The organism is Bradyrhizobium sp. USDA 4369, from assembly GCF_054056435.1.
Genome location: NZ_JBSRYH010000001.1, coordinates 6,985,718 through 7,041,539, shown reverse-complemented (window position 1 = coordinate 7,041,539; position 55,822 = coordinate 6,985,718). Strand labels below are relative to the sequence as shown.

The window sequence follows — 55,822 nt, the reverse complement described above, 5'->3', positions numbered from 1 at the left end:
CGCATCGTGCCGGGATTGTCGGTGCGCGAGAACCTGCGGCTCGGGCTGGTGGCGGCCAAGGCCGACATCGAGGAGCGCGCGGCGTTCGCAGAGATCGCCGAGACCTTTCCGCGGCTGCGCGAGCGGCTCGACCAGGAAGGCGTGACCTTGTCGGGCGGCGAGCAGCAGATGCTGGCGATCGCCCGGGCCTTGATCGCGCGGCCGCGCATGGTGCTGCTCGACGAGCCGTCGGAAGGCATCATGCCGGTGCTGGTCGAAGAGATGGGCGTGCTGTTTCGTCGCCTGCGCGACCAGGGCATGACCTTGCTGCTGGTCGAGCAGAATGTTGAATGGGCGCTGCGGCTCGCCGATCGCGCCGTGATCATCGACCAGGGCGAGGTCGTGCATGAAAGCAGCGCCGCCGCTTTGTTGGCCGACAAGGACATCCAGGATCGCTATTGCGCGGTGTGAGTTTGCGCGGCGCGCCGGCGTCACGAGCCGTCAGGCGCGGGCAGCTGCGGCAGGCGGGCGAGGCTGACGCCGGCGGCGCGATGCTGGAACATCCGCGCGATCAGCTCGGCGGCCTGCTTTGCCGCGTCCTCCGCCGCGAGCCCGCCATGCCGGACATTGGAGATGCAGTTGCGCTCGGAATCGACGCGGCCGCGGCGCGGCATCCATGTGAGATAGAGGCTGAGCGAATCCGCCGCGCTCAGGCCGGGACGCTCGCCGATCAGGATGATCGAAGCCGAGGCGTCGAACAGCTCGCCGACGTGGTCGGCCAGCGCGACACGGCCTTGTGAGGCGACGATGACGGGGGACAGCCGCCGCCCGGTCGCGGCGAGCAGCGGCATCAACGTATCGAGCACCGGCAGAGCATTGACCTGCACGGCGCGGCTGCTCAGGCCATCGGCCACGACCAGCGCGATGTCAGCCGGCGCGCGCGGCTCCGACAGCAACGCTTCCGAATCCGGCGCCAGCAGGCGGCCGGCATCGGGACGCTGCAGGTAGGTGGTGCGGTCGGCGGCGCGGCTGCGCACGACAATCGCCGGCCAGCCGCGCGCGGTGACGGCGGCGGCGCTGCCGGCGGCATCGAACGGCTTCAGCACGGCATCGCGGGCTTCGGCATGCGCGGCCTGGAAGCCGAGATGGGCCGAGGTCGGCAGTCCCGGCCCGCAGCGGCCGAGCGCTATCCGCGCCGCGGTGTAGCGCGACAGCCAGCTCCAATCATCGGATGACGACGTGGCCGGCGCGTGATCGTCGCTTTCGCTCACGCTTCGGCTCCCAGCAGCGGCAGTGACGGCATCAGTCGGGTCGGATCGAATCGCAGCTCGCCTTCGCGATCGCTGATGCCGGTCGCCGCCAGCCAGGCTTCGAACTCCGGCGCGGCGCGTTTGCCCAGCACCTTTCGGACGTAGAGCGCGTCGTGAAACGAGGTGCTCTGATAGTTGAGCATGATATCGTCAGCGCCGGGCACGCCCATGATGTAGGTGCAGCCGGCGACGCCGAGCAGGGTCAGCAGCGCATCCATGTCGTCCTGGTCGGCTTCGGCGTGGTTGGTGTAGCAGACGTCGCAGCCCATCGGCAGGCCGAGCAGCTTGCCGCAGAAATGATCCTCCAGCCCCGCCCGCATGATCTGCTTGCCGTCATAGAGATATTCCGGCCCGATGAAGCCGACCACGGTGTTGACCAGCAGCGGCCGGTAGCGCCGCGCCACCGCGTAGCAGCGCGCCTCCAGGGTCTGCTGATCGACGCCGCAATGTCCTGATGATGACAGCTCGCTGCCTTGTCCGGTCTCGAAATACATCAGGTTGGCGCCGGCAGGACCGCGCCCCAGGCCTTCGGCCGCATCGAGCGCCTCGTCGAGCAGCGACAGGGTGATGCCGAAGCCGCGATTGGCCTCCTCGCTGCCGGCCAGCGACTGGAACACGAGATCGACCGGAGCGCGGCGGTCGATCGCCTTCAGCGCGGTCGTGACATGCGCGAGCACGCAGGACTGGATCGGCGCGTGCGAGGCGAGCCGCAAGGTCTCGATCATGTCGAGCAGCCGGACCATGGTGTCGACATCGTCGCTCGCCGGGTTGATGCCGATGGTGGCGTCGCCGACGCCATACATCAGCCCGTCGAGGATCGAGGCCGCGACGCCCTTGGGATCGTCGAGCGGGTGGTTGGGCTGCAGCCGTGTCGACATCCGGCCGGGCAGGCCGATGGTGCAGCGGAAGCGCGTCACCACCTCGCATTTGGCGGCGACGGTCACGAGATCCTGCAGCCGCATGATCTTGCAGACCGCGGCGACCATTTCCGGCGTCAGGCCCGGCGACACCGCCGAAAGCCTCCGCGCATCGGTCGCGTCTGACAGCAGCCATTCGCGGAACGATCCGACGGTCAGGCTCGCGATGTCGGCGAAGGCGCGGCCGTCATGCTGATCGACGATCAGCCGCGTCACCTCGTCGCTCTCATAGGGGATGACGGCCTCGTCGAGGAAGTGTCGCAGCGGCAGGTCGGCGAGCGCCATGCGCGCGGCGACGCGTTCGGCCGCATCCTGCGCGGCGAGGCCGGCGAGCACGTCGCCCGAGCGCGGCGGCGTCGCCTTGGCCAGCAGCGTCCTGAGATCGTCGAAGCGATAGGTCGTGCCGCCCAGCCGGTGTGAGAAACCCATTGATCCTGCTCCGCTAGCATCTCGCGGTCATTCAGCGCCGCATCATGCACGATATTGCCGATATTTGATGACCTTTTTGCCGAGGCCTCGGGTCGATGCGCAACGGGTTGCGCCCGCTGCGGCGCGCGCTAAGGTCGCGCGCTGCACAGGCTGACCGAGCAAGGGAACTCCGACATGGCGCGTATCCGCTGTATAACCGAGATGGGCATGGGCGTGGACGTCCATGGCCGCGACGCCACCAAGGCTGCGAAGCGCGCGGTGTCGGATGCGATCCGCCATTCCAGCCTCGGCTTCTTCCGCATGGTCGGCAAGACGCCGCAGGACATGCTCGTCGACGTCACGATCGGCGTGCCGAATCCCGAGGCCGTCGACACCGCGGCGGTCGCCAAGGAGCTGCCCTATGGCACGGTGACGGTGACCGCCGTCAAGGGCGGACTGGAGATTCCGGCCGAGGCCGGCAGCGACGCGATCATCATCGCCAATGCCGCGGTGCTGGTCCATCTCGACGACGGCAAGTGAGCGTCGGCTGAGCCGCGTGAGGCTGCGGTCATGATGCGAAGAGTATGCCGTCCCGATCCTCAGTCCCTCTCATCCGGGTGACGTCCGAGGATGGGCGTTCGCGTCCGGTTCAAAGTCCGTTGGCGAGACGAAACCGCCATTGTATGTGGATACGGCTGGGAGGACACCCGAGGCGCCGGCAGGTCCAGCAATGCTGCACACGATGCTGCCTCGGTCGGTAGCGTTTCAGCCTTGATTGATTGACGACGCACATGGTCAGCCGCGCCGAGATCGGACGACAGAACCAATACCTGCTGCGCCAGCAGCACGACTTTCGCCGCGCCGCTGATATCGTCACCGACGCGCTGGTGGCGTTCGAGGAGATCGAGGCCATTGCGGTGATCGGCTCGGTGGCGAAGCCGCTTTGGAAGGAAGTGCCTCGCTTTCGTGAATATCGCCGTGCCGGCATCGAGGTCTGGCACGAATGCAAGGATCTGGATCTTGCGGTGTGGATTGGCTCGCAGCATCGCCTGGGCGAGATGCGCCGTGTCCGCGATGCCGCGCTGTCCGCCGCCTACAATGCCGGGACCGGGCCCGGCACCGTCGGCCACCAAGTCGAGATCTTCCTGATCGAGCCGGGAACCGATCGTTATCTGGGACGGCTCTGCTATTTCAACAACTGTCCAAAACACAAGCGGGACTGTGCCACGCCAGGCTGTGGCAAGATCCCTTTCAACAAGGTCGTCGACGGCTTCGAGCCGTATCCCGACCTGCTGGCGACGGCGAACGACGCGATGTTGTATCGGCGCGGGCAGGGGCGACTGCGTTCGGCCCTGGACCTGCCGGGGCCGAACCGGGGCGAGTGACGCGCAGGCGTGCTGCAACTCACGGCGCGTGATGGTCGGCCACGGCCGCCTCGAGCCGCGGCTTGAGCATGTGGAAGCGCGCTCCACCGGGCGCGCATCCAACTGAGCAAGACGGCCTGTCAAGGCGCGCCAAGCTCGGTTGAGGCGCCCGCTCACAGCCGCGGATCGATCGGCTCGCTCTCCAGTGCCAGCACCGCGAACACGCATTCGTGCACGCGGCGCAGCGGCTCGCGGGCGACGAAGCGGGTCAGCGCCTCGTGGCCGAGTGCGAACTCGCGCAGAGCGAGGTTGCGCTTGCCCTCGAGCTTGCGCTGGCGCAGCCGCGCGATGTGCTCCGGCGCATCATATTCCGGTCCGTAGATGATGCGCAGATATTCGCTGCCGCGCACCTTCAGCGCCGGCTGGATCAGGCCCTTCGGCCCGCGCGCGACGAAGTTCCTGGGCTTCACCACCATGCCTTCGCCGCCGCCGGCTGTGAGCTGCTCCCACCAGGCGATGGCGTCATTCACCGCCGTGTCGTCGGCCAATGCCACCGTGCGCCATCGCGTGTGCGTGATGACGGAATCCGCTGTCGCCAGCCGGTCGGCGATCGTCATGTACCAGACGTGATCCTGGTCGAACCAGACCCGGCCCTCGCTGGCGAGCAGGTGAAATGGCGCGATCTTGAGATCGTCGATGCCGCCGATCGGCCAGACATAAGGAGCCCAGGCCTCGCCATAGCGCCGTGCCCGCGCGGTGCGATTGCGGACGTGATCGCGGAGCGCTGCGACGTCGAGACCGCGCGCAGCGGCGCGCGTCAGGGCATCCTCTGCGGCCGCAAGGCCGGCGACCGACGCCGCCGCGACGGGCGCGTACTGGCTCTCGATCAGGCTGCCGGCCTTGGCCGACCATGGCATGATCTCGGCGTCGAGCAGCAGCCAGTCGGTCTGCAGCTCCTGCCACAGGCCGGCGGTTTCGACCGCGTCACGCAGCCGGGCCAGCAGCGCCTCGGTCATCGCCGCGTCGCTGAAGAACGGTCGGCCGGTGCGGGTCCAGATCGCGCCGCTCTCCTCGCCTGCGATGCCGAAGCGGATCCTGGCGACATCAACGCTCTTGCAGAGCGCGATGACGGCGCGCGAGCCCATGTGCTTCTCTTCGCACACGACCTCGGCGACGTTGCGGGCGCGAAAATGCGCGAACGCCTCCTCCGGCCGCTCCAGCCAGCCTTCGCGCGCGCTCGTCTCCGACGGCGACATGGTCGGCGGCAGATAGACCAGCCATTGCGGCGGCAGCGCGAACCGGCTCGTCACTTCAAGCGCAGCCGAGGCGTTCTCCTCGGCGACGACCAGGCGGCCGCGCAGCGTGGTGTCGATCCAGCGCCGGCCGCTGACGTCCGCGATGTCCAGCAACTGATCTGCCTCGGCCTGCGCGGAGCCGGCAGCCGTCCGCGGCGCAAGCGGCCGGACCGGCTCGCACCAGACGCGCTCGGCCTCGACCTCGACGAGCTCACGCTCGGGCCAGCGCAGCGCCGTCAAGCGGCCGCCGAACACGCAGCCGGTGTCGATGCACAGCGTGTTGTTGACCCATTCGGCATTCAGCATCGGCGTATGGCCATAGACCACCGCCGTCGGGCCGCGATAGGCCGCGGCCCAGTCGGCGCGCACGGGCAGGCCGAATGCGTCGATCTCGCCGGTGGTCTCGCCGTAGAGCGCGAACTCGCGCACCGCGCCGGAGCCGCGGCCGATCATCTCCTCCTTCAACCCGGCATGCGCGACCGCGAGCCGGCCGCCATCGAGCCAGACATGGCTGCGCAAGCCATCGAGAAAGCCGGGCAGGGCGTCGCGAAAGCCGCGATCCTCACCGGCGAGCTGGTCGATCGTGGCCTGCATGCCATGCGCGATCGTGACCTTGCGGCCCGCCAGCCAACGCTGGAACTTGCGGTCGTGATTGCCCTGCACGGCATAGGCCGTGCCGGCCGCGACCATGCTCATGACGATGCGCAGCACGTCCGGCGATTGCGGGCCGCGGTCGACGAGGTCGCCGACGAACACGGCCTTTCGGCCTGCGGGCGGCGTTACCGTGACGGCGCGCCGGCCATCCGCGTCGCGCCATGCGACCCGATAACCGAGCTTTGTGAGCAGCGCCTGCAATTCGCTCGCGCAGCCATGAACGTCGCCGATGATGTCGAACGGGCCGCAATCGTGCCGCTTGTCGGTCCACAGCGGCTGCCGCGCGAGCGTCGCGGCCGCGATATGTTCAACGCTGTCGAGCTTCCAGACCTGGCGAAAGCCCTCGCGCTGCAGGCCGCCGAGGCCGCGGCGGATCTCCTGGACCATGCGCTGCACGACGGGACCGCCGAAACTGCGTTCGGGGCGCGTCCTGTTGCGGGCGATGCAGACGTCGATGCCCGGATCGAACACGATTGCGACCGGCAGCGCGTGCCATTTGCGCGCCAGCTCGACCCAGCCCTTGCGATCGGCGGGACGCACATTGGTGGCGTCGATCACCGCAAGCCGGCGGTGCTTCAAACGCTTGCCCGCGATCTCGCGCACGATATCGAAGGCGTCGGCGGAAACGCCCTGGTCGGTCTCGTCGTCGACCACCAGCGCACGGCAATGGTCCGAGGAGATCACCTCGGTCGGCAGGAAGTGCTTCGCGGCGAAGGTCGACTTGCCGGAGCCGGTCGATCCGATCAGCACGACCAGCGAGAAGTCGGGGATTTCGATGTTCATGGAATTGCTCAGCGGGTGAAGACGGCCATCTGTGTCGGCGCGCCATGCGTGTCGTCGTGACGGCCGATTCCGGAGAAGGCGACCTGATAGTTGAAGCTCGCGCAGATGCGCCCGGCCCATCCGGCGAATTCGGCGCGCGTCCATTCGAAACGGTGGTCGCGATGCCTGAAGCCTCCAGCCGGCAGGCTCGGAAACAGTGCGTTGTAGTCGGCATTCGGCGTCGTCACGACGACGGCGCGCGGCCGCGCCGCGCCGAACACGACGCGTTCGACCACCGGCAGACGGTCGGGATCGAGATGCTCGATGACCTCGACGAGCGCAGCCGCATCCGCCTCCGCCCAGCGCGCATCGCGATAGGTGAGGGAGCCGTGCAGCAGCGTGACGCGGTCCTCGGGCGGTCCGCCGATCACGCCGAGCTTCAGCCGCTTGGCCGCGCGCTCCAGCTCGCGGGCCGCCGGATCGAGCCCGATCAGCCGGGTCACCCAGCGCTCGCGCAGGAGCAATTGCAGCAGCTTGCCTTCACCGCAGCCGAGATCGGCGACGGTGCTGGCGCCGGTTGCGCGCAGCGCCTGGGCGACGGCGGCCAGGCGCAGATCGTTGAGCCGGATCGGCGCCTCCAGCGAGTCCTCCGACGCGCCCTGGGCCTCGGGCTCCAGCGCCTCGTCCTGCGTCTCAGGTGCGAGCCGGGCTAACGCCGCGCGCGCCAGCACGCCGCGATGGCGGAGATAGCGGCGCACGATCAGCTCCCTGGCCGGATGCGCGTCGAGCCAGCCCTCGCCGCGCTTGAGCAGCTTGTCGATCTCCTCGTCGCCGACCCAGTAATGCTTGGCGTCGTCCATGACGGGGATCAGCACGTAAAGATGGTTCAGCAGCGCGGCCAGCCTGGTGGTGCCGCGCAGGGTGAGGTGGACATAGCGGCTGGTCGGGTCGCCCTGCGGTCCCGGGATGGGCGCGAGCGTGACATGCCAGCCCAGCGGCTCGAACAGCTGGCGCAACAAAGTCTCGCCGCCGCGCAGGGGCAGCGGCGTCACCACCGCCTCCAGCGGAATCGCGCTGTCGGCCAGCTCCTGGCGCGCGCTGCTGATGCCGTTCATCGCGGTCCGGAACGCCTTGTTGAGCGCGACCGACAGGAAGGAGGACGCAGCATAGGGGCGATCATTGACATATTGATCGAGCAGCCCATCGCTCTGGCCCTTGCCGCGGACGAGGCCGATCGGATCGACGTCGAGCAGCAGCGCCGCCTCGCAGCGCGCCTCGCTGGCCTCGGGATAGACGATCAGTGCCCTGCCATAGGTCAGCTCAAGCTCGTGCAGCCGGTCCGGATGCTTGTTGAGCAGGAAGCCGAGATCGGTGGCGGGCTGATGGGTGGTGGCGATGGAGAGGAACATGGCGTCAGTTAAACCAATGCTTGTCGTGTGATCCACTGAATGTGGAAGAAGACCCGGGCGCGTCTGTGACGCGTCCGGGCCGGTTGTCGTCAGTGCAGGGTCGCCCCTCGCAGCGTCTCCTCCTGCGCGGCAATCCACGCGATCACCGCCTCGGAGAAGCCGTCGACCCGCGTCCAGGGACCGTAACCGACCCCGTGCTGGTACGACGCCACGTTCACCATGGTCCCGCGCGCCCTGGGCGACGGCACCGGATCGTGGCTCTGCTCGTCGGTGAAGACGATCAGGCGGTCTCCCTTGCGGTCGACCTCCTGGACCGCACGGCCGAGATAGGTCCCGGAATGCGGCTGCGATCCGAGGATCGCATCGCGCAGCGCGAAGCCCCGGCGCGGCGGCACCTTCACGACCTTGTCGCTGAACGTGAAGATCTCCACCTCGTCGCAGACCTCGCGGGCCAGCACCGCCAGCCCGCACGCCGCGTCCGCGCGCGTCATCTCCGACTTCGCGGACAAAGCCGCGAACATCGACCCTGACACGTCGATCAGCAGCCGCGTGCGGCCCGCAAGCCGCGCATGACCCTTGATCGAGCGGAGCATCGCGGCCTCGAGCTCGGGCTCGAAGTCCGGCGCATGCCGGGCCGCCGAGATGAACCGATACGGCAGCACCCGGTCCGTCCGCATCGCCGCGATCACCTCCGCGATCGTCGCGCGCGGCACGCCGGCCTGCTGCATCAGACGCAGGTTGCGCAGCAGCGCCAGCGCTCCGAGCCTGTTCTCACCGAGCAGCCGCTCGAAGCTCGCACGCTTGTCCGCACCGGCCGAGAGCGCGACCTCCCAGGTGTCGGGCGAGGGCAGCTCGCCATCGACGAGCTGCTTCCACACCGCCTCCTGGGCGGCGTCCTTCGGCCTGGCGTGAACCAGGAACAGGACGTCGCGGAGTCGCACCGGCCCCTCGCGGTCATACTTCGCGAGCTGATAGGCGTCGAACTTGCCGAACGCCTTCGCCAGCCCCTTCTTGAACTGCGCCGACACCGGCTGCCGCTTGCGCTGCTGCCGCGGCCCGAGCGAGTCCGCCCAGTAGATCGCCAGCAGCTCGGTCATCTCGTCCGGCCGCTGGATGATGCGCGCCAGCGTCTCGGCCACCAGCGCACGGTGCGACGGCAGCCGCGCCATCTCGCGGGCAACGAGCAGCGGCGCGTGCCGCAGCTTCATCTCCTCGCGCGCACGGACGGCGAGCTGAGCGACCTCGCGCGGCGCGACCAGCGGCACCAGCGCCTTGACGCGGTCGGCGATCGCGACCCCATCCTCGTAGAACTGGTCCTCCCACAACAGGCAGCTCATCAGCGTGCGCTGCAGCGCCTGTGCAGGCGCGAGCTGTCGAGACGGCGCACCCTCATGGGTGAAGGCGCGCAGGAACGTGTTGAGCCTGACCAAGATGGCCTCCTCGGGTTGAGTTGATGATCGATGGAATGGCCGGACGACCGGCCGGCCCGCGTGGTCAGTTTGGAGATCACGCGTTACAGGGACCGCGCGCCGGGAACGGGCGAATGCTGAGCTCCGCTCCATTTGCGTGGAGCGGATAGTGCTCTGCCACTGAGCTACCGGCGCATGGTACGCCGGGTGGGACTCGAACCCACGACCTCTCGATTAACAGTCGAAGTATCAGCACTCTTCACCACGGCGCGTGGCAAGGGGGGGCGGGGAACGGGTGATGCTGTTGCTGCCCCAAGGGGCGCTCGGTTTCAACGAAGTAACAGGCATCTTCACCACCGCCCGATGAGAGGATGACCGCCTCATGCGAAGCGATCGGCAGTTGCGGCGAACCACGAGCCGGGAACAGGCGATGGCTGAGACCCGGTCGCGATGGACCGGACAGCGCTCTGACCTCTGAGCTACCGGAATGACGCCGGACGGGATTCGAACCCGCGACCTCTGGCGTGGAAGGCGAAGTATCAGTCATCTTCACCACCGCCTTGGCCGCCCGGCCGTGGCCGGGCGACGATGGATGGCATGCTGGGGAACGGGCGATCACGGCAATACGACGATCGAAACGCAGGCTTGGCGCCAGGCCTCACCGCAACCCGCGACTCACCCGTCTCGCTTGACGGATTCCACGGTACGATCGATCGAAGGCGGCGCGTGGCCGCATTGGCGCGAAGGATCCGCGATCTTCACCACCAGCAGCTCCCGGCCGCGAACGGCCGGGAATTGAAATCACTTGTCTGCGGCGCCATACGGCGCCGCGTGGTGCGAGCTCTCAAGCAAGCTCGCTCTGTCATCGGTGTCCGGCTCGACGCCTCGTTCCCTCCGACAGGCCCCGCGCGCTTAGGCCGCGCGCATCACCTGCGCGAGCCCCGGGATCCGGGTCTCCCGTTCCGGCAGATCGCCGGCACTTCCGTTGCTGTTCGCCGTGCAGCCGTCTCGCGTGAGGGCAACAAAAAACCCTCCGGAGCGGCTGGCTCGGGAGGGTCCGTGTGATGCGGACTTCAAGGATCCTGCGTCAAGCAAGACCGCTCCCCCGAGCATGGCGTGCGCCATCCACCGGCGCAAAGCCGTTGATGGTGCAAATCTTAAGTTCGTAGCCGAAGGACATCGTCGTGCTCATGTTTGCCGCGGGCGCAATCGCTCGCGAGGCCGCGGGACATACGCGCCTTTGTTGTTGCTGTCAACAGCGATCGAGCTATCCATGAGTTGCTTGTTGCAGATGTTGATCTGCGACAACACGCCGACGCAGATCGCGGATATCGTGATCCCAGGTCACATTGCGGCGAATTCGCGAGCGCGTTCGATGAACCGACGGCAGATCTTGTTAGGAGTGGGCGGCGCCGTTGCGGTCGCGGCCTGCGGCACCGGCGCATGGCGCGCAGCGACGGGAACGATGAGTTCTTATGACGATTATAGCGCGCGGCTGCGCGCGCCGCTATCGTCGGACATTGCTGACGTGATCCGCTATGCGACGCTCGCAGCCAACAGTCACAACACCCAGCCATGGCGCTTTCACGTGTGCCGCGAAGCGATCGAGATCGGGCCCGATCTGTCGCGGCGGACGCCGGCGGTCGATCCCGACGACCACCATTTGTTTGTCAGCCTGGGCTGCGCCGCCGCCAATCTCGCGATCGCCGCCGGTGCCGCTGGATATCAAGGCGAGATTGCGGTCGATGGACAGACAATCCGCTACGATTTCGTCAAGGGCGCGCCGCATGATGATCGGCTGATTGCGGCGATCGTGCGCCGGCAGTCGACGCGCGCAGAGTATGACGGCCGCGCGGTGCCGCCCGGCGATCTCGCATCGCTGCAGAGCGCAGCGGCGGTGCCGGGTGTCGATCTCGCTCTGGTCACCGAGCCCGGCCGCATCGCCGCCATCCGCGATCTCGTCGTGGCCGGCAATGACGCGCAGATGCGCGATGTTGCGTTCATGCGTGAGCTCAAGCGTTGGATCCGCTTCAATCCGCACAGCGCGATGACGACCGGCGACGGTCTGTTCGCTGCGGCGAGCGGCAACCCGTCCTTGCCGACTGCGCTTGGCGGCGTTGCCTTCGACCGCCTGTTCGATGTCGCGGCCGAGAACGACAAATATGCCCGCCAGATCGCGTCCTCTGCGGGCGTTGCCGTGTTCGCGGCGGAGCGGGCCGATCCGTCGCATTGGATCAGGGTGGGGCAGGCCTGTCAGCGCTTCGCTCTCGAAGCGACGCGGCTCGGGCTCAGGCTTGCGTTCATCAACCAGCCGGTCGAGGTGGCGTCGTTGCGGCCCGAGCTGGCGCGCGTGGTCGGAACCACACGGCGGCCGGATCTCGTGCTGCGCTTCGGCTATGGTCCGGCGCTGCCCTTTGCGCCGCGGCGGCCGGTGTCCGACGTGCTGAGTTCATGAGTCGTTCCTGTCAATCTTGACGGATTTGCGACTTGGTGCATTGCTTCGTGACATGTTCGAGAACACCCGATTGGCACGCATGAGCGACGGGCATTATTGCCTGGTGCGCGACCTTGGCCTGGTCAAGGGCGGCAAGGGCATGCGTCATCACGAGGTGGTGGTGGATTTCAGCGCCCGCGGCATCAAGGTGCTGGCGAAGCAGGGCGCCTCGGCGCTGATGCGCCGCGTCGCGGCGAAGCTGGCGCAGCACGAAGCCACCTCGAAACTGCCGGGTCTGCTACGCTTGCGCGAGCCGCAATAGCACTCACCGATTTCGTCGTCCGTTGTTGCCGATCGGCTGCCTCGGAGCGTAGGGGCTGTCCGGATTGACGTCGCGTTCGACATCGGCCACGCAATATTGCGGCCGGCGATGGCTGGGCCCCGAATACCAGCGCCCTTCGCGCAGCTCCACCTCGCTCAGGCCGCTGATGTCGAAGCACTTCCATTGCCCGCCCGGCGGCAGGCCGCGGCTCGCGCCACCGGCGAACTGGAACCCGAGCACGCGCTCGCGCCCGCGGCTATGGCCGAGGATGATCGGGCACAGCGCGCGGGCGAAACCCCGATACATGCACAGGACCTGCTGGCGCGTGCGCATCGCCTGCATGATCAGCTGGTAGGTTGCACTGGACACGCCGAGTCTCCGCACATGACAGCATCATAAGACCGGCGCGCACCGGCGGTTCCGCATCATGCCTTGCAGCGGGGGCATCCGGCCTTAGATTGATGCAACCGACGTCAGCGCGAGCAGAGCCACAATGTCCGATCTTTCCAGCTTCCCGATCACCAGGCGCTGGCCGGCGCAGCATTCTGACCGCATCCAGCTCTATTCACTGCCGACGCCGAATGGCGTGAAGGCCTCGATCATGCTGGAGGAGACGGGGCTGGCTTACGAGCCTCACGCGATCGATTTCGGCAAGGACGACCAGAAGACCCCCGAATTCCTCTCGCTCAATCCGAACGGCAAGATTCCGGCGATCATCGATCCCGATGGCCCCGGTGGCAGGCCGCTCGGCCTGTTCGAGTCCGGCGCAATCCTGCAATACCTGGCCGAGAAGACCGGACAGTTCCTGCCAGCCGATCCGGTGCGACGCTGGCAGACCCTGCAATGGCTGCACTTCCAGATGGGCGGCATCGGGCCGATGTTCGGCCAGCTCGGTTTCTTCCACAAGTTTGCCGGCCGCGAGTACGAGGACAAGCGGCCGCTGCAGCGCTATGTCGCCGAGAGCAAGCGACTGCTCGGCGTGCTCGAGGCCCGGCTCGATGGCCGGCAATGGATCATGGACGCCGACTACACCATCGCCGACATTGCGACGCTCGGCTGGGTGCGCAATCTGATCGGCTTCTATGGCGCGCGCGAGCTGGTGGCGTTCGACGAGCTGACGCACGTGCCGGCTTGGCTGGAGCGCGGCCTGGCACGGCTGGCGGTGCAACGCGGGCTGGAGATCCCGAAGCGGCCGTGATCGTCAGCGAAGCCGATTTCGAACATGGCCTGGACGAGGTGATGTCGGCGCCCGCGGGTCCGGGCGACGGCGTGCTCGGCCCGGACAGCGTGATGTGGCGCGTTCATCGCGAGGCGGCGCTGTTTCTCGGCGCCGGGCGGGCGCTGCTGCTGCAGCTCGCCCATCCCTGGGTGGCGGCCGGGATCGCCGAGCAGTCGAAAGTGTTCGCCGATCCGCTGGGCCGTTTTCACCGCACCTTCAGCATCGTCTACACGATGGTGTTCGGCACGCGCGCGCAGGCGGTCGCGGTGGCGCGCCGGCTGTATCGGCGTCATGCCGCCGTCGACGGCGTGATGCCGGAGACGGTTGGACCGTTCGCGGCGGGGTCGCGCTATCGTGCCAACGATGTCGAGGCGCTGCGCTGGGTCCATGCCACGCTGGTCGAGACCGCGATGATGTCCTACGGCCTGCTGTGTCCGCCGCTCGCGGCGGCCGAGCGCGAGCAATATTGGCGCGAAGCAATGCGCTTCGCGCGCCTGTTCGGCATCCCGCACGAGGTGCTGCCGCGCGACTGGGATGCGTTCAAGTCCTACACGGCCGAGATGATGGCGTCGGAGACGCTCACGGTCAGCACGGCCGCGCGCGACATCGCGCGGCGCATCTTCTCGGGCGAGGCGACCCTGATCGGGCCGCCGCGCTGGTTCACCGCGCTGACCGCGGAGATGCTGCCCGAGCGGCTGCGGCTTGCGTTCGACCTGGCTTATGGAGAGCGCGAACGGCGCAGCGCCGCGCGGGCCCGCGTCTGGCTGCCTCGGGCCTACGGATTGTTGCCGGACCGGTTGCGGACCGTCGGTCCCTATCAGGAAGCGATGGCGCGCATCCGCGGCAATACATGTCCGCCGTTCACGCGGCTGCTCAACCGCGCCTGGATCGGACAGCCGTTGATGCCGGCCGCGGGCGTTGGCGCCGCGACGCCGCAGCGCAAGGCTTCCGGCTGAAGGTCGCCGGCCGCGGCGCCACCTGTGAAGGAGTTCACAGCAGCGCGTTGGCGCTTGCGTTATCCTGTTGGCCGTCAACATCTGACGATCTGGTCTGCTCGCGGAGGACACGATGGACGCGCTCACGCTTCTGATCATCCGCCACGCCGAGAAGCCTGACGGCGATGCGACCGGTCCGGGCCTGACGCACAAGGGCAAGGTGGATTCGAAGTCGCTGGTGATTTTCGGCTGGGAGCGGGCAGGGGCGTGGACGGCGCTGTTCGGCGCCGGGCTTGGCGGTTCGACCTATCCTGCGCCGCAGGCGGTCTATGCGGCCGATCCCGACAGCACCAAGGACGGCTCGGAGCCGAGCCGGCGCCCCTATGAGACGGTGCTGGACCTGGCGGCACGCCTGGGCCTCGACAGGCCGAACACATCGTTTGCGAAGGGGCAGGAAGCCGCGCTGGTCGACGCGCTGCTGCCGCTCGCCGGCACGGTGCTGGTCGCCTGGGAGCACAAGGCGATCATCTCCGACATCCTGCCGCGCCTGCCGGTCAGCAATGCCGACCAGTTGCCGACCCATTGGTCAGGCAAGCGCTTCGACGTCGTGCTGCGCTTCGATCGCGCTGCCGGCGCGACCGAGTTCAAATTCCAGGAATTGTATCCGTGCCTGATGCCGGGGGATTCCACCAAGCCGCTGAAGAATGATCCGAAGGACGAGTGAGACAGATCATCGACTCGTCGCTCGGTCAGATCCAAATGGCATACGTTATTCTGTATCTGGATTCTGCATCTGGTCAGGCGAGAGCGAACGGCTCACGGTCGCGCGAGTCCTCGACCCAGGCGTGAGCGGCGAACCATTCATGGTGGATGCGGCAGTGCGGGCAATAGGTGCGTGAGAAGAACACGGGCATGCGCTGAAAGCGTGCGGCCTCCATCTCCATCCCGGTCTCGATGCTGCGGCCGGTCTGCGTGCAACGTACCATGATCTTGCCCATCGCGGTCTCCTGTTCGCGCGCCAGATACGCCGGGGATGCGAAGAAAATGTAATGCTGAGCCGACAGTTTCGTGGCAAAGGTCCGGGTGAATTCCGACCGCGGAACGAAGCATGTTTTCCGCATCAAAAGCCGGTGAATCGCACTGCAAAATGCCGGGCCAATTGTCGCAACATGAGACATCCATTGCAGTGCGACACGATTGTTTGAGGACGCAAGCCATGAGCATCACGATCTACGGAATCAAGAACTGCGACACGATGAAGAAGGCGCGTGCCTGGCTCGACGATCATGGCGTGGCTTACGACTTCCACGACTACAAGACGGCCGGAATCGACAAGGCGACGTTGAAGACCTGGAGCGACGAGGTCGGCTGGGAGCTGTTGCTCAATCGCGCCGGCACCACGTTCAAGAAATTGCCCGACGCCGACAAGGAGGGAGTCACCGAAGCCAAGGCGATCGCGCTGATGCTGGCGCAGCCATCGATGATCAAGCGGCCGGTGCTCGATCTCGGTGGCCGCCGTATCGTCGGCTTCAAGCCGGAGATCTACGCCAAGGACGTGAAGGGCGCGAAGTAGCAGGCCGGAGCCGGCAACCCGTGAGAGCCCGCGCCGTCGCGATCGCGAATGACCACGCGCGCTGCGGGGCCGGCGCCAAACGCGCTGGCGGCGAAGCGGATGATGGTGGCATAGTATTCTATGTCTGCGGGAAGAACAGAATCGTATCAACGCAAGGTGCACGGATGGTGTTGCGACGCCAATGCCCAGCTTTCCGCCTTGCCTAACTCCCTCGATTGACGGCATATTCCGGCGCGAAGCGGTCGCGGGGGGTGGCAATCAATTGTCCAACCGCCCGGCAGAGCCGCCGTACAGGAAGAAGCGAGGGCTGGGCGCCGACGGCGCCGGCTGGGGGGATTCTGTTTGGCTGACGAGTTCATTCTCGAAACCCACGGATTGACGAAGGAATTCGCGGGGTTCTTTGCCGTTCGCGATGTTTCGCTCAAGATACGCCGGGGCACCATTCACGCGCTGATCGGTCCCAACGGGGCCGGCAAGACCACGTGCTTCAATCTTCTGACCAAGTTCCTTCGCCCGTCAGCGGGCAAGATTCTCTATAAAGGGCAGGACATTACGGCGACGGCGCCGGCCGATGTGGCGCGTCTCGGCCTGGTCCGCTCGTTCCAGATCTCGGCGGTGTTTCCACATTTGACCGCGCTGGAGAATGTCCGCGTCGCTCTGCAACGGCAGCATGGCTCGTCATTTGACTTCTGGCGCTCCAAGAGCGTGCTGAACCGCTTCAATGCCCGGGCGCTGGAGCTGCTCAACGACGTGGGCCTGAGCGAGTTTGCCAATATTCCGGCTGTCGAAATGCCGTATGGACGCAAGCGCGCGTTGGAGATTGCGACCACTCTGGCGCTCGATCCGGAGATGATGCTGCTGGACGAGCCGATGGCCGGCATGGGCCACGAGGACATCGACAAGATCGCGGCGCTGATCAAGCGCATCTCGGCCAAATATACGATCCTGATGGTCGAGCATAATCTGAGCGTCGTCGCCAACCTGTCCGACACCATCACGGTGCTGACCCGCGGTCAGGTGCTGACCGAGGGGCCTTATTCCGAGCTCTCGAAGGACGAGCGCGTCAAGGAAGCCTATCTGGGAGCCGGACATGCCTGAGGTGATGACGGCCAACAAGGTAGGCGCGGCGGCTGCCACCAGCACCATTCTCGACGTGAAGAATCTCGAGAGCTGGTACGGCGAATCCCACATCCTCCACGGCATGAACTTCACGGTGAATGCCGGCGAGGTCGTCACCTTGCTGGGACGCAACGGTGCCGGCAAGACCACGACCCTGAAGTCGATCATGGGGATCATCGGCAAGCGCACCGGCTCGGTGCAATTCAATGGCCAGCAGCTGATCCGCCTGACCTCGGACCGAATCGCGCGGCTCGGCATCGCGCTCTGTCCGGAGGAGCGCGGCATCTTCGCCAGCCTCGACGTCCGTGAGAACCTGCTGCTGCCGCCGGTGGTGCGGCCGGGCGGCCTCACGCTCGACCAGATCTTCGAGCTGTTTCCGAATTTGAAGGAGCGGCTGAAGAGCCAGGGCACCAAGCTGTCCGGCGGCGAGCAGCAGATGCTGGCCATCGCGCGCATCCTGCGCACCGGCGCGAGCTTCCTGATGCTGGATGAGCCGACCGAAGGCCTCGCGCCGGTCATCATCCAGCAGATCGGCCATACCATCGCGCGGCTGAAGAAGGAGGGGTTCACGATCCTCCTCGTCGAGCAGAACTTCCGTTTCGCCTCGACCGTCGCCGACCGCTACTATGTCGTCGAGCACGGCAAGGTCATCGACGGTTTCGCCAATGCCGATCTCGCCGCCAATATGGACAAGCTTCATACTTACCTCGGCGTCTGACCGGCGCGGGGACTGTTTCTTGGAACATTCTGGAAAGTTGGAAATGAAAAATAGAGTCATCGCGTCATTGCTGCTGGGAACGGCGCTCAGTTTCGCGGCGGGCAGCATCGCTTCGGCCGGAGACAAGACCGTCAAGATCGGCGCGCTGTCCGACCAGTCCGGCCTGTATTCGGATCTCGGCGGCCCCGGCTCGACCTTGGCGACGCAGATGGCCATCGAGGATTCCGGGCTCACGGGCAAGGGCTGGAAGATCGACGTGATCTCCGGCGACCATCAGAACAAGCCGGACATCGGCACCTCGATCGCGCGGCAATGGTTCGACGTCGAGAAGGTCGACACCATCGTCGACGTGCCGAATTCGGGCGTGGCGCTGGCGGTCAACAACGTCGTCAAGGAGAAGAACGGCGTCTACATCAATTCGGGGGCCGCCACCTCCGACCTCACCAACGCGCAGTGCTCGCCAAACACGGTGCACTGGACCTATGACACCTACATGCTGGCGCACACCACCGGCCAGGCGCTGGTCAAGGCGGGCGGCACCAGCTGGTTCTTCCTGACCGCCGACTATGCGTTCGGCGCGGCGCTGGAGCGCGACACCACGGCGGTCGTGACCGCCAATGGCGGCAAGGTGATCGGCGGCGTCAAGCATCCGCTGAACACCTCCGACTTCTCGTCCTTCCTGCTGCAGGCGCAGTCCTCGGGCGCCAAGGTCATCGGCCTCGCCAATGCCGGCGGCGACACCACCAACTCGATCAAGCAGGCGGCCGAGTTCGGCATCACCAAGGGCGGCCAGAAGCTCGCCGCGCTGCTGCTGTTCCTGACCGACGTCAAGTCGATCGGGCTCGACATCGCGCAGGGCCTCAACTTCACCGAGACCTTCTACTGGGACATGAACGACCAGACCCGCGCGTTTTCGGAGCGCTTTGCCAAGCGGATGAAGAACGGTGCGCCGCCGACCATGGTGCAGGCCGGCGTCTATGCGGGCCTTCTGCATTACTTCAAGGCGCTGGAGGCGCTCGGCGAGAATCCGCATGACGGCGTCAAGATCGTCGAGAAGATGAAGTCGATCCCGACCGAGGATGCGCTGTTCGGCAAGGGCGAGATCCAGCCCAATGGCCGCACCATCCACACCGCTTATCTGTTCGAGGTCAAGAAGCCGTCCGAATCCAAGGCGCCGTGGGATCTCTACAAGCTGGTCGGCTCGGTGCCGGGCGACCAGGCCTTCACGCCGCTCGACAAGAGCGCGTGCGCCCTGTTGAAGAAGTGAGCCGCTGCGGCCCCGGCGGTCCGCCGCCGGGGCTGCTCGTCCTTTAGGAAACGCCGAGAGAAAACAGAACAAGACGATGCAGGCCCTCTACGCACAGCTCCTGGTCGGACTGATCAACGGCTCGTTCTACGCGCTGCTCAGTCTCGGGCTTGCCGTCATCTTCGGCATGCTCAACATCATCAATTTCGCCCATGGCGCGCTCTACATGATGGGCGCGTTCTGCGCCTATTTCCTGCTGAACCTCGGCGGCATCAACTATTGGTGGGCGCTGCTGCTGGCGCCGATCATCGTCGGCATCTTCGGCATGATCCTGGAGCGCACGCTGCTGCAATGGCTGACCGGGCTCGACCACCTCTACGGCCTGCTGCTGACCTTCGGCATCGCGCTGATCGTGCAGGGCCTGTTCCAGAACTATTTCGGCTCCTCGGGCCTGCCTTACGCAATCCCCGATCAGCTGCGCGGCGGCATGAATCTCGGCTTCATGTTCCTGCCGATCTACCGCGGCTGGGTCGTGGTGTTCTCGCTGATCGTGTGTCTGGCGACCTGGTTCCTGATCGAGCGCACGCGGCTCGGCGCCTATCTGCGCGCGGCCACTGAAAATCCGACCCTGGTGCGCGCCTTCGGCATCAACGTGCCGCGCATGATCACGCTCACTTACGGCCTCGGCGTCGGCCTGGCCGCGCTCGCCGGCGTGCTGTCGGCGCCGATCAACCAGGTTCGGCCGCTGATGGGGGCCGACCTGATCATCGTTGTGTTCGCGGTGGTCGTGATCGGCGGCATGGGCTCGATCATGGGCTCGATCATCACCGGCTTCGCGCTCGGCGTGATCGAGGGACTGACCAAATATTTCTATCCCGAGGCTTCCAACACCGTGGTCTTCGTTCTGATGGTCCTGGTGCTCCTGGTGAAGCCGACGGGTCTGACCGGACGGGCGGCCTGACATGACATCGATCACCGACGAGACCCTGCCGATCACGCCGCGCGCGATGCGCGACGAGATGATCGTGTTCGTCATCATGGCCGCGCTGCTCGCCATCGTGCCGTTCACCGGGCTGTACCCCTTCTTCGTCATGCAGGCGCTGTGTTTCGCGCTGCTGGCCTGCGCCTTCAACCTGCTGATCGGCTATGGCGGGCTGCTGTCGTTCGGCCACGCGATGTTTCTGGGCACCGCGGGCTATTGCAGTGCGCACGCGCTGAAGGTCTGGGGCCTGCCGCCGGAACTCGGCATCCTCACGGGCATCGCCGGCGCGTTCGTGCTCTCGGTCGTCACCGGCTACATCTCGATCCGCCGCCAGGGCATCTACTTCTCGATGATCACCCTGGCGCTATCGCAGCTCTTGTACTTCGTCTATCTGCAGACGCCGTTCACCCATGGCGAGGACGGCATCCAGGGCATCCCGCAGGGCAGGCTGTTCGGCTTCATCGATCTGTCGAAGCCGACCACGCTGTATTACGTTGTGCTGGTCGGCTTCCTCGCCGGCTTCCTGCTGATCTTCCGTACCATCAACTCGCCGTTCGGCGAGGTGCTGAAGGCCATCCGCGAAAACGAGCAGCGGGCGATCTCGCTCGGCTACAAGACCGACCAGTACAAGCTGCTGGCCTATATCCTCTCCGGCACCATCGCCGGCTTTGCCGGCGCCCTGAAGGTGTTCGTAGCCCAGAACGCCTCGCTCACCGACGTGCACTGGTCGATGTCCGGCGAGATCGTGCTGATGACCCTGGTCGGCGGTCTGGGCACCGTGTTCGGTCCGGTCGTCGGTGCCTTCGTGATCATCGCCATGCAGCAATATCTGGCCGGCTTCGGGCAGTGGGTGACCGTGATCCAGGGCGTCATCTTCGTCGCCTGCGTGCTCACCTTCCGCCGCGGCGTGGTCGGGGAAATCGCCCATTTGTTCAAGCGATCCCTCTAAGTCTTTGAATTTATGATGGGATGTCGAAGAGGCAGAAAGCGGTGGATGAACCGGCCACCGCTTCTGCTGTGACGCGATCCGGAGTATGACACTTCTGTGACGGGCCGGCCCCGGCCCGTTTCGGAATCGATGGATCTCGTCCCATGCTGAACTGGTTTCGTGCCGTCCTCCCGCGGGAGGAGCGGTTTTTCGATTTGTTCGCCCGCCACAACAAGGTGGTGATCCAGGGCGCGCATGCGCTGCAGGATATGCTCAAGGGCGGCGACGACATTCTGGTCCATTGCCAGCGGGTCAGCCAGTTCGAGAACGAGGCCGACAACATCACCCGCGAAGTGCTGACCGCCGTCCGCCGTACCTTCATCACGCCGTTCGACCGCGGCGACATCAAGAACCTGATCACCTCGATGGACGATGCCATCGACCAGATGCAGCAGACGTCCAAGGCCGTGGTGCTGTTCGAGGTCAAGGAGTTCGAGCCGACGATGCGTGAGATGGGCACCTTGCTGGTCGACTGCGCCAACCTGATCGGGCGCGCGCTGCCGCTGTTGCAGGCGATCGGCCAGAACGTGCCGATGATCACCGCCATCACCGAGGAGATGACCAAGCTTGAAGGCCGCGTCGATGACCTTCACGACATCGGGTTGAAGGAGCTGTTCCTCAAGCACCGCAACGCCAACACCATGGACTTCATCGTCGGCGCGGAGATCTACGATCATCTGGAGAAGGTCGCCGACCGCTTCGACGACGTCGCCAACGAGATCAATTCGATCATGATCGAACAGGTCTAGGGTAGGGTCGCGCCGTGGACGCTCATCTCGGCCTTCCGATCCTGGTCGGCCTCATCGCCGTCGCACTCGCCTTCGACTTCCTGAACGGCCTGCACGACGCCGCCAACTCGATCGCGACCATCGTCTCGACCCGCGTGCTCCGGCCACAATATGCGGTGTTCTGGGCCGCGTTCTTCAATTTCGTGGCCTTCGGCGTCTTCGGCCTGCACGTCGCCCAGACCATCGGCACCGGCATCATCGATCCCGCCATCGTCGACGCGCAGGTGATCTTTGCCGCGCTGGTCGGGGCTATCGTCTGGAACCTCGTGACCTGGGCCGCCGGCATCCCATCGTCGAGCTCGCATGCGCTGATCGGCGGGTTGGTCGGGGCAGGGGTAGCCAAGGCCGGCATCTCGGCCACGGTCTGGAGCGGGCTGTCGAAGACAGTGCTGGCGATCGTGCTGTCGCCGCTGGTCGGACTGATCCTGGCGATGATCCTGGTCGCGATCGTGTCCTGGGCCTCGGTGCGCTCGACGCCGTTTGCCGTGGACCGCGCCTTTCGCATCCTGCAATTCGCCTCCGCCTCGCTGTACTCGCTCGGCCATGGCGGCAATGACGCGCAGAAGACGATGGGCATCATCGCCGTGCTGCTGTACTCGCAGGGCCATCTCGGCGAGCATTTCACGGTGCCGTTCTGGGTCGTGCTGTCGTGCCAGGCGGCGATGGCGCTGGGCACTTTGATGGGCGGCTGGCGCATCGTCCGCACCATGGGCCTGCGCATCACCAAGCTGAACCCGATGCAGGGCTTCTGCGCCGAGACCGGCGGCGCCATCACGTTGTTCCTGGCGACCTTTCTCGGCGTCCCGGTCTCGACCACCCACACCATCACCGGCGCCATCGTCGGCGTCGGTGCCGCCCGCCGTGCCTCGGCAGTGCGCTGGAACGTGGCCGGATCGATCGTCTACGCCTGGATCTTCACGATTCCGGCCTCCGCCATCGTCTCGGCCGCAGCGTTCTGGCTGGTGTCGGTGCTCCGGCACTGACCCGGATTGGAAGCGCGGGGAGCACTTCGAGCGGCACGGGAGGTCCACCTCTCCCCGGCTGGGAGAGGTCGGATTGCATCGCCGGATGCAATCCGGGTGAGGGGATCAGGTCGCTATCGAGGCGCCCCCACCCGGCACGGCTTAACTCCCCGGTTGGAGTTGCGGTGCAAAACGCCTATATGGAGGGCGCGCGGCGGCCGTGAGCCCGCGCCCTTTCCCGTACATCGCCGCTCTCCGGCCTCAAAACGACGTCCGCCGCCCTCATGTCCGATACCGCCGTCACGACCGAACAGCCCGCCCGCACCGCCTTGTCCGACGAGGTGGCGCGCCGGCGTACCTTCGCCATCATCTCGCATCCGGACGCCGGCAAGACCACGCTGACGGAGAAGCTGCTGCTGTTCGGCGGCGCCATCAATCTCGCCGGCCAGGTCAAGGCCAAGGGCGAGCGCCGCAACACCCGCTCCGACTGGATGAAGATCGAGCGCGAGCGCGGCATCTCCGTCGTCACCTCGGTCATGACGTTCGAGTTCGAGGGCCTGGTCTTCAACCTGCTGGACACTCCGGGCCACGAGGACTTCAGCGAGGACACGTATCGCACGCTGACCGCGGTCGACTCCGCCGTCATGGTGATTGACGCCGCCAAAGGCATCGAGGCGCGCACGCGAAAACTGTTCGAGGTCTGCCGCCTGCGCGACATCCCGATCATCACCTTCATCAACAAGATGGACCGCGAGAGCCGCGACACCTTCGATCTCCTCGACGAGATCGAGAAGACGCTGGCGCTCGATACCACGCCGATGACCTGGCCGGTCGGGCGCGGCCGCGACTTCATCGGCACCTATGACGTCCGCGACGGCGGCGTGCGCCTGCTCGAAGGCGGCGGCGCCAAGACCGGCGCGGCGCAGCAGATCGACATCGCCGAACTCGGCAAGATCAACGCCAATCTCGACATGACCCAGATCACTGACGAGCTCGAGCTCGTCAAGGAAGCCTGCAAGCCGTTTGAGCTGGACGCGTTCCGCGAAGGTCACCTGACGCCGGTCTATTTCGGCAGCGCGCTGCGCAATTTCGGCGTCGGCGATCTCCTCGAAGGCCTCGGGCGCTATGCGCCGTCGCCGCGCGCGCAGGACTCCAACCTGCGCAAGGTCGATGCCGCCGAGCCGCGCATGAGCGCCTTCGTCTTCAAGATCCAGGCGAACATGGACCCGAACCACCGCGACCGCATCGCCTTCGCACGGCTGTGCTCGGGCAAGCTCAACCGCGGCATGAAGGCGAAGCTGGTGCGCACCGGCAAGACCATGCCGCTGTCGAGCCCGCAATTCTTCTTCGCCCAGGACCGCTCGGTGGCGGATGAAGCCTTCGCCGGCGACGTCGTCGGCATTCCCAATCACGGGAGCTTGCGCATCGGCGACACCCTGACCGAGGGCGAGGATCTCACCTTCGTCGGCGTGCCGAGCTTCGCGCCGGAAATCGTCCGCCGCGTCCGCCTCACCGACGCGATGAAGGCCAAGAAGCTGAAGGAAGCGCTGCAGCAGATGTCGGAAGAGGGCGTCGTGCAGGTGTTCCGGCCGCGCGACGGCGCGCCTGCGCTCGTCGGCGTCGTCGGCCCGCTGCAGCTCGACGTGCTCAAGGCGCGGCTCGATGCCGAATATTCGCTGCCCGTCGAGTTCGAGATCTCCGAGTTCTCGCTGGCGCGCTGGATCTCCTGCGATGACAAGAAGAAGCTCGAGGCGTTCATCGCCGTCAACAATTCCGGCGTCGCCGATGATGTCGATGGCGACCCGGTGTTCCTGGCCAAGAACGAGTTCTACCTCGGCTACACCAAGGAGCGCGCCGAAGGCATCGTGTTCTCCAACGTCAAGGACGTGAAGAAGAAAGCGTGAGCCGCGGTCTGCAGTGTCTGGACGGATCGCTACCGATTTCGCCCGAAGACTTTGAGCACCCGCAAAAGCTGCTCATGTCCTTGAGGGCCGACCTTATCCATCAGCCGACGCTCGTGCTCCTGCACCAGATTGTCGGCCTGCTCGAGCAGCGCGAGGCCCGCTCCGGTGAGATGCAGGGCGTGCGTCCGCCGGTCTGACGTCGGCAAGCGTTCGAGCCATCCACGCGACTGCAACTCGTCGAGCGGCGGAATGATCGCCGAACGGCCGATGCCGAGTACTTCCGACACCGCCATTTGCGACAACCCCGGATTATCCCGGATCACGACCAATATGGAATATTGGGATGGGCGAATGTCGAGGGGCGCGAGTGTCGCGTTGAAATCCTCGAACACCCAGAGCTGTGCCTGCCGGATCAGGTAGCCGGCAAGGCCTGTAAGCCCGTCGACGCGGATCCGAGAACGTGCGTCGCCGGGTCCCGGCGTCATAAGTCGTCTGATGGGTCTGGCGGGCGGGTCGCCGGTTTTGGATGCGCGTCTCAAAGGACCTCGAGGCCGATCTGCCAACTATATTTTCAGTTGTAATCTTGAGGGTCGCACATTGCCCGACTGCCGGTTCAATTCAACCCTTTTGCTCAAATTGTTCTTGACCTGAACAAGTCAGTTAATGAACATATATTTCAAACGAGCGACCGATTGACGCGCCGACATCGGCAGGACGATGCCTCTCGCAACTGCGAGGCTTCTCACCCTCCCGCCCAGGCGCGCCCGCAAACGCGATCAACGCGACGGCGCGCGTTTTTTGGGGAGAGGTAAATGCTCAATCTTGTTGGACGGACGCGGTCGAGAACGGCCGCGGGCAAAGCGATCAAGCACCAGCAGAAAATCGGGGGGATGCGCATTTCGGCCCGTTGTCGCCGTAGCGTTGCTGTTTCCATTGCGGCGGCGGGAGTCGTTTGTGGTGCGGCCGGTGCCTCGGCACAGACTTATACGCCGATCGCGCTCACTCCGAGCCCGGACGTTTATGCATATATTCAGCAGAATCCATTCGTTCAGGGGTGGCTTGGCCCCATAGTGGCAGGGCAGTTTACACGCCTGACCGTGTTCGGTGACAGCTACGCCGACTGGGGAAATGAGATGCGGGCCGGGTCGTCTGTTCCTGCGAGCGGCCGCTTCAGCGCAGGGCTGGCGATGGCCGATGTTGTGCAATACCACTACGGTCTGCCCACCTCGGCGGTCGCCAACTACGCCACTGGGGGCGCCATGAGTGGCGGCACTAATGTTGGAAATCTGTTCGGGTCCACCGGCCCGGTGCTGCCGGGAACCGGCACTGAGATCGGAGTATTCCTTGCGGCGGGAGGGCGTTTCGGCCCACGAGACCTCGTCGACATCACCACCGCAGGCGGCAATGACAGCGTACCGATCCTGTTCAATCCGACAATCACCCAAGATCAGATGAACACCGCTGCCCGGCAGACGACAGCCAACATCCTGTCGGACGTTCAGCAGGTGGTCCAGGCCGGCGCACGCAATATTGCGATCTTGTCGGTTGGGGATCTGTCCTATTTGCCTGCCGGCGCCGGCAACGCGAACGTCCACTATTTCCAATCGACGTTGACGCAGATGGAGCAGGCCAGCCTGGCGCCGCTGGCGCGCTCGGGCGTCCGTATCTTCTTCTTCGATCTTGCGACGTTGACGCAGAGAGTCGTCGCAAATCCGTCTTTTTACGGTTTCACCAACGTCACCACAGCCTGTACGGATGTGCCGTCCTGCGTCGGCGGCTCGGTGGCGGCACAGAACCAGTTTCTGTCCTATGACGGCTTGCATTTCACGACCGCCGGTTTCGCATTGATCGGTCGCTACCAGACCAACCAGATCGATGCGCCGTTGACGGTGGCGCCGCAGGGTGACGTTGCGACCTCGATCGCGACCGGTTTCGCCGGCTCGATATTCGGGCATCTCGATGCGTATCGCAACGTCCGTGGTGCGGCTGATGCGATGAACGCGATGGCGGCCGACATGCCGACCAAGGCGGCCCTGGCGGCTCCGGCCGCGGTGCAGAGCCCCTGGTCGGTTTACGGTGACGTCGCCTATTCCGGGGGAAGCCGCGACTCCCAGCAGTTCTTGTCCAGCTACAACTACAATTCGGTCGGGGGATGGATCGGGCTCGACTATCGTCTCTCGCCTGATCTGATGGTCGGCGGGCTGTTCAGCTACGCCCAGCCGAACGTCAATCTCGCTCTGCAGAACGCCCATGAGAAGATCGACGCCTACCAGATCGGCGGCTACGCGGCCTATAACCGCGCCAATTGGTTTGCGGATGCGCTGTTCGCCTACGGCCGCCACGCGATCTCCACGGATCGGCAGGGCGTCATCGATGTCATCCGCGGCTCGACGCATGCGGACACGTTCACGGTCGCCGCGCGCGGTGGTTATCTCTGGGATCTCGGCGCGGTGCGCATGGGGCCGATCGGCGGCCTGTCCTACAGCAATGTGCAGATCGCGGGCTATACTGAAACCGGCGATATGCTGCTCACCAACATGGTCAACCGTCAGCGTCTGGAGAGCCTGACCGGAAGCGCCGGCGTGCAGTTTCGCGCACCGTTCGCCACGGCCGGGGTCTTCTATAATCCATACCTGAACTTGACCGTTGAGCATGATTTCATGGGCTCCGCACGCAGCTTGATCACGACCCAGGTGACGACACCCTTGTTGCCGGTGTTGACCCCGATCGACGGACATAAGGCGACCTATGGGAAGGTGGCGGCCGGCTTGGCCGCGGCGATCACCGATAAGGTCAGCGTCAATCTCGGCGTGGTCAGCACGTTCGCCAGATCCGACCGCAACGACTATGGTGTGAATGGCGGCCTCAAAGTCGCGTTCTAACCTTCGCGCCTGGACGTGTCGGACGAACCGGCCGACCGTCTCAGAGCTCGATGATGCCGCGCCGCGCCGCATGCGCCACGGCATCTGTCCGGCCGGTGGCGTCGAGCTTGTCGAGCAGCGAGCCGACGTGGAACTTGGCGGTGTGCACGGAGATGCCGAGGCTGCGCGCGATCTCCTTGTTGGAGCAGCCCTCGGCCATCAGCGCCAGCACATCGCGCTCGCGCGCGGTGAGTTGAAACCCCTCGATCGCGCGGCTATCGGTCTTGTCATTGTCGAGGCTGCCATCGTCGAGGCTGCGATCGTCGCTTCTGCGCGGCGTGGCGATCGCCACGTCCGCGGTCTCGTCCGGCGCGACCAGTCTCAGGCCGGCGACGCCGCTGAGCAGCGCCGCCAGCCGGTCTGCCAGCGCGGCGTCATCGACGGCGATCGCGATCGTGATCGGCGCGCGCGTCTCTTCGCTCACGCCGGCCTCTCGCCGATGGTCAGGGCGAACTGCACCGGCTCGCCGGCACGTAGCGCCGCGACCTCGACGACGGCGCCCACGCTGTCCGGACCGAGCTCGCGCATCAGCGCGCGCATGCCCCTGAACGGTTCCTTGTTGAGGGCGGTGATGATGTCGCCTTGGCGCAGGCCGGCGGCGGCGGCCGGACCAGTCTTGTCGACGCTCATCACCATTGCGCCTTGTCCGTCATCGAGCCTGACCGGCTGCAGCCCGGCGCCGAGATAGCCGCGGGCGATGCGGCCATGGCTTTCGAGCCTGCCGGCCACCCGCTCGATCGTCGCCGTTGGAATGACGAGCGTGCGCCGCGGACCGCGCACGGCCATGCCGATCGCGCGTCCCGCCGCGTCGAGCACGAGGCCGCCTTCGGAGCTCTGACGCAGCCTTGTGTCGAGCTCGATCCGCGCCGCGATGTCGCCGCCGCGCAGGCTGCGCCAGGGGCCGGCGGATTTCGACACCATCGCAAGCGCCGCCACCGGTGTGCCCTGATCGGCGGCCGTGATGAGCGCCAGCGCGCCGAGCGGCGGCACATCGGCCATCAGCGGCATGGGCGCGACATCCTTGCCGTCGAAGCGGAGCAGGGCGATGTCGGTGGTGTGATCGCGCCCGGCAATGCTGGCGGCGCGCGTCGTGCCGTCGGCGAAGGCGATGAGGATGTCGCCGTCGTCGGCCAGCGCCTCATCGGCCGTGATGATCAGGCCCGGTTTCCAGACGAAGCCCGTCGCGCGCGAGCGGTGCGAGTGGACCGAGACCAGCGAGGGCGCGGCGGCGGCGACGGTGGCGGTCAGCGCCGTCGAGAGCGAGGAGAGGGGGGACAGATCGGACATCGGGAGCTCCATCGGTTGATCCCAATGTGGAGCGTCGATGGCGCTTTCGGAACTCCCCGGATGGGCAGGATGGGGTCGCAGTGGCCCGGATGAGCGCAGCGACATCCGGGTTCTAACAAGCGGCTCGTGAGACCCCGTATGTCGCTGCGCTCATCCGGGCTACATGCTGGCTCAGAGCGTCGTCCGCGCCTTCGGCAGCGGGAAGGCGAGATCGCCGTGCTTCGACGTCTTCAGCCTGAGCCCGACCAGCGCCTCGGCAAAGCGCACCGCGGCGGCGACGCCGTCGATCACGGGAATGCCGAGCTCGCTGGAGAGATCATGCGCGAGATCGGCCATGCCGGCGCAGCCGAGCACGATGGCGCCGATGCCGTCCTCGCGCAGCGCGGCCTGGCATTCGCCAAGCAGCGTGCCGCGCACATTGGCCTCGGGCTTGTCGAGATCGAGCACCGCGACATCGACCGCACGCACCTTCCTGCAATGCTGCTCCATGCCGTAGTTGCGCACCAGATGCTCGGCGATGACCTTGGTGCGCGACAAGGTCGTGACGATGCTGAAATGCGTGGCGACGAAGCTCGCCGCGTGCATCGCCGCCTCCGCGATTCCGAGCACCGGCACGGCCGACAATTCGCGCGCGGCGAGCAGGCCGGGGTCACCGAAGCAGGCGATCACATGGGCGTGGCAGCCGTCCGCATCGCCGGCCTCGACCTCCTTGAGCATGCCGACCGCGGCAATCGCCTCGTCATAATGGCCTTCGATCGAGGCCGCACCGAACCGCGCGGTGCGCCCGACGATACGCGTGTGCGGGCTGGCGCTGGCCTGGGCCGCTTTGGCAATCAGCTCGGTCATCGTGACCGTCATGTTCGGGTTGATGACGTTGATCACGGTTTCGCTGTCGCGGCTCATCGGTGCATCCATCTGAGGTCGTTCGCCGTGTTGTAGCCGAGTTCCCGTGGCAGGGTCGAGAGGGCTTTGGCGCAGCGGGAACCCGCAAACGTGACCCGCATTGGGCTTGCGTTCACCGCGTTCAACGACCAGCTCCGCTTACATCGCTCCTTGAAGTGTCACCATGCTTCGCGTCGTCCTGCTCATCCTGCTGATGCTGGCCGCTCCGGTCACCGCCGACGCGCGCCGGCGCCAGATCAATCCGGTGCCGTTCGCGCACACGCCCTGCAGCGTGTTCGACGAGCAGCCGTGCACGCCGTCCTTCTGCAGCATCTACGGGCCATGGCCCTGCATTCCCGAGATGAACTATCCCTACGGCCAGAACCTGCAGCTGACCATCGAGAGCCGGCCCGCCAAGGACCAGGCCGCCAAATATCAGAAGCCCGATCACGATCTCGACACGATCGGTGATCTGTTCGCCGCGCTCCGATCCTGCTGGACGCCGCCGCCGGAGGACAGTGCCCGTGCGGGCATGCAGATGACGGTGCGGTTCAGCTTCAAGCGGACCGGCGAGATGGTGGCGCCGCCGCGCGTCACTTTCGCGACATCGGGCGCTGCGGCCGACACCCGCGCGACCTATCTGAAGGCGATCAATGCCTCGCTCGACGCCTGCCTGCCGCTGAAGTTCACCTCGGGGCTCGGCGGCGCGCTGGCTGGCCGGCCGATTGCGATCCGCTACGTCGACAACCGCGACCTTAACAAGACATCCGAGCAGCAATAGTGCCGTTCGTCGCCGCGGTCGGTGCCACATTGCGAGGCGGCCCCCGGAAATGATACCCAGGTCCCCACGGGTTGCGTGCACAAAGGGGGACGTCTTGGGACTTCTGGTGATGGTGGTGGGGCTGGTGCTGTTTCTCGGCGCCCATGTGTTCACGACGCGGCGCGAGGCGCGGGCGCAGGTCATCGCCCGGCTGGGCGAGGGCACCTACAAGCTGGCCTACACGGTCGTTGCGCTCGCTGGTCTTGCGCTGATCGTCTGGGGCTTTGCCGAGTACCGCAATGACGGCGGTTGGATCCAGTTGTGGACGCCGCCGAAGGCGCTCAAGCACATCAATCTCGCTTTGATGCTGCCAGCCGTGATCATGATCGTCGCCGCCTATATCCGGGGGCGGATCTATACGGCGCTGAAACATCCGATGCTGGCCGGTGTGAAGCTCTGGGCGTTCGGGCATCTGCTCGCCAATGGCGATCTCGGCGGCATCATCCTGTTCGGCTCCATCCTGGCCTGGGCCGTCTTCGACCGCATCTCGCTGAAGCGCCGTGCCGATGCCGGCGGGCCGCCGATCCCGGTCGGCGGCGTCGGCAACGACGTCATCGCGGTCGTTGTCGGCATCGTCGTCTATCTGGCGCTGGCCTTCGCATTCCATCCGGTCGTGCTCGGCATTCCGGTGATGGGAGGCTGACGATGTCCGTCCAAGCGCCGACCCGTCGCCAGACCGCGCCGGGCCTCCGTGCCCGCAAAGGGGGGGAGCCGATCGTCATGCTCACCTCCTATCACGCCCACACGGCCGCGATGATCGACCGGCATTGTGACGCGATCCTCGTCGGCGACTCTCTCGGCAATGTCATGCATGGGTTCGAGACGACCGTGCCGGTGACGCTGGACATGATGATCCTGCATGGGCGCGCCGTGATGCGCGGCTCGCACCAGGCGCTGGTCGTCGTGGACATGCCGTTCGGCTGCTATGAGGCCAGCAAGGAGGAGGCGTTTCACGCTGCGGCGCGACTGCTGAAAGAGACCGGGTGCGGTGCGGTCAAGCTCGAGGGCGGCGTGCGCATGGCCGAGACCGTGCGGTTTCTCTGCGAGCGCGGAATTCCGGTGATGGGCCATATCGGTCTGACGCCGCAATCGATCAACACGCTCGGCAGTTTCCGCGCCCAGGGTCGTCAGGCCGAAAGCTGGGCCCCGATCGAGAACGACGCGCGTGCGATCGCGGAGGCGGGAGCCTTTGCTGTGGTGATCGAGGCGGTGGCCGAGCCTCTGGCGCGCAAGATCACGCAGGAGGTCGCCATTCCGACGATCGGGATTGGCGCAAGCGCGGCCTGCGACGGCCAGGTGCTGGTGCTCGAAGACATGCTCGGACTGTCACCGAAGGTCCCGAAATTTGTCCGTCGCTACGGCAATCTCGGACAGGCGATCGAGGAGGCCGTGACGGCCTTGGCGGCGGACGTGCGCTCGCGCGGCTTTCCGGCGGCCGAGCACGTCTATGGCATGGAGCGCGAGCCCTAGCGCGGGATGGCAGCGATGTGGGGGCTGACTCCGCGACGCAGTGAGACCGCAGGCGCGTTCGCTCCTCGTGCGCGGCATTCCCGGTATCGGCAATTGGCGCTGGTCGATGCGGGGATTCTGCCACACATTCCGGCGTCGCTCCGTGAGCGGCACCGATCCGAACGGATCGGCAAGCAAGAAGAACAATTCAAGCAAGAAGAACAATGAAGGGAGGCGATGCGATGCAGTGGTCGCAGCATGCCGAGATCAAGCCGATGCGGAGTGAGCAGCGCTTCGGCGACCGTGTGGTGCCGCTGTTCACGGACCGTCCGCCGGCCATCTGGGCCATGGTCGAAGCGGCGGTCGCGCGCAACGGCGATGGCGAGGCGCTGGTCTGCGGCGCCGTGCGGCTGTCATGGCGGCAGGTGGCCGACGCTGCGGCGCGGATCGCGTCGGGTTTGCACGCCAAGGGCCTGCGCCGCGGCGACCGGCTGGCGCTGCTGCTCGGCAACCGCATCGAATTCGTGCTCACGCTGCTGGCCGCGGCCAAGCTCGGCCTCGTGACGGTGCTGCTGTCGACGCGGCAGCAGACGCCGGAGATTACCTATGTGCTGAACGATTGCGGCGCCCGGCTGCTGCTGCACGAGGCTGCGCTCGCAGGCCGGCTGCCGGCCGGCGACGTGACGCCCGAGCTCGTCGGGCGAGTCGCGGTCGATGACGACCCGGCGCGCTCCGGCTTCGCCGCGCTGACCGATCATCCGGTCCATAGCGAGCGGGTCGAGATCGCCGAAGAGGACACTGCGATGATCCTCTACACGTCCGGCACCACGGGGCGGCCCAAGGGCGCGATGCTCGCCCATTGCAACATCGTGCATTCCTCGATGATCTACGAGGCCTGCCTGGGGCTCACGGCCGCCGACCGTTCGATCGCAGCCGTTCCGCTCGGCCATGTCACCGGCGTTGTCGCCAACATCACCAGCATGGTGCGTTGCGCCGGCACCTTGATCATCATGCCGGAGTTCAAAGCCGGCGAATATCTCAAGCTCGCGGCGCGCGAGCGGGTGACCTACACGGTGATGGTCCCCGCGATGTATAATCTGTGCCTGCTGCAGCCCGACTTCGACAGCCATGATCTGTCGTCCTGGCGCATCGGCGGCTTCGGCGGCGCGCCGATGCCGGTCGCCACCATCGAGCGGCTCGCCGCCAAGATCCCCGGGCTCCGGCTGGTCAACGCCTACGGCTCCACCGAGACCACCTCGCCTTCGACCTTGATGCCGCCGGTTCTCACGGCCCGCCACCTCGACAGCGTCGGGCTGCCTTGCCCCGGCGCCAGCATCCTGGTCATGGACGCAGACGGGCGGGAGTTGCCGCGGGGCGAGATCGGCGAGATCTGGATCGGCGGCGGCCAGGTCATCAAGGGCTATTGGAACCGGCCCGACGCCACCGCGGAAAGCTTCACCGCCGGCTACTGGCATTCCGGCGACCTCGGCTCGATCGATGCCGACAATTTCGTCCGGGTGTTCGACCGGCAGAAGGACATGATCAACCGCGGGGGGCTCAAGATCTATTCGGCGGAGGTCGAATCGGTGCTGGCGAGCCACCCGGCGGTGGTCGAAAGCGCCATCATCGCCCGGCCATGTCCGGTGCTCGGTGAACGGGTCCATGCCGTGGTGGTCACCCGCGAGCCCACCAGCAGCGAGACCCTGCGCAGCTGGTGCGCCGAGCGGCTGTCGGACTATAAGGTGCCGGAGACCCTCATCGTGACCCCGGACCCTTTGCCGCGCAACGCGAACGGCAAGGTGATGAAACGGCAGTTGCGCGAGGCCTTGACGGCGTGATAGCCGCGTTCCGACGGCGTGGCAGAACCGGGGAGTAAAGCCTTGATTCGGCTGGACTCGCCTTGTCACCGCCATACCGATGCGGTATCGGCAGCCGCGTGCGAGCGATGTGGAGCTCGTGCGGCACTTCAATACCATCCGCCGCGCGATCGCAGCGGACCTCATGGGAAATGGCTAAGTGTCTGAATTTTATGATGAAGTAGACGAAGAGGTCCGCCGGGAGCAGCTCAAGAGGCTGTGGGACCGCTATTCGATCTTTATCATTGCGATCGCGGTGCTGATCATCGCCGGCGTCGGCGGCTGGCGTGGCTACCAGTATGTCGAGGGCAAGAAGGCCGCCGAGGCGGGATCGGCCTTCAACAAGGCCATCGAGCTGTCCGAGCAGAACAAGCACGAGGAGGCCGAGAAGGCCTTTGCCGAGGTCGCAGCGACCGCGCCCGCGGGCTACCGCATGCTGGCGCGCTTCCACCAGGCTGCCGAGGCGGCGGGGCGCGACAAGGCGGCGGCGGTGAAGCTTTATGACGAGCTGGCGGCCGATCGCAGCATCGGCGCCGAACAGCAGTCGATGGCGCGCCTGCGCGCGGCCGGCCTGCTGGTCGATACGGCTCCGTATCCGGACCTGAAGCAGCGGCTCGAAGGCGAGGCTGCGTCCGGCGCGCCCTTCCGCCACGCTGCACGCGAGCTGCTGGCCCTGTCGGCCTGGAAGGCCAACGACGCCGCCGCGGCTCGCCAATGGCTCGACATGATCGCACTGGATGGTGAGACCCCGCCGGGCCTGCGCTCGCGCGCCGAAGCGCTGCAGGCGCTGCTGCCCGCCGTGGCCAAGAGCTGACAAGAGCTGACACGCGCTGATCTGAAGAGCTGACGGCGAAACTGACATTGATCGGAATCACGACCATGCGCCGCCCCCAACGTCTCATTGCCTTGACTGTCCTCGTCGCGCTCTCGGGCGTGCTCGGAGGCTGCGCGAGCGGGGGCAGTTTCGATCCCTCCGACCTGCTCGACTTCCTGGATACGAAGAAGAAGCTGCCGGGAGATCGCAAGCCGGTGTTCCCGGAGGGCGTGCCAGGTCTTGAGCAGGGCGTGCCGAAAGACCTCTACAAGGGCGCCCAGCAGCAGCAGATGACCGATCCGGGCGCACAGGCGGCGGCTCCGGCGGCCCCGCCGGAAGAGCCCAAGGGTAAGAAGGGCGCCAAGGGTCGGCAGCAGGCTGCGGTGCCCAGCGCTGCGCCCGCGTCCGAGCCGCAGGACGGCGAAGCCGCGGCGGTTGAGGAGGGGGCCGGTGCCGTTCCTCCGGCGCCGAAGCCCAAGAAGATCGCGCGCCGCCGCACCACCGCGCCACCGCCCGACGATACCGCCCCCGCGCAGCAGCCGGCGCGCCAGTCCGGCAGCGCCTTCCCGGCGCCGGTGCCGAGCGGCTCGTTCAACCGTTAAGCCCGTCTCCCGATCGCCCCATCGCCCGTTTCGGTTTTGCGGCCGAATGCGCTAAAGCTGCGCGCTCACGCGCACGGATCATCATGTCCTTCACCATCGCCATCATCGGCCGGCCCAATGTCGGCAAATCGACCCTGTTCAACCGTCTGGTTGGACAGAAGCTGGCGCTCGTCGACGACATGCCCGGCGTCACCCGCGACCGTCGCGAAGGTGAGGCCAAGCTCGGCGATCTCCAGTTCACGATCATCGATACCGCTGGCCTCGACGAGGGGCCGAAGGGATCGCTGACGGCGCGGATGCAGGAGCAGACGGAGACCGCGATCGCACTGGCCGACGCGCTGTTCTTCGTCATCGATGCCCGTGCGGGCCTGACCCCGGCCGACCGCGCCTTTGCCGATTTCGTCCGCCGCGCCGACAAGCCGGTGCTGCTGCTCGCCAACAAGAGCGAGGGCAAGCATGGCGAGCTCGGCGCCATGGAGTCCTATGCGCTCGGCCTCGGCGACCCCATCCAGATCTCGGCCGAGCATGGCGAGGGCATGGGCGAGCTCTACGATGCCCTCAGGGGGCTCGTGCCGGAGACCGAGGACGAGGCGGACGAGCATGAGGAGACCGACGAGGAGCGGGCCGCCCGCCCGATCCGCGTCGCCATCGTCGGCCGTCCCAATGCCGGCAAATCGACGCTGATCAACCACCTGCTCGGCGAGGAGCGGCTGCTGACCAGCCCCGAGGCCGGGACGACCCGCGATTCGATCGCGGTGGAGATCAAATATAAGGGCCGCGGCTTTCGCATCTTCGATACCGCAGGTCTGCGCCGGCGCTCGCGCATCGAGGAGAAGCTCGAGAAGCTGTCGGTGGCCGACGCGCTGCGCGCGGTGCGCTTCGCCGAGGTGGTCGTGCTGATGATGGACGCGCAGAACCGCTTCGAGGAGCAGGACCTGCGCATCGCCGATCTGATCGAGCGCGAGGGCCGGGCGCTGGTCATCGCCGTCAACAAATGGGACCTGATGGACAGCAAGCCCGGCCAGATCTCCGCGCTCCGTCATGATGTCGATCATTGGCTGCCGCAGGTGTCGGGCGTGCCGATCGTCGCGGTGTCGGGCCTGATGGGCGAGGGCATCGACCGGCTGATGCAGGCCATCGTCGAGTCCTATGCAGTCTGGAACCGGCGCGTGCCCACGGCAGCGCTGAATCGCTGGTTCGAGGAGGCGATCGCCAACAATCCGCCGCCGGCGGTGTCGGGCCGCCGTCTGAAGCTGAACTACATCACCCAGACCAAGGCGCGACCGCCGAGCTTCGTGCTGTTCTGCTCGCGCGCCGATGCGATCCCGCAATCCTATCTGCGATATCTCATCAATTCGATGCGCGCGACCTTCGAGCTGCCGGGCACCCCGGTGCGCATCACCCTGCGCGAGAAGGCCAACCCGTTCGCGCACAAGCGCAAGCGGCCGTCCTAGACCGACGGCCGCGTACGCCTCTGCGCCTTGCTCGCCGCGTCTGCCGGGCTGCGTGACCGCGCGCACATCCCTCTCCATCGTCACCGCGCTAATCCGCGCCGGTCTCGCCATGAGGCGAGACATGGTCTGGAAGTCGGTGGGGCCCTGCCTTTCGTCGCATCCGTCCAAGTTCACAGGTCAGAGCCATCCTATGAGGGGGATCGGCGTGGCGGTGGGCGTTCGGCGCGCGACATTGCAGGTTGGAGAGATGCGATGGCGGATGCCGATGACGTGCTCGATCTGGTGGGAGAGATCTACGATGCGGCGCTGGACCCGTTGCGCTGGCCGGAGGTGGTCGGCCGCGCCGGACAATTCGTCGGCGGGCAGGTGGCCTCGATCTTCTCCAAGAGTCCGATCGCGGGCGGCGGCGATGTGCTGTGTCAGTCCGGCATCGATCCGCATTACTGCCAGCTGTATTTCGATAAATATGTGAAGCTCGATCCGGCCACGACCGGGCAGTACTTCGCTGATATAGGTCAGCCGATCGCGGTCTCCGACCTGATGCCGCAGGACGAGCTGCGGCAGACCCGCTTCTATCGGGAATGGGCGGCGCCCCAGGGCATGGTCGATTTCATCTCGGCCGTGATCGACAAATCTGCGACCACGGCAGCGCTGTTCGGCGTATTCCGCTACGAGTCCGATGGGCTGGCTGACAACGTCGCACGCATGCGCATGCAGCAGATCGCGCCGCATATCCGCCGCGCCGTCATGATCGGCCGGCTGATCGATCTGAAATCGGCACAGGCGTCGGCGTTTGCCGAGGCGATGGAACGGATGACCTGTGGCATCGGCCTCGTCGACAGGCTCGGGCGGCTGGTGCACGCCAACGCAGCCGGGCAGCAATTGCTCGATGCCGGCGATCCGCTGTTCGTCCGTGACGGTCGCCTCGCTGCGCGCGATGGCCGGACGGATCACATGCTACAGGATCTCATCGTTCGCAGCGGCGGCGGCGATGCCGCGCTCGGCACCGGCGGCACCGCCATGCTAATGACCTCGCAGAACGGCCTGCACCATGTTGCGCACGTGCTGCCGCTGACATCGCGCGAACGCCAGGCCGTGGGGCGCGCCTATGCGGCGAGCGCTGCGATCTTCATGCGCCGTACAATGATCGAGCCGCCGCAATCTCCCGAGCTGATCGCAACAGCCTATCGGCTCACGCCGACCGAATTGCGGGTGTTGCTCGGCATTGTCGAGATCGGCGGTGTTCCCGAAGTCGCGTGCCTGCTCGGCGTCGCCGAGACTACCATCAAGACTCATCTGCGCCGCGTCTTCCTCAAGACCGGGGCCGTGCGGCAGGCCGATCTGGTCAGACTGGTCGCCGGCTTCGTGTCGCCGCTTGCCTCCTGAGCCCGCCGGATTGCCGGCCTCGACCACGCGTGTATAAGTCGGCGCTCGTCCCGCGCGGTTGCGGGCGATCACCCGATGGCAGGCCATGGTCGACACCGAGCTGGCGAGTTCCGACGGCGTACCGTCGCCGCAGGCACCGCGCCGCGGCGCCGTCGCTTTCATCTTCGTCACCATCCTGCTCGATATGCTCGCGCTCGGGCTGATCATGCCGATCCTTCCCAAGCTGATCGAGAGCTTTGTCGCCAATGACACCGCGCAGGCCGCGCGGATCTTCGGCCTGTTCGGCACGGCGTGGGCGCTGATGCAGTTCGTGTTCTCGCCGGTGCTCGGCAGCCTGTCCGACCGATTTGGCCGACGGCCTGTTATCCTGCTCTCGAACTTCGGCCTTGCCGCGGACTATGTGCTGATGGCGCTGGCGCCGTCGCTGGTGTGGCTGTTCATTGGCCGGCTGATCTCCGGCATCACCTCGGCCAGCATTTCCACGGCCTTTGCTTACATCGCCGACCTCACGCCGCCAGAGCGGCGCGCCGCGATCTTCGGCCGCGTTGGGGCCGCGTTCGGCGCCGGATTCGTGCTCGGCCCGGCGACCGGCGGATTGCTGGGCGATATCGATCCGCGGCTGCCGTTCTGGGCGGCCGCCGGGCTAAGCTTCGCCAATGCGGTCTATGGATTGTTGGTGCTGCCGGAATCGCTGGGGCACGAGCGGCGCAGTCCGTTCCGCTGGCGGACCGCGAACCCGCTCGGCGCCCTGCAATTGCTGCGCTCCGACCGCATGCTGGCCGGGCTGGCCACGGTCAACTTCATCACCCAGCTTGCCCATGTCGTGCTGCCGTCGACCTTCGTGCTCTACGCCACCTACCGCTATGGCTGGGATACGCGCACGGTCGGCCTGACGCTGGCGATCGTCGGCGTGTGCGCCATGGTGGTGCAGGGCGGGGCGGTCGGCTGGATCGTGCGTTCGCTCGGCGAGCGCGGCGCCTTGCTGCTCGGCCTGTGCAGCGGCACGCTGGGCTTTCTGATCTTTGGCCTCGCGCCGACCGGGATGCTGAGCTGGCTCGGCATTCCCGCGATGGCGCTCTGGGGCGTCTCCGGCGCGGCGATCCAGGCGCTGATGACAAGGCTGGTGCCGGCGGACCGGCAGGGCCAGCTGCAGGGCGCGACGTCGAGCGTGCAGAGCATGGCCCAGCTCGCCGGGCCGTTCCTGTTCACGCTGACCTTCGCCTATTTCATCGGAGCCGCCGCGCCAGTACATCTGCCCGGCGCACCGTTCCTGCTGGCATCGATGCTGCTGGTCGTCGCGCTCGTGATCGCGCTGCGGACGATCCGTGCCGCGACAGCCGCAGCCTCATCCTGAGACGTTGCGCGAGACCCGAGACGGCGCTGGCGCCGCCTCGGAGTCCTGATCGGGTTGCTTATTACTTCTTGACCAGCGGGCACTCGCTGGCTTCCAGCGGCTTCGCGGCGTCCTCCGGCGCGATGGTCGCGATCAGCTTGTAATAGTCCCACGGATATTTGGACTCTTCGGGCTTCTTGACCTCGAACAGATAGGCCGGGATCAGGCGGCGGCCGTCGGCGCGCAGCGGTCCCTTGCCGAATAGCGGATCGTCGGTCGGGATCTCCTTCATCTTGGCCACGACCTTGGCACCGTCATGCGGATTGCCGCCGAGCGCGTCCAGCGTCTTCAGGTAATGCAGCGTGCCGGCATAGACACCGGCCACCGTCATCGACGGCATCGTGCCCTTGGGCGACAGCTTCTGGAAGCGCTTGGACCATTCGCGGGTCTTGTCGTTCAGATCCCAGTAGAACGACTCGGTGAAGGTCAGGCCCTGCGCCACCTTGAGTCCGAGCGCATGCACGTCGTTGACGAACAACAGCAGCGCGGCGAGCTTCTGGCCGCCCTGGACGATGCCGAATTCCGATGCCTGCTTGATCGCGTTGGTGGTGTCGCCGCCGGCATTGGCGAGGCCGATGACCTTGGCCTTCGACGATTGCGCCTGCAGCAGGAACGAGGAGAAATCGGCGGTGTTGAGCGGATGCTTGACCGAGCCGAGCACCTTGCCGCCATTGGCGGTGACCACAGCCGAAGTGTCGCGCTCCAGCGCATGGCCGAACGCGTAGTCCGCGGTCAGGAAGAACCAGCTGTCGCCACCGGCCTTGGTCAGCGCCTTGCCGGTGCCGTTCGCCAGCATGTAGGTGTCATAGGTGTAGGAGATGGTGTTGGCGTTGCAGGCCTTGCCGGTGAGGTCCGCGCTCGCACCGCCGGAATTGATCAGGATCGAGTTCTTTTCCTTGACCAGATTGGAGACCGCGAGCGCGACGCCGGAGTTCGGCGTATCCATGATCACGTCGACCTTCTGGGTGTCGATCCATTGCCGGCCGATATTGACGCCGATGTCGGGTTTGTTCTGGTGATCGCCGCTGATGACCTCGATGGTCCAGCCTTTTGCCTTCATGCCGGAATCTTCGACCGCCATGTTGATCGCGGCCACCGAGTTGGGACCGCCGATATCGGCATAGAGGCTCGACATGTCGTTGAGCACGCCAATCTTGACGACCTTGTCGTCGGCGAAGGCGGAGCCGGCAAAGCTGAGCGTGGTGGCGGCAAGCAACGCGGCCATCCGCCGCGCATGAGACGTGGTCATTCAGTCCTCCCTGGTGTCGTGTCGCGGCGGGGGCTTCTTGGGCGCCCTTTGCCGTCTGTTTTCTGGATAGCCGGTCCTGTGAGTTGCGGCAATGCGCCAAAAGGGGGGAGGCCGGCCCAAAGGTTGTGCGACCCGCTTAGCGTTAACGCAGCGCGTCCGAGGTCAGCCTGAACTTCTGAATGCGCTTACCGGTGTCGACCTCGGCGGTATAGACGTTGCCGGACTTGTCGACGGCCATCGCATGCACCCAGTGAAACTGGCCAGCATTGCGGCCATTATGGCCGAAGCTGCCGACCACGCTGCCGTCGTCGCGCCTGATGATCCGGATCTCGTTGTTCTCGCCGTCCGCCGAGAGCAGATAGGTCTGCTTCGGATCGGGCCAGATCGCGATGTCCCACACCGCGCCATTGCCGAGCGTGCTCTTCTCGAAGAACCACTCGGTGACGAAGGTGCCATCCTTCTTGAATACCTGGATGCGGTCGTTGATGCGGTCGCAGACATAGACGAGGCCGTCATCGGCGATCTTCACGCAGTGCACGGGATTGCCGAATTGCTGAGCGACGGGCGCCTTGGGATCATAAGGCGGCTGCCTGGCGTCGTCGGGAACATGGCCATAGGCGCCCCAGTGGCGCTTATAGGCCAGCGTCGTCGCATCGAACACGATGACGCGCCGGTTGCCATAGCCGTCGGCGACATAGATTTCGTTCGCATCCTTGTCGATCGCCGTCTCCGCCGGCTTGCCGAGCTGGGTGGTGTCGTTCGATCCCTTGCTCGGCGCGATCGCCCCGATCTGCGCGACGAACTTTCCGTCGAGCGTGAATTTCAGGATCGCATTGTCGTTGTCGGCATTGCCGCCGATCCACACGAAGCCGCGCTCATCGACCTCGATGCCATGCTCGCGGCCGACCCATTCATAGCCCGGGCCCGGGCCGCCCCAGGCGTGCAACAGATTGCCGTCGATGTCGAATTCCAGCACCGGCGGTGCCGGGATGCAGCATTTCGAGCGCGGCGGATTGAGCGCTGCGCCCTTCTCGTCGTCGGTCAGCGAGCGCGGCCGGTGAATCACCCAGATGTGCCCGTTGGCATCGACCGCGATGCCGCCGACTTGGCCCAGGATCCAGTTGTTCGGCAACTGCTTCGGCCAGGACGGCTCGACGGCGAAGGTCGGGATGTCAGCCGCGCTCACCATGTGCGGGACGAGCAGCGAGGCGGCCGCGATCGCCAATGCCAGGACTGCGCGGGCAACCCGCGTCGCGTGTTCGCGTGGTGCTCACGCCATAACATATCGCGTCATGGCATCCTCCCGATCTGTGCTGCGGTCAGCCGCTTGTTTGAAGGCAGTCAATCGCGCGCAGGACGGGGTGTCAATTACAGGCGGCGCTGATCCTCACGCGCGATGAGCGGCTTCCCCTGCGACCGGTTCGCGAGCAGGCGGCCCAAGGAAGCGTCGCAGCATGATCCGGAGGTGATCGCTGCTTGCTTTGATATCCACGGTGGGATTGCGGATCGGCAGGGCACGGGCGCCGTCGACGATGGCGAACAGGATGTTCGCGGTCGCTTCGGGATCCAGGTCGGCATCGACCTCGCCGCGATGCTGCGCCTGAACAAGAAAATCGACCAGGAGCGCGCGCATCGCGCGGGCATGGGCGCGGACGATGGTCGCGAACTCCGGATTGCGGCAGGCTTCCACCAGGGCTTCGGCGCTGAGCACCTGGGCCTGGGGCTGGTGAAGGCTGGTGTTTTCGAGCTCCTGCACCAGGGCTTCGATCACGTCGGGCGAGGCCAGGACCGCTTGGAGACGCGACGCGGCGTGGGTGAGGTTCAGCTCGACCAGAGCCTGGATGATCGCCTCCTTGCTCGGGAAGTAATGATACAGGTGCCCCGGGCTGATCCTGGCCGCGGCGCAGATGTCGGTTGTGCTGGCACCATGGAAGCCATCCCTGACAAAGCACGACAACGCGGCCTGGAGAATCTCCCCGCGCTTCTGTTCATGCTTGACCGGATCGACCTTTCTCATACCGCCAATTCTCACCGGGCCCAATCTGGCCACAATCGTCCTTCTGACCAACCCCTTGTAATATAAAATAATATTTCCTGCTCCACCGTTTTTGACAATTTGATCTAGTTTGGTTGGACAAGCGCCGAAGCTTGTGGAACTTTAATAGAGTAAGTTATCTATCAATAGGCCGCCCTCATGTCGCGTTTTGCTCCGCTGAAGTGGACGGCGCTTGTCCCTCTGGCTCTGACCACGGCCGGCTGTGCTACGGCGCCGCTGGAGCGGGCCGGCTCGCTGCGCAGCTACGACAGTCTCGCCGATGCCAACGGCCTGGTGACGCGGGCGCAGATCAAGGCCGACAAGAAGGAGCTGCTGGAGGCCAAGACGATCCGATTCGAACCGACGGCGTTCCCGGCGCGCCCGGATGTCGCGCTGAGCGAGGATGAGCGGAAGCTGGTGGCCAACGCGATCAGCCGCGAAATGTGCCTGAGATTGAGCGAGAGGTTCCAGATCGTCCTGCCCGGTGAAGAGGCCGATCTGACCGTCAGGGCCACGGTCACGCATGCCACGGCGACGAATGCGACCGTGTCAGCGGCATCGCAGGCTGCCTCCATCGCCAAGACCGTGGCGTTGCCGGGCGTTCCGGTGCCGGTGCCGCGGCTTCCGGTCGGGCTCGGCACGCTGTCGGTCGAGGCCGAGGCGCGCAACTTCGCCGGGTTCCAGAAGGCGGCCATGGTGTGGGCACGCAGCGCCAATTCGGTGTCCACGGCGCGGATGGCCAAGGACGGGGACGCCTATGACCTCGCGTCTGAATTCGGCGCCGATTTCGCCAGACTGGTATCGACCGGCGAGTCGCCCTTCGGCGGTCTGCCGTCGCTGCCAGCGGCCTCGAGCCTGCCGGCCAAGCTGGGTGGCGCTCCCAAATATGCCGCATGTGAGCAGTACGGACGCTTTCCTGGCCTGAAAGGCTTCGTCGGGGCCGGCCTTGGCCTGCCGCCCGACTGGACCGACAAGGGCGCCGACGAAGCCAGGCCCGGCATGCCGCAGCCTGCGGTCGCCAGCGTGGAGCAGCAAGCGTCGCGATGAAGTCTGCCGCCTCTTTCCGCGCTTTGGCCCCGCGCGTCGCACTCGCTTTCGCGGCGTCGCTGCTGCTGGCGGCGTGTGCCGCCGTGATGCCGCGCAATGCGCTGCCCGAGGCGGCGGCCGTCGCGGCCGAGCCGGTCGGCTTCCGCGACGTGCGCTATTGGGGCGATGAGCCGGCGCCGCGTTTCGCCGAGGCCGCGATGCAGCGCGCGTCGGCCGAGATCGCCACCTCGCGTCCGCTGAATTTCCTGGCGATCTCCGGTGGCGCCGAGAACGGCGCGTTCGGCGCCGGGCTTCTGGTCGGCTGGAGCGAGGCCGGCAACCGGCCGTCGTTCGACATGGTGACTGGCGTGAGCTCGGGCGCGCTGATGGCTCCGTTCGTCTTCCTCGGCCGCGAGCACGACGATCGGCTGCAGGAGGTCTTCACCGCCTATGAGCGCAAGGACATCTTCACGGTCAATGTTCCCGGCCTGCTGCAGGGCTCGGCGCTCGCTGACAACACGCCGCTGTCGCGGCTGATCGAGAAATATGTCGACCGCGACTTCTTGCGCGACATTGCCCGCGAGAGGCGCAAGGGCAGGGTGCTCTTGATCGGCACCACCAATCTCGATGCGCAGCGGCCGGTGCTGTGGGACATGGGCCGCATCGCCGTGGCCGACACGCCGGAGGCCGTCGATCTGTTCCGCAAGGTGCTGCTCGCCTCCGCCACCGTCCCCGGCGCTTTCGCGCCCGTGCGCATCAAGGTGAAGATCGGCGACAAGGACTATGACGAGCTCCATGTCGATGGCGGCGTCACAAGGCAGGTTTTCATCGGCCCCTCGGTGCTGCGTCTGGTCGCCGGCCACGGGCCACGCAGGACCGTGAATGGCGCGCATCTCTATGTCATCCGCAATGCCCGCATCGATCCGCAATGGGAGAGCGTCGGCGCCGACGTGCTGTCGGTCACCCAGCGCTCGCTCTCGACGCTGATCAAGAACCAGGGCATCGGCGATATCTATCGGATCTACTCGGTGGCGAAATTCAACGGCATTGATTTCAATCTCGCGAGCGTGCCCGGAGACTTCCAGGTCAAGGCTGACGGTCCGTTCGATCGCAGCTACATGACGGCGCTGTTCGACCGCGGCCACGATATGGGCCGGCGCGGCTATCCCTGGGTGAAGAGCCTGCCGGGGCTCGAGTCCAACGATCATGGCATCACGGCCCAGCTGCCGGCGCACACCATGGCGGCGGCGCGATGAACCGTCGTCGCATCAACTCTGGGGCGATGGGGACGGCTGCGCGACGCGCCTTGGCCGCAACGGCGCTGTGTGTCGTGTCGCTGGTCGGCGGCTGCACCACGTCTGGCACGACCCCGTCGGCCACCAGCCCGTCCGCCACGGCGACGCAGTTCGGCACCACGTACAACTATCTCCCGGTCAACGACCTGCCCCATGACGACCAGCGCCCGGTGCTGTCGCCGGAGCAGCAGGAGAAGCTGCGCAAGGAGCTCGCGGCGGTGCGCGACCGCCAGGTCCCGGCTGCGGGCAAGGCGCCCGCCGCCAAGCCGGGCGCGACAACTGCTGCCGCGAAATAGCGGCAAACGACGTTCGATGTTTCGCAGCAGGTCTGCGCTGGCGCGTCGACGAGCACGCGCGAGATACGCCAACTGACAGGTTTCGAATGGGAGTAGAACGCGTGACCGACCACACCGAGCCGACGCCATCGAAGCGAACCAATGCCGCCAAGGTGCGCAAGGCTGCGCAACATCCGAAGCGTCCAGGCGCGGCTTGCAAGGCGGAGCCGGGCGCCTTCATTCCCGTCGTCGATCACAACAAATGCGAGGCGAAGGGCGATTGTGTCGAGGTGTGTCCCTACGACGTGTTCGACGTCGGCCCGATCCGCGCTGCGGACTTCCGCACGCTGTCCTTCCTCGGCAGGATGCGCGTCCGCTTTCACGGCATGAAGACGGCATATACGCCGAACAGCCAGCTGTGCCTCGCCTGCGGCCTGTGTGTTGTCGCCTGTCCCGAGCGCGCGATCGATCTCGTCGCGGCCGCGGCAAGCGAGGAACGTCCGCTATCGCGCTGAACGCGGCGGCACGGCGAGGCCGCATGACGTCAACGTGGCCTCGCGACGACCGGCATCGCGAACGCGCCAAGTCCCCGCGTTAGGCCGGTGGCTGGAAGCTCTTCAGCGCGCGGCTCTTGTACTCGTAGAGCTTTCCGGTCTCCGTCCAGGACGGCAGGCACATCGGCACGATGAACTCGGCGACCTGCTCGGGCGTCTCCAGGGTCATCGGGTCTTCGCCGGGAAACACGGTGGCGCGCATCCGCGTGCGGATCGGCCCCGGGCTGAACAGGTTCACGCACAAGGGCGTGCGCTCTGTCTCATGAGCCCAGACCCGCGCCAGCGTTTCCACCGCCGCTTTGGTCACCGCATAGGGGCCCAGATAGGCCTGCGCCTTATGGGCGGCGCCGGAGGTCAGGAACACGGCGCGACCGGCGTCGGAGGCCTTCAGCAGCGGCTCCATGCAGCGGATCAGCTGGACGTTGGCGGTGAGATTGACCGCGAGCACATCGTTCCACGCCTTCAGGTCGATATGGCCGAGCGGCGAGGAGGGGCCGGGCACGGCGGCATTGCCGACGAGGATGTCGAGCCGACCATGGCGCTCGTGCAGCGCGGCGCCGAGCCGCGCGATGCCGTCGGTATCGGCCATGCTCAGCGGCACCAGCGTGGCGCCGTTGCCGGTCTCTTTGCGGATCTCGTCATCGAGTTCCTCGAGCCCGCCTTGCGTGCGTGCAACAGCCACGACATGCGCGCCGGCGCGGGCGAGCGCCCGCGCCGTCGCGTAGCCGATGCCCCGCGAGGCGCCGGTGACGAGGGCAATACGATTGGCGAGGGGTAGGGTCATCATGCAGCGTCCATCGTCGTCCTGGCCTCATGCGCGAAGCATTGTGCGCTGAACCGCGCGAACCGCCAGGACCCATCCTCCAGGCCTTATGATGGAGTTGGACGCCCGTGGCTAGTGTCACCCGATAACCGGGAACCGCTCGTTTTGGTTTCCGGCACCGGCTTCAGGGCCGGCGCGTTGCAGTCACGCGGCGGCACAGCGAGGCGGCGAATCCGGAAGCTCCGGATGAACGCATGGGACATCGGGAGCGTCCGGGTCCGATGCCGCGCATCGTCCCGGATCCCCCTGTGGTGGCGCCGGGCGGGAGCCTCAGCTCGCTTCCGCCAGCAACGACAGCTGATGCTGCGTCGGCTCGACCAGCGATTGGTCGGTCAGATGGGTCGGATAATTGCCGGTGAAGCAGTGGTCGGCATATTTCGGCGCTGCCGGGTCGCGGGCCGGCTCGCCCATGGCGCGGTACATGCCGTCGATCGACAGGAAGGCCAGCGAATCGGCGCCGATCAGCTCGCGCATCTCCTCGAGCGAATGCGTCGCCGCCAGGAGACCACCGCGGTCCGGCAGGTCGATGCCATAATAGTCGGGGTAGAGGATCGGCGGTGACGCCAGGCGGAAATGCACCTCGGTGGCGCCGGCATCGCGCATCATGCGCACGATCTTGCGCGAGGTGGTGCCGCGCACCAGCGAGTCATCGATCAGGATGATGCGCTTGCCTTCGATCGCGGCACGGTTGGCCGAGTGCTTCATGCGGACGCCGGATTCGCGGATCGCCTGCGTCGGCTGGATGAAGGTGCGGCCGACATAGTGATTGCGGATGATGCCGAGCTCGAAGGGCACGCCGGAATGCTGGCTGTAGCCGATCGCCGCCGGCACGCCGGAATCCGGCACCGGAACGACGACATCGACGTCGGGATGGCTCTCGCGCGCGAGCTGCGCGCCGAACGCCTTGCGCACCTCGTAGACCGAGCGGCCGCCGACGATGGAATCGGGGCGGGCGAAATAGATGTATTCGAACACGCAAGGACGCGCCGGCTTGGGCGGGAACGGCTTGTGGCTGTGCGCGCCAGTTTCGTCGAAGATCACGACTTCGCCGGGCTCGATGTCGCGGATGTAGCGCGCGCCGATCATGTCGAGCGCGCAGGTCTCGGACGCCAGGATCGGGCAGCCGTCGAGCTCGCCATAGACCAGCGGGCGGATGCCGAGGGGATCGCGGGCGCCGATCAGCTTCTTGTTGGTCATGCAGACCAGCGAATAGGCGCCTTCGAGCGCGCGCAGCGCCTCGATGAAGCGGTCGATGAAATTGGTGCGCCGGGAGTGCGCGACGAGGTGCAGGATCACCTCGGTGTCGGTGGTCGACTGCATGATCGCGCCGGCGCGCACCAGCTCGCGGCGCAGGGTGAGGCCGTTGGTGAGGTTGCCATTGTGGCCGACGGCGAAGCCGCCGGCGCCGAGCTCGGCAAACAGCGGCTGCACGTTACGCAGGATGGTCGCGCCGGTCGTGGCATAGCGGACATGGCCGATCGCCGCATTGCCGGGCAGCCGTTCGATCACCTCGCGACGGGAGAAGGTGTCGCCGACCAGGCCGAGCCGGCGCTCGCTGTGAAAGCGCGTGCCGTCATAGGACACGATGCCGGCGGCCTCCTGGCCGCGATGCTGGAGCGCATGCAGGCCGAGTGCAGTGATCGCGGCGGCATCGCTGTGCCCATAAATGCCGAACACGCCGCACTCTTCGCGCAGCGTGTCTCCGTCCAGGTCAGGGTCTCTGAGGTCAGCTTGAGGTCCGAAGTCCAGATCCGCGTGGGAGTCCGTTTGGGCTTCGCCGGAAGAATCGTGGTGCAGGTCCATCGCGCCTCTCTTCTGGGCTTGGCTCACTTGGCCGCGGGTTTTTCGATCAGCTTCTTCAAGCTGTCGCGGGCAGGCTTGCTGTACCCATCGCCGCCCACTCCGGGCGACTCGGTGTCAGTCTGGTCGTCGTCCGGCTTGTTCTTCTTGAATTTCTTTAAAATGGTGTTCTCGGGATCATCAGGCAAGAGCGACATCAGCCAATCCCCGGTTCCCTGCAGCACCACCCGCGATTTCGCCGCGGTGACCCAGTCGGGACGCTGCTTGTCCGGCACCAGCCAGCTGAAGAACAGGAAAGCGACCACGACGATCAGGAGGCCACGGCCCAGTCCAAACAGGAAGCCGAGGGTCCGATCGAGCGCGCCGATGCGCGAATCGAGGATCATGTCGGAGATCTTCACCGTGATCACCGAGACGATCAGCAGGGTGCCGACAAAAGTACCGGCGACGACCACCACGCTCGCGACCGTGTCGTTGTTGAAATAGGTCTTGGCGGTCGGCAGCAGCTTGGAGAATGAATAAAGCGTTACCAGAGCCGCCGCGCCCCAGGCCGCGATCGACAGGACCTCGCGCATGAAGCCGCGAACCATCGCGAGCAGCCCCGAAACCAGCATGACGCCGAGCAGGATGAGATCGAGGATCGTTATCGGCATCGGCTGATCAGGTCCGCTTCACAGGTCCAAGGTTCGCTTCGCGTCGACGAGGACCGCCCTCCAGGCGGAGGAGAGCAGGGTTCCCCGGCAAATCCGGATGCCGCACGCTCCCGTGCCGGCCCGGATGCGGCGTTGTATAGCGGCGAGTCATGGGGACGTCACGGTCCGCCTAGCCGTCCTGACGGCGGAATCTCGCTGGTGTGGCATTTTTTTCGGCATGGCTCGGCGCGCGGCGGCCCTGATCCCGCATATCGCCATCATCGCGGGCCACGTCCTGGCGGGCGCGTGGGGTTCCGCGCGCGGCAATGTCGGCCACCAGGCTGGTCAAGCCACCGACGGTATTCAAGGTTAGGCCGGCATCGCCGCCGGCCTCGCCGCGCGCGCGCTCCGGCAGCACGACGCGGCCGAAGCCGAGCTTGGCGGCTTCCTTCAGCCGTGCCGAGGTCTGCGCCACCGGCCGCACCGCGCCGGACAGCGAGATTTCGCCGAAATAGACTGCATCCGGCGGCAGTGGCGCGTTGACCAGCGACGACACCAGCGCCGCGGCGGCGGCGAGATCCGCCGCCGGCTCGTTGATGCGCAGGCCGCCGGCAACATTCAGATACACGTCGTAGCCTGACAGTTTGACGCCGCAATGCGCCTCCAGCACCGCCAGCACCATCGACAGCCGGCTCGGATCCCAGCCGACCACGGCGCGGCGCGGCGTGCCCAGCGAGGTCGGCGCCACCAGCGCCTGGATTTCGACCAGCACCGGCCGCGTGCCCTCGATCCCGGCAAACACGGCGGTGCCGGGGCTGCCGAGATCGCGCTCGGACAGGAACAGCTCGGAGGGATTGGTGACCTCGCGCAGGCCGAGCCCGGTCATCTCGAACACGCCGATCTCGTCGGTCGGGCCGAACCGGTTCTTGACCGCGCGCAGGATGCGGAACTGCTGCGAGCCTTCGCCCTCGAACGACAGCACTGCGTCGACCATGTGCTCGACGACGCGGGGGCCGGCGATCTGGCCGTCCTTGGTGACGTGGCCGACCAGGATGATGGCGGCGCCGGATTTCTTGGCGAAGCGAATCAGCATCTGCGCCGAGGCGCGGACCTGGGTCACCGTGCCCGGCGCCGATTCGACCGTGTCGGTCCACATCGTCTGGATCGAATCGATCACGATCAGCCGGGGCACGCCGCCCTCGGACAGGGTCGAGATGATGTCCTCGACTGAGGTCTCCGATGCAAGCTGCACCGGGGCGTCGGCGAGCCCCAGCCGCTCGGCGCGTAGCCGCACCTGGGCCACCGCCTCCTCGCCGGAGATGTAGACCGCGCGATGGCCGGCGCGCGCCATCATCGCGGTGGCTTGCGTCAGCAGCGTCGATTTGCCGATGCCGGGATCGCCGCCGACCAACAGCACCGAACCGCGGACGAAACCGCCGCCGGTGACGCGGTCGAGCTCGGTCATGCCGGATGACAGCCGCGGCGCGTCGATGCTCTTGCCGGTCAGGGATTCCAGCTGGAAGGTGCGGCCCTTGCGCTTGGAGCGCAGCGACAGCGGCGCCGAGGTCGCGCCGGTGGTGTCCTCTTCCGCCAGCGTGTTCCACTCGCCACAGGCCTCGCATTTGCCCTGCCAGCGCGAATAGGCCGCGCCGCAATTCTGGCAGACGAAGGAGAGGGCATTCTTGGCCATGAGCGGAGAATCGATGCGGTCAGGAGTGGGTGGCGTTCCATAACATACTTAGGCCCGCGGCCAGCATGATGCCATCCATCACCAGGCGGAACACATCCGGCTTCATGTGCAAGACGAAGCGCTTGGCGACGAAGGCGCCGGCCATCAGCGAGCCGCCGGCGATCAGGCCCTTGAGCAGGATGTCCGGCGTCAGCGCGCCGAAGCGCTGGAAGGTGACGGATTTCGACAGATAGAGCCCGAGCGAGCTCGCGGCTTCCGTGGCGAGGAAAGCGCCCTTCGACAGGCCATAGAACAGGAACAAGGGCACGCTGAGCGGCCCGGTCGAGACCACGATGCCGGTCAGAAATCCGATGATCGCCCCGCCCAGCGCAAGATGCCAGAGATTGGCCTTGATCTCATGGCGCGTCAGCCAGTGCCGCACCGGCACCATGGCCATCAGAAACAGCCCGATCGTGATGTCGACAGCCTGCGAGGGCAGGATCAGGAGCGTGCGCGCGCCGAGCGCCGCCGCCGGAATGCCCGTCACTGAATAGGCCGCGCAGGCGCGCCAGTCGACCTCGCGCCACCACGCCAGGATGCGCGACAGGTTCGCCATCACGGCGGCCACCGCCATGATCGGCACGGCCTCCTTCGGTCCGTACTCATAGGCGAGGACCGGCATCAGCATGATCGACGAGCCGGTGCCGACGATGCCCGACAAGGTGCCGGCGATGAGGCCGACGGCGAGGACGAACAGGAAGCCCACGATAATTCTCTTCCTTGAAGGGCGAGATCTCTCCCCACGTCATTGCGAGCGAAGCAATCCAGCGATGCGGGCGAGACCCTGGATTGCTTGGTCGCGAAGCCCGCCTTCGGGCTCGCTGCCGACGAGACCCGGGGGCTCCTCGCAATGACGGAGGAGAGAGCTGCCTCGTGTGGTTAACGGCTGGTTCGACGGGAATCAAAATCGCCGATGATTGTGCGTCTGCATCTTTAAAAGTTGAAGCGTATTCGTCGCATGTCCGCTGGTGAATTCGGGCGCTGACGATGAGCAGAGAAACAATGTCCTTGCAGATGCCGCCGTCCCAGACGGCAACCGCCGAAGCCGAGTGTCCCTGGTTCGCAGCTGCGATGCTGGCCATGGAAGCCGGCGAAGTGATCCGGTTGCGGATGGAGAAGTTCGCGCGCGGCGAGGCCGATGCGTGCGAGGAGGCGGAACTCATGGTCTGCGAAAAGATCGCCGCAACGCTGGAGGCCACGGCGAAGCTGATGGCGGGCGCGAGCCCGGCGGCGATCGTCGATCTCTATCGCGACTACGTCGCGGCGAACGCCAGGCGGCTTTCCGCGTAACGCGAATGCCGTGAGCGAAGGACAGCGCCGGCCCGCGGTCGCTGGCGGCGACTTCCCGGAGGCTGATGTGGCCGACACTGCCCTCCGCGGCGCGCCGCTTACAGCGCCGCGCGAAGACGAAGCCGGCTCGTTCCGAGCCACACCAGCAGAGCAGTGCCGAGCAGGACGAGCGTCGCCGCGACGATGACGGTCAGAAACGCCTGATCGAAGGCGCGATGCGCGTGTGACGTGACGACCGCGGCGATGTCGGTCGGCAGGCGTTCGGCCGCGATCAGCGCCGCATCGATGCTGTCGCGCGCGGCGCTGGGAACGCCCGCGCCGTCGGGCAGCACCATGACGGCCGTATAGACCCCGGACAGAATGCTTCCGAAAATGCTGATGCCGATGGTGCCGCCGAGCTCGAACGACACCTCCTCGATCGAGGCGGCCATGCCTGCGCGGCCTTCGGGCGCGTGAGTCATCACGGCGTTGGAGGCGGCCGCCATGGACGCGCCGAGCCCGAGACCGTTGATCGCGATACAGATCAATTGCAGCGCCAGATCATTATTGTAGCAGAGCAGGTAGCCGGCCGCGCCGATGCTTGAGATCGCGAGCGCGCCGGACATCGTGGTGGCGGCTCCGACGCGACCGAGCATCAGGCTTGCGAGCGGCCCGCCGATGAACGCCCCGAGCGGCGCCGGCAGGATGTACAATGCCGCTTGCAGCGGCGAATAGCCGAGGACGAGCTGCAGGCGCTGGCTGATCGCCAGCTCGGTGCCCGCGATGGCAAGCGATGCCACGATCGCGGTGATCACGCCGAGCGCGAACTCGAGGTTCCGGAACAGGGTGAAGTCGAGCAAGGGATCCTTGAGCCGCAATTGGCGGCGCACGAACACCGTCAACATGATGGCGGTCGCGATCGCCGCCCCGATGAGAATGACAGCGGAAGACTGGCGGCTGCCGAGCTCTTCGACAACATAGGCAAACCCGATCAGCCCGGCCATCACCTGGATTGAACCAGGCAGGTCCCAGTCGCGCTCGGTGCGGGTGGCCGGGGCCGGGATCAGCAGCAGGCCGGCGACCAGCGCCAGGATGACCAGCGGCACGTTGATCAGGAACACCGAGCCCCACCAGAAATATTCCAGCAGAACGCCGCCCACCAGGGGCCCGACCGCCGCGCCGCTGGATGCGACGGCACCCCAGATGGCGATGGCGAGCGCTCGTTCGTGGTCATCGGAGAAGGTGATGCGAATGATGGACAGCGTCGCCGGCATCATCAGTGCCGCGCCGATGGCGAGCAGGACGCGGCCGCCGATCAGGACCATGGCGGTCGGCGAATAGGCGGCAACGAGAGAGGCCAGTCCGAACACGATGAGCCCGGCGACGAATGTCCTCTTGTGCCCGACGCGATCGCCGAGCGAGCCGAAGCCTGGAAGGAGACCGGCGACGACGAGGCCATAGGCCATGACGATCCACAATTTCTCCGACGCTGTTGCGCCGAGCTCATAGGTCAGGCTGGGCAGCGCCGTATAGAGCACCGTCATGTCGATCACGACGAGCGCGAGCGCGCCGGAGACGGTCAGAAGAATGAGCCAGCGGCTGCGTTTCGACGTCCGCGTCATGTGCGTTGCCCCAGGATCGTCTCGGCGTTGATCCCCGAGTAGCATCATTTCGGAAACAGGACAGCCAGGCTTGCCTGAAACTGCCAAGGCGATGCGTGGTCAACCGCCAGATCCAGCAACGACATGGATACGATTCGCGAGCGAATGAGGCGTGTATGGCCACCGGCAAGAACCTTGAGTTGGTCGCGTGCGCGTCGCATGGGCACGATCGTCGTTTCGCTGCGCGACATCGTCGCCGCGTTCGCCGGATCGCTGGTCCTGCTGGCAGCGATCCGGCTGTGGGGCATCGCATGCGAACCGAAGCCGCGCTGACGCCCGGTCGTCAGCGCGACGGCGCCGTGAGCTGCGCCCGCCAGTCGCGCGGGCGCATGCCGAAACGCTGCTTGAAGCGGCGCGTGAAATGCGACAGATCCGAAAATCCCCAGTCGAAGGCGATGCTGCCGATGTCGCGCGCGGCGCAGGCGGGATCGCAAAGGTCGCGCGCGGCGCCATCCAGCCGGCGCTCCATCACCAGCTCGGAGAAGCTGGTGCCGGCGCGGGCCAGCAGCTTGTGCACATAGCGCTCGCTGATGCCCACCATGCGGGCGATGGTCGCGACCGTCAGGCCCGGCTCGCGCAGCCGCTCGTGAATGGCGCGGCGCAGCGCCAGCGTGGTCGCGTCGGCGAACGAGGTGGTGGCATGCGCCTCGCTCCGGAAGCTGCGCGACACGCCGAGTGCGACGAGATCGAGCAGCACGTCGAACAGCGCGGCGGTGTCGTCCGCTGCGAGCCGCAGCGCGTTGGCGTTGAGCGAGCGCGCCGTCTCGACGATCAGCGCGCCGACGCAAGGATCGTCGGACAGCCGCATCGGCGCGATGTCAGGCGCGGTCGGCAGCCGGCTGAACAGCGCTTCGGCGGGAACGCGGAATGAGATGACGCCGAGTGACGGTCCGCGATCATGCTGCAGCGCGAAGGTGCGGTCGCTGTCGAAGATGCCGACCTGGCCCGCCGACAGGCTGACCTCGCAATCGTCCTGCACGATGGTGCAGCGGCCGGCGAGCTTGAGATTGAGATAAAAGCAGCGCTCGGCGGAGGCGGCGATGTCGGCGCGCGAGCGGCGCACCACATGCTCGGGAAAGGTCACGCGGTTGATCGCGCCGGCCGTGTCTGTCCCGTCTCTGCTGATGCCGATGCTTTGGACCTCGGCCGCAAAGCCGACGCCGCGGGTCGGTTCAGGCGTCAGGTTCATGAAGGCCTGGCAGATCGCCTCGCGGTAATAGGAGAATTGCTCGGCCGGCCGTACCGCCGCGGTATTCCAGCTCCGCAGCCGTTGCGGCTCCGCGCCAGGCATCGGTTCACTCCGAGACCATTCGGGTTCAGTTGCAGCCAAGCGCGGCGGCTGCCGCGCGGCCATGTTTGCTTGCACCGCCATCAACAGTGCAAAGGAACCTGATCATGTCAACCTACGTCCTGGTCCACGGCGCCTGGCATACCGGCGCCGAGCTCGAGCCGGTCGCGGCGCATATCCGCTCTGCCGGGCATATCGTGCATCTGCCGACCATCCGCGGCAACCGTCCGGGCGACGCCAAGACCATCGGTCTCGACGAGGCGATCCAATCGATCTGCGACTATTTCACCGAGCAAGACATCACCGATGCCATCTTGATGGGACACTCCTATGGCGGCATGGTCATCACCGGCGTCGCCGATCGCATCCCGACGCGCATCCGCCGCTTGATCTACTGGAATGCGTTCGTGCCGAATGATGGCGAGTGCCTCAACGACATGGTGCCGCCGCAATATGTCGCGCTGTTCGACGCGGTGGCCGCCGCGCGCGGCGACGGCTCGGTGGTGTTGCCATTCCCGATCTGGCGCGAGGCTTTCATCAACGACGCCGATCTTGCCACGGCGACACGCGCCTATGAGGTGCTCAATCCGCATCCGAACAAGACCTTCACTGATGCGATCAGGCT

Annotated in this window: 54 protein-coding genes, 1 tRNA gene and 1 pseudogene (2 of these 56 cut by a window edge); 33 read left to right on the top strand and 23 right to left on the bottom strand. The window is 66.2% G+C overall.

What is annotated here, in order from left to right; all coding sequences use genetic code 11:
• Window positions 1–450 carry the 3' portion of an ABC transporter ATP-binding protein gene (locus tag ACVIJ6_RS31970; protein ID WP_456775968.1) on the top strand. 270 nt of this gene lie to the left of the window's left edge, so the window shows 450 of its 720 coding nt (coding positions 271–720); the start codon falls outside the window, past its left edge; its stop codon occupies window positions 448–450.
• 20 nt (window positions 451–470) lie between these two features.
• On the opposite strand, the gene eutC is transcribed toward ACVIJ6_RS31970, so the two are convergent.
• Window positions 471–1,250: an ethanolamine ammonia-lyase subunit EutC gene (gene eutC, locus ACVIJ6_RS31965; RefSeq protein WP_456775967.1), complete on the bottom strand. Its 780-nt coding sequence runs from the start codon at window positions 1,248–1,250 to the stop codon at window positions 471–473.
• Entirely contained in the window at window positions 1,247–2,635 is a 1,389-nt protein-coding gene (locus tag ACVIJ6_RS31960) for an ethanolamine ammonia-lyase subunit EutB (protein WP_456775966.1), read from the bottom strand. Before ACVIJ6_RS31960 ends, eutC begins: the two co-directional genes overlap by 4 nt.
• A gap of 174 nt (window positions 2,636–2,809) precedes the next feature.
• Here ACVIJ6_RS31960 and ACVIJ6_RS31955 point away from each other — a divergent pair, with 174 nt between their 5' ends.
• Together ACVIJ6_RS31955 and ACVIJ6_RS31950 are read left to right on the top strand one after the other, a co-directional pair.
• Complete coding sequence (locus ACVIJ6_RS31955; RefSeq protein WP_009027116.1) at window positions 2,810–3,154, top strand: Lin0512 family protein; 345 nt, start codon at window positions 2,810–2,812, stop codon at window positions 3,152–3,154.
• Between the two features lie 251 nt (window positions 3,155–3,405).
• Window positions 3,406–3,999 carry a hypothetical protein gene (locus ACVIJ6_RS31950; RefSeq protein ID WP_456775965.1) on the top strand — a complete coding sequence of 198 codons (594 nt, stop codon included), beginning with the start codon at window positions 3,406–3,408 and terminating at the stop codon, window positions 3,997–3,999.
• 152 nt (window positions 4,000–4,151) lie between these two features.
• Here ACVIJ6_RS31950 and ACVIJ6_RS31945 read toward each other — a convergent pair whose 3' ends face one another.
• The 5 genes and pseudogenes from ACVIJ6_RS31945 to ACVIJ6_RS31925 form a co-directional block, all read right to left on the bottom strand.
• Window positions 4,152–6,710 (bottom strand): polynucleotide kinase-phosphatase, encoded by a 2,559-nt coding sequence (locus ACVIJ6_RS31945; RefSeq protein WP_456775964.1) that lies wholly within the window; start codon window positions 6,708–6,710, stop codon window positions 4,152–4,154.
• Between the two features lie 8 nt (window positions 6,711–6,718).
• Window positions 6,719–8,098, bottom strand: coding sequence for a 3' terminal RNA ribose 2'-O-methyltransferase Hen1 (locus tag ACVIJ6_RS31940; protein WP_456775963.1), 1,380 nt, complete (start codon window positions 8,096–8,098; stop codon window positions 6,719–6,721).
• An 89-nt stretch (window positions 8,099–8,187) separates the two neighbouring features.
• A complete protein-coding gene (locus tag ACVIJ6_RS31935; protein ID WP_456775962.1) occupies window positions 8,188–9,528 on the bottom strand; it encodes a vWA domain-containing protein in 1,341 nt (446 codons plus the stop codon).
• Window positions 9,529–9,623: 95 nt separating this feature from the next.
• Window positions 9,624–9,702 (bottom strand): annotated as a pseudogene (locus tag ACVIJ6_RS31930).
• Window position 9,703: 1 nt separating this feature from the next.
• A tRNA-OTHER gene (locus ACVIJ6_RS31925) sits at window positions 9,704–9,778 on the bottom strand.
• Between the two features lie 1,104 nt (window positions 9,779–10,882).
• Here ACVIJ6_RS31925 and ACVIJ6_RS31920 point away from each other — a divergent pair.
• Both ACVIJ6_RS31920 and ACVIJ6_RS31915 read left to right on the top strand, forming a co-directional pair.
• On the top strand, window positions 10,883–11,962 hold the full coding sequence (locus tag ACVIJ6_RS31920; RefSeq protein WP_456777125.1) for an Acg family FMN-binding oxidoreductase: 1,080 nt from the start codon (window positions 10,883–10,885) through the stop codon (window positions 11,960–11,962).
• 79 nt (window positions 11,963–12,041) lie between these two features.
• Window positions 12,042–12,263, top strand: coding sequence for a hypothetical protein (locus tag ACVIJ6_RS31915; RefSeq protein WP_456775961.1), 222 nt, complete (start codon window positions 12,042–12,044; stop codon window positions 12,261–12,263).
• A gap of 3 nt (window positions 12,264–12,266) precedes the next feature.
• Here the strand turns inward: ACVIJ6_RS31915 and ACVIJ6_RS31910 are convergent, their stop codons facing one another.
• A complete protein-coding gene (locus tag ACVIJ6_RS31910; protein ID WP_456775960.1) occupies window positions 12,267–12,632 on the bottom strand; it encodes a hypothetical protein in 366 nt (121 codons plus the stop codon).
• Between the two features lie 124 nt (window positions 12,633–12,756).
• Between ACVIJ6_RS31910 and ACVIJ6_RS31905 the strand changes: the two genes are divergently transcribed.
• The 3 genes from ACVIJ6_RS31905 (at window position 12,757) to ACVIJ6_RS31895 (ending at window position 15,141) form a co-directional block, all read left to right on the top strand.
• Window positions 12,757–13,461: a glutathione S-transferase N-terminal domain-containing protein gene (locus ACVIJ6_RS31905; protein WP_456775959.1), complete on the top strand. Its 705-nt coding sequence runs from the start codon at window positions 12,757–12,759 to the stop codon at window positions 13,459–13,461.
• A complete protein-coding gene (locus ACVIJ6_RS31900; RefSeq protein WP_456775958.1) occupies window positions 13,458–14,438 on the top strand; it encodes an oxygenase MpaB family protein in 981 nt (326 codons plus the stop codon). Before ACVIJ6_RS31905 ends, ACVIJ6_RS31900 begins: the two co-directional genes overlap by 4 nt.
• 112 nt (window positions 14,439–14,550) lie before the next feature.
• Entirely contained in the window at window positions 14,551–15,141 is a 591-nt protein-coding gene (locus ACVIJ6_RS31895) for a histidine phosphatase family protein (RefSeq protein WP_456775957.1), read from the top strand.
• A gap of 73 nt (window positions 15,142–15,214) precedes the next feature.
• Here ACVIJ6_RS31895 and ACVIJ6_RS31890 read toward each other — a convergent pair whose 3' ends face one another.
• Window positions 15,215–15,415: a hypothetical protein gene (locus ACVIJ6_RS31890; RefSeq protein WP_012043839.1), complete on the bottom strand. Its 201-nt coding sequence runs from the start codon at window positions 15,413–15,415 to the stop codon at window positions 15,215–15,217.
• A 218-nt stretch (window positions 15,416–15,633) separates the two neighbouring features.
• Here ACVIJ6_RS31890 and ACVIJ6_RS31885 point away from each other — a divergent pair, with 218 nt between their 5' ends.
• The 9 genes from ACVIJ6_RS31885 (at window position 15,634) to ACVIJ6_RS31845 (ending at window position 24,697) form a co-directional block, all read left to right on the top strand.
• Window positions 15,634–15,990: an ArsC family reductase gene (locus ACVIJ6_RS31885; protein WP_456775956.1), complete on the top strand. Its 357-nt coding sequence runs from the start codon at window positions 15,634–15,636 to the stop codon at window positions 15,988–15,990.
• Window positions 15,991–16,332: 342 nt separating this feature from the next.
• Window positions 16,333–17,088, top strand: coding sequence for an ABC transporter ATP-binding protein (locus tag ACVIJ6_RS31880; RefSeq protein WP_456775955.1), 756 nt, complete (start codon window positions 16,333–16,335; stop codon window positions 17,086–17,088).
• Window positions 17,081–17,827 carry an ABC transporter ATP-binding protein gene (locus tag ACVIJ6_RS31875; RefSeq protein ID WP_456775954.1) on the top strand — a complete coding sequence of 249 codons (747 nt, stop codon included), beginning with the start codon at window positions 17,081–17,083 and terminating at the stop codon, window positions 17,825–17,827. The genes ACVIJ6_RS31880 and ACVIJ6_RS31875 overlap by 8 nt, the downstream gene beginning before the upstream one ends.
• Before the next feature lie 43 nt (window positions 17,828–17,870).
• A complete protein-coding gene (locus ACVIJ6_RS31870; RefSeq protein WP_456775953.1) occupies window positions 17,871–19,094 on the top strand; it encodes an ABC transporter substrate-binding protein in 1,224 nt (407 codons plus the stop codon).
• A gap of 76 nt (window positions 19,095–19,170) precedes the next feature.
• The gene (locus ACVIJ6_RS31865) at window positions 19,171–20,034 is read left to right on the top strand and encodes a branched-chain amino acid ABC transporter permease (protein ID WP_456775952.1); all 864 of its coding nucleotides are present in this window, start codon (window positions 19,171–19,173) and stop codon (window positions 20,032–20,034) included.
• A 1-nt stretch (window position 20,035) separates the two neighbouring features.
• Complete coding sequence (locus ACVIJ6_RS31860) at window positions 20,036–21,004, top strand: branched-chain amino acid ABC transporter permease (protein ID WP_012043845.1); 969 nt, start codon at window positions 20,036–20,038, stop codon at window positions 21,002–21,004.
• 143 nt (window positions 21,005–21,147) lie between these two features.
• On the top strand, window positions 21,148–21,792 hold the full coding sequence (locus tag ACVIJ6_RS31855) for a DUF47 domain-containing protein (RefSeq protein ID WP_012043846.1): 645 nt from the start codon (window positions 21,148–21,150) through the stop codon (window positions 21,790–21,792).
• A gap of 14 nt (window positions 21,793–21,806) precedes the next feature.
• The gene (locus ACVIJ6_RS31850; RefSeq protein WP_456775951.1) at window positions 21,807–22,814 is read left to right on the top strand and encodes an anion permease; all 1,008 of its coding nucleotides are present in this window, start codon (window positions 21,807–21,809) and stop codon (window positions 22,812–22,814) included.
• A 263-nt stretch (window positions 22,815–23,077) separates the two neighbouring features.
• The gene (locus tag ACVIJ6_RS31845; RefSeq protein ID WP_456775950.1) at window positions 23,078–24,697 is read left to right on the top strand and encodes a peptide chain release factor 3; all 1,620 of its coding nucleotides are present in this window, start codon (window positions 23,078–23,080) and stop codon (window positions 24,695–24,697) included.
• 29 nt (window positions 24,698–24,726) lie between these two features.
• Here ACVIJ6_RS31845 and ACVIJ6_RS31840 read toward each other — a convergent pair whose 3' ends face one another.
• Window positions 24,727–25,182 carry a MarR family winged helix-turn-helix transcriptional regulator gene (locus ACVIJ6_RS31840; protein ID WP_456775949.1) on the bottom strand — a complete coding sequence of 152 codons (456 nt, stop codon included), beginning with the start codon at window positions 25,180–25,182 and terminating at the stop codon, window positions 24,727–24,729.
• Between the two features lie 702 nt (window positions 25,183–25,884).
• Between ACVIJ6_RS31840 and ACVIJ6_RS31835 the strand changes: the two genes are divergently transcribed.
• Entirely contained in the window at window positions 25,885–27,579 is a 1,695-nt protein-coding gene (locus ACVIJ6_RS31835) for an autotransporter domain-containing protein (protein ID WP_456775948.1), read from the top strand.
• Between the two features lie 40 nt (window positions 27,580–27,619).
• Here the strand turns inward: ACVIJ6_RS31835 and ACVIJ6_RS31830 are convergent, their stop codons facing one another.
• From ACVIJ6_RS31830 to ACVIJ6_RS31820, 3 genes are all read right to left on the bottom strand, one after another.
• Entirely contained in the window at window positions 27,620–28,042 is a 423-nt protein-coding gene (locus ACVIJ6_RS31830) for a response regulator transcription factor (protein WP_456775947.1), read from the bottom strand.
• Window positions 28,039–28,905 carry a S1C family serine protease gene (locus ACVIJ6_RS31825; protein ID WP_456775946.1) on the bottom strand — a complete coding sequence of 289 codons (867 nt, stop codon included), beginning with the start codon at window positions 28,903–28,905 and terminating at the stop codon, window positions 28,039–28,041. Before ACVIJ6_RS31825 ends, ACVIJ6_RS31830 begins: the two co-directional genes overlap by 4 nt.
• A 171-nt stretch (window positions 28,906–29,076) precedes the next feature.
• Window positions 29,077–29,808, bottom strand: coding sequence for an aspartate/glutamate racemase family protein (locus ACVIJ6_RS31820; RefSeq protein WP_456775945.1), 732 nt, complete (start codon window positions 29,806–29,808; stop codon window positions 29,077–29,079).
• A 163-nt stretch (window positions 29,809–29,971) separates the two neighbouring features.
• Between ACVIJ6_RS31820 and ACVIJ6_RS31815 the strand changes: the two genes are divergently transcribed.
• From ACVIJ6_RS31815 to ACVIJ6_RS31775, 9 genes are all read left to right on the top strand, one after another.
• On the top strand, window positions 29,972–30,568 hold the full coding sequence (locus ACVIJ6_RS31815; protein WP_456775944.1) for a hypothetical protein: 597 nt from the start codon (window positions 29,972–29,974) through the stop codon (window positions 30,566–30,568).
• Between the two features lie 94 nt (window positions 30,569–30,662).
• On the top strand, window positions 30,663–31,250 hold the full coding sequence (locus ACVIJ6_RS31810) for an NnrU family protein (RefSeq protein WP_456775943.1): 588 nt from the start codon (window positions 30,663–30,665) through the stop codon (window positions 31,248–31,250).
• Between the two features lie 2 nt (window positions 31,251–31,252).
• On the top strand, window positions 31,253–32,077 hold the full coding sequence (gene panB / locus ACVIJ6_RS31805; RefSeq protein ID WP_456775942.1) for a 3-methyl-2-oxobutanoate hydroxymethyltransferase: 825 nt from the start codon (window positions 31,253–31,255) through the stop codon (window positions 32,075–32,077).
• Window positions 32,078–32,298: 221 nt separating this feature from the next.
• Window positions 32,299–33,894 (top strand): class I adenylate-forming enzyme family protein, encoded by a 1,596-nt coding sequence (locus tag ACVIJ6_RS31800; protein ID WP_456775941.1) that lies wholly within the window; start codon window positions 32,299–32,301, stop codon window positions 33,892–33,894.
• Window positions 33,895–34,072: 178 nt separating this feature from the next.
• Window positions 34,073–34,726: a tetratricopeptide repeat protein gene (locus ACVIJ6_RS31795; protein ID WP_456775940.1), complete on the top strand. Its 654-nt coding sequence runs from the start codon at window positions 34,073–34,075 to the stop codon at window positions 34,724–34,726.
• Window positions 34,727–34,791: 65 nt separating this feature from the next.
• Entirely contained in the window at window positions 34,792–35,328 is a 537-nt protein-coding gene (locus ACVIJ6_RS31790) for a hypothetical protein (RefSeq protein WP_456775939.1), read from the top strand.
• Window positions 35,329–35,411: 83 nt separating this feature from the next.
• The gene (gene der / locus ACVIJ6_RS31785; RefSeq protein WP_456775938.1) at window positions 35,412–36,782 is read left to right on the top strand and encodes a ribosome biogenesis GTPase Der; all 1,371 of its coding nucleotides are present in this window, start codon (window positions 35,412–35,414) and stop codon (window positions 36,780–36,782) included.
• A gap of 252 nt (window positions 36,783–37,034) precedes the next feature.
• Window positions 37,035–38,168, top strand: a complete 1,134-nt coding sequence (locus ACVIJ6_RS31780) for a helix-turn-helix transcriptional regulator (RefSeq protein WP_456775937.1) — start codon at window positions 37,035–37,037, stop codon at window positions 38,166–38,168.
• A gap of 85 nt (window positions 38,169–38,253) precedes the next feature.
• Window positions 38,254–39,522, top strand: a complete 1,269-nt coding sequence (locus ACVIJ6_RS31775; protein ID WP_456775936.1) for a TCR/Tet family MFS transporter — start codon at window positions 38,254–38,256, stop codon at window positions 39,520–39,522.
• 61 nt (window positions 39,523–39,583) lie between these two features.
• Here the strand turns inward: ACVIJ6_RS31775 and ACVIJ6_RS31770 are convergent, their stop codons facing one another.
• From ACVIJ6_RS31770 to ACVIJ6_RS31760, 3 genes are all read right to left on the bottom strand, one after another.
• A complete protein-coding gene (locus ACVIJ6_RS31770; RefSeq protein ID WP_012043863.1) occupies window positions 39,584–40,810 on the bottom strand; it encodes an ABC transporter substrate-binding protein in 1,227 nt (408 codons plus the stop codon).
• Window positions 40,811–40,952: 142 nt separating this feature from the next.
• A complete protein-coding gene (locus ACVIJ6_RS31765; RefSeq protein ID WP_456777124.1) occupies window positions 40,953–41,999 on the bottom strand; it encodes a hypothetical protein in 1,047 nt (348 codons plus the stop codon).
• 198 nt (window positions 42,000–42,197) lie between these two features.
• A complete protein-coding gene (locus ACVIJ6_RS31760; protein WP_456777123.1) occupies window positions 42,198–42,827 on the bottom strand; it encodes a TetR/AcrR family transcriptional regulator in 630 nt (209 codons plus the stop codon).
• A 177-nt stretch (window positions 42,828–43,004) separates the two neighbouring features.
• On the opposite strand from ACVIJ6_RS31760, the gene ACVIJ6_RS31755 reads away from it, so the two are divergent.
• The 4 genes from ACVIJ6_RS31755 (at window position 43,005) to ACVIJ6_RS31740 (ending at window position 45,956) form a co-directional block, all read left to right on the top strand.
• The gene (locus ACVIJ6_RS31755) at window positions 43,005–43,892 is read left to right on the top strand and encodes a DUF3313 family protein (protein ID WP_456775935.1); all 888 of its coding nucleotides are present in this window, start codon (window positions 43,005–43,007) and stop codon (window positions 43,890–43,892) included.
• Window positions 43,889–45,127 carry a patatin-like phospholipase family protein gene (locus ACVIJ6_RS31750; RefSeq protein ID WP_456775934.1) on the top strand — a complete coding sequence of 413 codons (1,239 nt, stop codon included), beginning with the start codon at window positions 43,889–43,891 and terminating at the stop codon, window positions 45,125–45,127. The genes ACVIJ6_RS31755 and ACVIJ6_RS31750 overlap by 4 nt, the downstream gene beginning before the upstream one ends.
• Window positions 45,124–45,462, top strand: a complete 339-nt coding sequence (locus ACVIJ6_RS31745) for a hypothetical protein (protein WP_456775933.1) — start codon at window positions 45,124–45,126, stop codon at window positions 45,460–45,462. The genes ACVIJ6_RS31750 and ACVIJ6_RS31745 overlap by 4 nt, the downstream gene beginning before the upstream one ends.
• A gap of 101 nt (window positions 45,463–45,563) precedes the next feature.
• Window positions 45,564–45,956: a 4Fe-4S binding protein gene (locus tag ACVIJ6_RS31740; protein WP_456775932.1), complete on the top strand. Its 393-nt coding sequence runs from the start codon at window positions 45,564–45,566 to the stop codon at window positions 45,954–45,956.
• Between the two features lie 79 nt (window positions 45,957–46,035).
• On the opposite strand, the gene ACVIJ6_RS31735 is transcribed toward ACVIJ6_RS31740, so the two are convergent.
• The 5 genes from ACVIJ6_RS31735 to ACVIJ6_RS31715 all read right to left on the bottom strand — a co-directional run bounded on the left by ACVIJ6_RS31735 (window position 46,036) and on the right by ACVIJ6_RS31715 (window position 51,685).
• Window positions 46,036–46,779 (bottom strand): SDR family NAD(P)-dependent oxidoreductase, encoded by a 744-nt coding sequence (locus tag ACVIJ6_RS31735; protein WP_456777122.1) that lies wholly within the window; start codon window positions 46,777–46,779, stop codon window positions 46,036–46,038.
• A gap of 309 nt (window positions 46,780–47,088) precedes the next feature.
• Complete coding sequence (gene purF / locus ACVIJ6_RS31730; RefSeq protein ID WP_012043871.1) at window positions 47,089–48,621, bottom strand: amidophosphoribosyltransferase; 1,533 nt, start codon at window positions 48,619–48,621, stop codon at window positions 47,089–47,091.
• Window positions 48,622–48,644: 23 nt separating this feature from the next.
• Entirely contained in the window at window positions 48,645–49,271 is a 627-nt protein-coding gene (locus ACVIJ6_RS31725) for a CvpA family protein (RefSeq protein ID WP_456775931.1), read from the bottom strand.
• Window positions 49,272–49,440: 169 nt separating this feature from the next.
• Complete coding sequence (radA, locus tag ACVIJ6_RS31720) at window positions 49,441–50,940, bottom strand: DNA repair protein RadA (protein WP_456775930.1); 1,500 nt, start codon at window positions 50,938–50,940, stop codon at window positions 49,441–49,443.
• A 19-nt stretch (window positions 50,941–50,959) separates the two neighbouring features.
• Window positions 50,960–51,685 carry a sulfite exporter TauE/SafE family protein gene (locus tag ACVIJ6_RS31715; RefSeq protein ID WP_172243180.1) on the bottom strand — a complete coding sequence of 242 codons (726 nt, stop codon included), beginning with the start codon at window positions 51,683–51,685 and terminating at the stop codon, window positions 50,960–50,962.
• A gap of 296 nt (window positions 51,686–51,981) precedes the next feature.
• Between ACVIJ6_RS31715 and ACVIJ6_RS31710 the strand changes: the two genes are divergently transcribed.
• The gene (locus tag ACVIJ6_RS31710) at window positions 51,982–52,269 is read left to right on the top strand and encodes a hypothetical protein (protein WP_456777121.1); all 288 of its coding nucleotides are present in this window, start codon (window positions 51,982–51,984) and stop codon (window positions 52,267–52,269) included.
• A 98-nt stretch (window positions 52,270–52,367) separates the two neighbouring features.
• On the opposite strand, the gene ACVIJ6_RS31705 is transcribed toward ACVIJ6_RS31710, so the two are convergent.
• The gene (locus tag ACVIJ6_RS31705; RefSeq protein ID WP_456775929.1) at window positions 52,368–53,870 is read right to left on the bottom strand and encodes an MFS transporter; all 1,503 of its coding nucleotides are present in this window, start codon (window positions 53,868–53,870) and stop codon (window positions 52,368–52,370) included.
• 322 nt (window positions 53,871–54,192) lie between these two features.
• Window positions 54,193–55,200 (bottom strand): helix-turn-helix domain-containing protein, encoded by a 1,008-nt coding sequence (locus tag ACVIJ6_RS31700; protein ID WP_456775928.1) that lies wholly within the window; start codon window positions 55,198–55,200, stop codon window positions 54,193–54,195.
• Between the two features lie 104 nt (window positions 55,201–55,304).
• On the opposite strand from ACVIJ6_RS31700, the gene ACVIJ6_RS31695 reads away from it, so the two are divergent.
• A protein-coding gene (locus ACVIJ6_RS31695) for an alpha/beta fold hydrolase (protein WP_456775927.1) crosses the window boundary here: on the top strand, window positions 55,305–55,822 show its 5' portion. Its footprint extends 208 nt past the window's final position; the window shows 518 of its 726 coding nt (coding positions 1–518); its start codon is at window positions 55,305–55,307; its stop codon lies off the right edge, out of view.

Coding starts and splice junctions, on each gene's coding strand:
- ACVIJ6_RS31960 (WP_456775966.1), bottom strand. CDS start 2,635: ATGGGTTTCTCACACCGGCTGGGCGGCACGACCTATCGCTTCGACGAT.
- ACVIJ6_RS31955 (WP_009027116.1), top strand. CDS start 2,810: ATGGCGCGTATCCGCTGTATAACCGAGATGGGCATGGGCGTGGACGTC.
- ACVIJ6_RS31950 (WP_456775965.1), top strand. CDS start 3,406: ATGGTCAGCCGCGCCGAGATCGGACGACAGAACCAATACCTGCTGCGC.
- ACVIJ6_RS31945 (WP_456775964.1), bottom strand. CDS start 6,710: ATGAACATCGAAATCCCCGACTTCTCGCTGGTCGTGCTGATCGGATCG.
- ACVIJ6_RS31940 (WP_456775963.1), bottom strand. CDS start 8,098: ATGTTCCTCTCCATCGCCACCACCCATCAGCCCGCCACCGATCTCGGC.
- ACVIJ6_RS31920 (WP_456777125.1), top strand. CDS start 10,883: ATGAACCGACGGCAGATCTTGTTAGGAGTGGGCGGCGCCGTTGCGGTC.
- ACVIJ6_RS31915 (WP_456775961.1), top strand. CDS start 12,042: ATGAGCGACGGGCATTATTGCCTGGTGCGCGACCTTGGCCTGGTCAAG.
- ACVIJ6_RS31905 (WP_456775959.1), top strand. CDS start 12,757: ATGTCCGATCTTTCCAGCTTCCCGATCACCAGGCGCTGGCCGGCGCAG.
- ACVIJ6_RS31895 (WP_456775957.1), top strand. CDS start 14,551: ATGGACGCGCTCACGCTTCTGATCATCCGCCACGCCGAGAAGCCTGAC.
- ACVIJ6_RS31890 (WP_012043839.1), bottom strand. CDS start 15,415: ATGGGCAAGATCATGGTACGTTGCACGCAGACCGGCCGCAGCATCGAG.
- ACVIJ6_RS31885 (WP_456775956.1), top strand. CDS start 15,634: ATGAGCATCACGATCTACGGAATCAAGAACTGCGACACGATGAAGAAG.
- ACVIJ6_RS31875 (WP_456775954.1), top strand. CDS start 17,081: ATGCCTGAGGTGATGACGGCCAACAAGGTAGGCGCGGCGGCTGCCACC.
- ACVIJ6_RS31870 (WP_456775953.1), top strand. CDS start 17,871: ATGAAAAATAGAGTCATCGCGTCATTGCTGCTGGGAACGGCGCTCAGT.
- ACVIJ6_RS31865 (WP_456775952.1), top strand. CDS start 19,171: ATGCAGGCCCTCTACGCACAGCTCCTGGTCGGACTGATCAACGGCTCG.
- ACVIJ6_RS31860 (WP_012043845.1), top strand. CDS start 20,036: ATGACATCGATCACCGACGAGACCCTGCCGATCACGCCGCGCGCGATG.
- ACVIJ6_RS31855 (WP_012043846.1), top strand. CDS start 21,148: ATGCTGAACTGGTTTCGTGCCGTCCTCCCGCGGGAGGAGCGGTTTTTC.
- ACVIJ6_RS31845 (WP_456775950.1), top strand. CDS start 23,078: ATGTCCGATACCGCCGTCACGACCGAACAGCCCGCCCGCACCGCCTTG.
- ACVIJ6_RS31840 (WP_456775949.1), bottom strand. CDS start 25,182: ATGACGCCGGGACCCGGCGACGCACGTTCTCGGATCCGCGTCGACGGG.
- ACVIJ6_RS31835 (WP_456775948.1), top strand. CDS start 25,885: ATGGCCGATGTTGTGCAATACCACTACGGTCTGCCCACCTCGGCGGTC.
- ACVIJ6_RS31825 (WP_456775946.1), bottom strand. CDS start 28,905: ATGTCCGATCTGTCCCCCCTCTCCTCGCTCTCGACGGCGCTGACCGCC.
- ACVIJ6_RS31820 (WP_456775945.1), bottom strand. CDS start 29,808: ATGAGCCGCGACAGCGAAACCGTGATCAACGTCATCAACCCGAACATG.
- ACVIJ6_RS31815 (WP_456775944.1), top strand. CDS start 29,972: ATGCTTCGCGTCGTCCTGCTCATCCTGCTGATGCTGGCCGCTCCGGTC.
- panB (WP_456775942.1), top strand. CDS start 31,253: ATGTCCGTCCAAGCGCCGACCCGTCGCCAGACCGCGCCGGGCCTCCGT.
- ACVIJ6_RS31800 (WP_456775941.1), top strand. CDS start 32,299: ATGCAGTGGTCGCAGCATGCCGAGATCAAGCCGATGCGGAGTGAGCAG.
- ACVIJ6_RS31790 (WP_456775939.1), top strand. CDS start 34,792: ATGCGCCGCCCCCAACGTCTCATTGCCTTGACTGTCCTCGTCGCGCTC.
- der (WP_456775938.1), top strand. CDS start 35,412: ATGTCCTTCACCATCGCCATCATCGGCCGGCCCAATGTCGGCAAATCG.
- ACVIJ6_RS31780 (WP_456775937.1), top strand. CDS start 37,035: ATGGCGGATGCCGATGACGTGCTCGATCTGGTGGGAGAGATCTACGAT.
- ACVIJ6_RS31775 (WP_456775936.1), top strand. CDS start 38,254: ATGGTCGACACCGAGCTGGCGAGTTCCGACGGCGTACCGTCGCCGCAG.
- ACVIJ6_RS31770 (WP_012043863.1), bottom strand. CDS start 40,810: ATGACCACGTCTCATGCGCGGCGGATGGCCGCGTTGCTTGCCGCCACC.
- ACVIJ6_RS31765 (WP_456777124.1), bottom strand. CDS start 41,999: ATGGTGAGCGCGGCTGACATCCCGACCTTCGCCGTCGAGCCGTCCTGG.
- ACVIJ6_RS31760 (WP_456777123.1), bottom strand. CDS start 42,827: ATGAGAAAGGTCGATCCGGTCAAGCATGAACAGAAGCGCGGGGAGATT.
- ACVIJ6_RS31755 (WP_456775935.1), top strand. CDS start 43,005: ATGTCGCGTTTTGCTCCGCTGAAGTGGACGGCGCTTGTCCCTCTGGCT.
- ACVIJ6_RS31750 (WP_456775934.1), top strand. CDS start 43,889: ATGAAGTCTGCCGCCTCTTTCCGCGCTTTGGCCCCGCGCGTCGCACTC.
- ACVIJ6_RS31745 (WP_456775933.1), top strand. CDS start 45,124: ATGAACCGTCGTCGCATCAACTCTGGGGCGATGGGGACGGCTGCGCGA.
- ACVIJ6_RS31735 (WP_456777122.1), bottom strand. CDS start 46,779: ATGACCCTACCCCTCGCCAATCGTATTGCCCTCGTCACCGGCGCCTCG.
- purF (WP_012043871.1), bottom strand. CDS start 48,621: ATGGACCTGCACCACGATTCTTCCGGCGAAGCCCAAACGGACTCCCAC.
- ACVIJ6_RS31725 (WP_456775931.1), bottom strand. CDS start 49,271: ATGCCGATAACGATCCTCGATCTCATCCTGCTCGGCGTCATGCTGGTT.
- radA (WP_456775930.1), bottom strand. CDS start 50,940: ATGGCCAAGAATGCCCTCTCCTTCGTCTGCCAGAATTGCGGCGCGGCC.
- ACVIJ6_RS31710 (WP_456777121.1), top strand. CDS start 51,982: ATGTCCTTGCAGATGCCGCCGTCCCAGACGGCAACCGCCGAAGCCGAG.
- ACVIJ6_RS31705 (WP_456775929.1), bottom strand. CDS start 53,870: ATGACGCGGACGTCGAAACGCAGCCGCTGGCTCATTCTTCTGACCGTC.
- ACVIJ6_RS31700 (WP_456775928.1), bottom strand. CDS start 55,200: ATGCCTGGCGCGGAGCCGCAACGGCTGCGGAGCTGGAATACCGCGGCG.